The following is a 54,937-nucleotide window of genomic DNA, read 5'->3' as shown; positions in this document are numbered from 1 at the left end:
AGGCAAAGAGTGCGGGGATCGTCACCCCAAGATCGGCTCCGGAGTACTCCTGGCAGCAGGAGTGAAAGTGCTCGGCAACGTGCTCGTGGGCGAGAATGCGAAGATCGGCGCCGGTGCGGTGGTGCTGGTCCCCGTCCCGGCCGGCACCACCGCGGTGGGAGTTCCCGCCCGGGTCATCAGGTCGCGGGTCCATGAAGTGCCGGCCGAGTCGATGGATCAACATTTCGACTACATGATCTGATGACGTGCCCACACCGGCCAAATACGGGCCTCACGGGCGAACAAGGCAACTCCGAGGCATCTCGCCAGAACCCGGGATTCCCCTGCGGGCATTGTCGGGCGATGCAGAAAGCGCGGACGATTCACGGCCGGCCACGAAACCTGGAATCAAGCAGCGGGCTCGGTGCTCGGGACCCCTCATCAACGACCGGACGGGCAATGATCTAGGGGTGTTTGTGGGCCAAGGCGGCGTTGGCGTGATCCGTGTCGTTGCCCGGACCCGGAAATGACCGGCCACAGGGTTGGCCATCCGCGGCTGCTGTGAGTGGTAGGGAAGGGACTTCCGTCGTCGTCACCAGACAGGAAGCTCGCCCTCGCCGGGAGTGACGCGTAGCTCGGACTCTCCGATGGCGAGGTCGTTGATGGAGGCCTCACGGCAGCGCATGTAGCCGAGTGCGTCGAAATCCCACAGCTCGTTGCCGTAGGAGCGCCACCACTGCCCGCCGGTGTCGTGCCACTCGTACTGGAACCGCACTGCGATCCGGTTGTCCGTGAAAGACCACAGGTTCTTGCGCAGGCGGTAGTCGAGCTCGTGGTCCCACTTGTCGGTGAGGAAGGCGACGACCTGCTCACGCCCGCGGAGGTGTTGGTCGCGGTTGCGCCACTCGGTGTCGATTGAGTAGGCGCCAGCGACGCGCTCAGGGTCACGGCTGTTCCAGGCGTCTTCGGCGGCCTGGACCTTGGCGAGGGCGCTCTCGTGGGTAAAGGGCGGAAGCCGGTGGGCGCGGTTGATCAGGAGTGCTCATGGGCCCATCCTCCCGAGGCGCGGGGTGCGCCCGCCAGGGGCGGGGGACCGCTTTACATATGGCCCGGCTACCGGTCCTTTTTCGCGAGGGCGATGTTGCAGTGGGGGTTCCTGAAGGTTCTTATGACGCTAGAGTCGCCAGGATCAAATCCAACACGGAGATGACAGCAAGACACAGAATCTGCGGCCTGAACCGGAGGGAGTTCCCCTCGGCAATAGTCGCGATCACGGCCACTGGGGTGGCCAGCAAGGCGTCCGCCTGAGGGGGAGCACTTTAGACCCGGCAAGCTCCGGAGCATCAACGGTGCACACACCCACGGGCAGTCCGGGGCATCTCGTGCGGAGCAGTGCGTTCTACGGTCTGCCCCACGGTGTCGTCGTCGATCCCGCGCTGCCGCCATCGGGCCTTGCATTCACCGGGCGGATGAGACCGTGTGCTTGCGATACGTTCTCACTGCCGAGCGAACCATTGGTTCGGGATCGTCCTCCAGCATCGCGGCAATGTGCGTTCCCAGCTCGATATCAGCCGCGGAACCCTGCTTGAGGAACCACAACGGTGCCGTGATCGCTGACCGCCTGCGCAACGGGTCGGCCGAGCGGGCCAGATCTTCCAGGAGCACACGCGCGTCACCGAGCACGCCGATCATCAGCGGCCACCCGAGCACGCGTGGTGCGGCCCGATCGACCATGTCCCACGCGGTGATCGCGTCGTGCCGGCCCAGGTAAGTGGTGCCGTACACCGCGCGTTCCTCGTCCGAGAGCCTGCGGCGGGCGCGGAAGTCGAGAATGCAGAAAGCGGTCATGCGGGGTTCGTAGGCGGCATGCTCGAACAAGGTGTCGAGCTCGCCCGGTGCAACGTCGGCGGCCGCCTTGGCGATCTGGAACAGTGTGCCCATCCGTACGCCGAACACAGGTTCGTCCTCGCGTACTCGCTTGCGGATCTTGCCGATCTCGGCGGGATCGGCGGCATCCAGCAGCGCCCGCTCGACGTCTGCGGCTGTCATGAGTGGCGCGTTCACACCACCCATCCGACCACAGTCGACCGTCACCGTGAAGTCTCAGCAACAACGACGTCGCACCGTGGGACCGGGGCGGTGCGGACCCGGCGGCAGGCCCTGCTTTACAAATGGCCGACTACCGGACACCTCTTGGAGGGAGCGTGTCAGAGGCTCCGGTGCCCGGAACTCGGCTGTTGCACCAACCGGTTGTCGTCCATTGCTGTCCGCGCCGGCTAGTGGCCGGTACCGAGAGCGGAGTCCTGCTCCGCGGCGCCGGGATTTCTCCTGCGCCGGCGGCGGCGCATCCGCTGGTACGTCCAACGCTCGGCCATGGTGGCCTGCTCGGAGACCCGGTCCTCGGGGCCCAGCGGGTCCTCGCCCAGCATCGGGTCCTGCCCGGTCTGGTATCGGTCCGTGCAGACCTGGATGACTTTCCAAGCTACGGCGGTGTATGGCACCGCCAGCACAGCCCCGGGAATTCCGCCCACCAGGGTGCCCACAGTCAGGGCCAGGAGCACCACCAGGGCGTGCAGGCTCAAGGTGTTGCCCATGATCACCGGTTCGAGCAGGTCACCCTCGAGCTGATTGACGACCACCACGATCGCGACCACGATCAGCGCCTCGACGGGCCCGGCGGTCACCAGGGCGACCAGGGCGGCGAAGATCCCTGCCACGGTGGCCCCAATCAGGGGCACGAAGGCGCCGATGAACACGATGACCGCCAGCGGCAGGACCAGGGGGATGCCCACGAGGGCCAGTCCGATGCCGATGATGAGCGCGTCCACCAGGGCGATGATCGCGATCCCGCGCATGTAGCCGCCGAGCACCTCGGCACTGCGGTCGGCGGATTCGGCCAATTTCGCCCGCGTGGACCCGCGGAACCAGCGCAGGGCGAAGTTCCACATCCGGTGGCCGTCCTTGAGGAAGAAGAAAAGGATGACGATCGTGAGCACCGCTCCGGTGAGGACCTCGGTGGCGGCGGCGATCCCAGTGACGGCGCTGTCGGCGACGTTGCCGGCTATGCTGCCGTCGGTGACGACGTCGATGACCTGACGGATCGCGGTGTCGATCGCGATGGTGTCGATGGGCAGCGGACCGGACGCCACCCACTCCTGGAGCTCCTGCCAGCCCTCCTCGGCGGAGGAGACCAGGTCGTCCCATTCGTTGCTGATGGCGAGGACCACACCGGTGACCAGCCCGCCCAGCAGGACGAGAATGCCCAGGAAGGCGGCGAGGGTGGCCCACAGGTGTGACCACTCCTTGCCTACCAGCCACTGCACCAGCGGGGACACCGCTGCGGCGAGGATGAGGGCCACCAGCAGTGCGATCACCACGACCGTCACGCGCAGCAGCAGCCACACGATCCCGGCCACGACGACGGCCACCAGCAAGACCTGGGCCGCTCGGGACCCGGCCCGGCCCAGGGCATCGGACCACGGGCCGGCGGCGGAGGCGACGGGCGGCCCGCCTCCAGTGCCCTCGCCGTCGGTGGTTTCGGCCGGCGGGTCCGGTCGATCGTGGGCGGCCAGGACGGCGTCGGCGCCGCTGGAGCCGGTGCGCTGATCGGAGGGCTGGGTGGGGGACGGGTTGGTCATGGCAGTGCTCCTGGACCTCAGGCGGCAGGAGTCGCTGCGGGCGGCCGCCGCCGCGGATGGGACGGTGGGCCCACTCTAGGTGGCCCATCGGCACCGGCGGCCGAGGGCGGAACCGGCACGGACCGGCGGCGATACCGGTGTGGACTCTGAGTATCCGCACCCCGAACAACCTCCATCCACCGGGATGCGCTGGCCCTTCGATGAAACCGGCAGAGCATGGACCCACCTGTGACCCGGCTACCGGACACGTTCCGGAGTGGTGCCGGGTCAGACTCCGCGCCGCTGGTGTCCTCGGTGACCGGATGACCTTTGTGCCGGTGATAGTGGGCGTGCCGGCAGGCTGGGCAGGCGGGTGGCGGCGGCGACGAGCAGCGCTGTGGTCAAGATGAGCGCGGAGACCCCCAGCGAGTACAGGCCGACGGCGGTGTAGCCGCCGACCTGGTCGGGATCCAGGAAGAAGTAGGGGTACCAGCCCACCAACCGACCGCGGACGAGGGTGTAGGCCGCCCACAGCACCGGATACACCATCGACGTCCAGGCGGTCGACACGGCCAGCCGGTGCCGCCCCGGTCCCAGCAGGAAGTCGGCGACGGCGTAGACGGGTAGTACAAAGTGCAGCACCTTCGAGGAGGAGGGCACGAGGAAGAGATAGCCGAACAGTTCGGCGTTGGCGAGCATGATCGTGAACACAACCCCGGAGACGATCATGTAGGTGGTCGCCAGAGCGCGAAAAGCTGTCAGCCACACCGGTTCAGCGCCACGGTGGGCGTGATGGATCAATGTCAGACCCAGGACAAGAATCAGCAGGATGGTGCTGTGGACGGTGAAGTAGCTGAAGAGGTTCGTGCCCAGACAGGTGCGGGTGACGAAGGCGCAGTCCGCGCGCAGCGTCAGGGCCCCGATCGCCACGGCCAGTGCCGCCGTGCGCACCACCAGCACGACCCAACCCATGACCCTCCTCCACCGACCGGGGACACGCCCCGGCCACCTCGTTGCACCGCCCCGAACGCCAACAACCACCCGTGGTGGGTAGCACCCTGCCACCGGCTTCACCCTAGAAGAGTGCACGCATGCCGTGGCCTGCGACCGATTCGGCAATCCGGACGACCTGCGGCGCTACAGAGTTCTGAGCGGCGCCTAGGCTAGCGGCAACGACTGTCCGTGCTGCCGGTGAGGAGGCATCGCCGATGCGCCCGTCGTCGACACCGATGCGGCAGAGCCCTCTCGCTCGTGCGCGCGGAGGACATCTGCTGGCAGTGCTCTGCACGGTGCTGGTCGGGTGTGCCTCTCCAGAGGGAACCGCCCCGACGGGTTCAGGATTGGAGACGCCGTCCTCGACCCGTGCCCCCGGTGGGGCCCCTGGGAGTGCGGCACCAGCCACCGACCGGTGGGGAGCCTACGGCAACCAGGACGAGGCCTGCGCTGCGGTAGCCGATCATGTTCTGACGCTGTCCGTGCTCCCGTCCAGCCTGCGGGTGACCGAGCAGGTGCAGGACGTGCAACGGGTGGAGGACCAGGTCGCCGAGATGGTGGCCACCGTGCCCCCGGAACTGGTCGCGGAGTTCTCCCAGATCCAGTTGCTCATCGACTCCTACGGTGAGGAACTCACGACTGCTCAAGACATTGCGGACACCCCCACCGTGGACGCTGACCGCTTCAACGCCCCCGCGCTGGAGGAGTCGTTGATCTCGGTCCGGTCATGGTTGAACGTCTCGTGTACGGACGACACGAGCAGCCGTTGACCACGGGGGCTTTCCTGTGAGGCCTCGTTGTCGACGTCGAGCCCGATCACGGGGTCCTCGAGGTCCAGGTGATCCGGGGGCACCCGTGCTGGTACGTACGGGGACCCCTGGCGGTGAGGGCCTTCAGGGCCTTCCGGGGGGACTACCCTGTGGTCTCCTCATCGGTCGCTTCGGTGGGGGTGACCTCGGTGGCCAGCAGGTACGGGTCGCCCTCGTAGTCGGTGTAGAGCTCGTCCTCGAGGCTCTGCCCGAACTCCTCTTCCACGGTGGCCAGGTCGAAGGAGGCCATGACCGTGCCGACGACCTCCACGGCCTGGTCCGGCTCAAGCCCGGTGGCGCCGAGATCGTGCATCACGAGCAAAGGATCCAGGGTGATGTCGTTCGGGTCACCGATTTCCAGGGCGTGCGAGGAGACGACCTCCACGACCTCAGCCGTGAGAGTGACCTCCTGACCCTCGTAGACCGCCTGGTCGTCGACGAACTGCTGGTCGTAGGCCCCGTAGAAGGGCATGCGGGTCTGGGTGCCCTCCGCCTCGGCCGGGGGAGTCTCGGCGACCTCCCCGCCGGTGATGTCCTCGACCTCGGTGCCAGCCTCGTCCTCGCCGTTGCCGCATCCTGCCAGTGCGAGTCCGGCGACGGCGAGCACGCTCACGGCAGCCTTGCGGGTGGTGTGCTGTTTACGCGTCCTCATGATGTGCCTCCTGGGGTCGGGCCGTGGTCACCGGGCCGGTGTATCGCGAGCCGACCCTGGCGCGTACCTGCACCGTAAGCAGGCTTTTATACGTCCGACAAGGCGTTTTGTTCTGTTCTGCGCAACCTCCCGGGAAGTTGTAGCCACATTGTTCTCGCGGTGGCGGCGCTCTTGCCAGAAGCCGGATGTTGTGGAGCCTTCAAGGGTGTCCGGGGTTTCCCGTGCCGCAGGCATCACTTCTTCAGGTCCACGGAGGTGAGCATCCTCAAGGTTCCTGTCTCCAGAGGCCAGGACGCTTGGGGGTCTGCTCCTGTGGGGTGACGGGGTCGGTGGTGACCAGGTGCGGGCCCGCCCGTGACCCACACTTCCTCACATCGGCCCATCTGGTGCCTTGTCCCGTGGGGGTCGGCGGTCTGAGCGACTGCGGTCGCTGCTGCCCCATTCGGAGTAGCGCTCAGCCGCTCGTTGAGCTCGCTCGGGGCCTGGGTGAGCAGCGCCAGCTGTGCTGAGCAGACCTGAGCATGTTCACACCGGCCGGGGGACCGGCGAGACAGCACGGGGCTGTGTCGCCGGGGCGATCTCGTGTCGGTGGTGGGGCAGTTCCTCTCCGGTGAGCACCTCTACCGGGCTGGTGTTGGAGTCGCGATCGTCCTGGTCGAGGGCCCAGCGCAACAGATCCACGGCGGGCGCCTCCACGTGCTGGGCGCAGGTCAGGTCGAGGGTGACCTTCACCGGCGGAATCAATGTCCGGGCTCGGTGGACCAGTGGATAGAGCACGTGCTGGTTGGCTTCGGTCACGCACCCGGTGACGAGAAGGCGTACGTAGCGGCCGTCGAGATCGATCTGGACGAGCACGGAGAGCTTGTGGTCCATGGCAGCACCCTTCATCGCGTGCAATACTCTGGGCCCCACAGCTGAAGGGGGACCCGATGGCGAACCGTCCTCCCACGATAGGGAACCGACGTTGCAGGTCACAACCGGTTTCGTCCTGAGAGTTCCGTACGAGTCCGGGGCCGTCGGGCAGACCCGCGGGTCGGAATCGATGACGGTGAACGGTGCAGAACCGGGCATCAGCCAGCTCACCGGAACCGCAGATGAGACCACCGCATCGTTCTCGCGCGCGTCCTGAGACCGGCCAGCGGGCCGGGCAGTGATCGTGCCAGGATCACTTCATGGCCCCGACCGCTCACAGCGACCAGCGCTCCACCGGCACCGAGCCCGGGCCCGGGTTGCCCCCGGTTCAGGGTGAGGCCGCCCAGGTGCCGGTTCCGGTGCGGGTGACTGCGGCATGGTCGTGGCGGCTGATCGTCGTGCTCGCGGCCGTGGGTGCGCTCGGGTATCTGCTCTCCACGCTCACGGTGGTCGTCATCCCGGTGCTCATCGCAGGTCTGTTGGCCGGTCTGCTCTTTCCGGTGGTGGTGTGGGCCCGTCGTCACCGGGTGCCTGCCGGTGCGGCCGCCGGGGCTACCGTGCTGGGGCTGGTTGGTTTCGTCATCGGGCTGCTGGTGCTGGCGGGACGGCAGATCGTGCTGGGCTTCACCGAGCTCTCCGACAGCGTGGTGGTCGGCACCCGCCAGCTGCTGGACCAACTGGAGGGCACCCCCTTGGGCTTCGGCGCGGAGGAGCTCGAGGCCTGGATCAACGACTTCGGGGCCACCGTCCAGGACAACAGCCAGGCCCTGCTCGACGGGGCGCTGTCCGCAGGAGCCACAGCAGGTCACGTGCTCACCGGCATCGTGATCCTGCTCTTCACCTTGCTCTTCCTGTTGACCGACGGTGAACGGATCTGGCTGTTTCTGGTCCGTCTCTTCCCGATGCCGGTACGCCGAGCGGTCAACGGCGCGGGCCGCCACGGGTGGGTCGCCCTGGTCCAGTACGCTCGGGCGCAGGGACTGGTGGCGGTCATCGATGCGGTGGGCATCGGTGTCGGCGCGGCCCTGCTCGGGGTTCCCCTGGCCCTGCCGATCGGCATCCTCGTGTTCCTCGGTGCCTTCATTCCCATCGTGGGCGCGGTGGTCACCGGGGCGGTCGCGGTGCTGGTGGCCCTGGTGGCCAACGGGACGACCAACGCGCTGCTCATGCTGGGCGTGGTGCTGCTCGTCCAGCAGGTCGAGAGCAATGTGCTCCAGCCGCTGATTCTGGGCAAAGCCGTGTCCCTGCACCCGCTGGCGGTATTCCTGGCCGTGGCGACCGGCACGATCCTCTACGGCGTCACCGGGGCCTTGTTCGCAGTGCCTCTGCTGGCACTGCTCAACACGGTCGTGCGCTACCTCAGCGCAGGGGCATGGCGCACCGACGAGCAGATCGCCTCGACGCCCTACTACTACCCCTGGGAAATCCGCCGGCACGCCCGCCGCCATCAGATCACCCGGGAACAACTCCGAGCGCAGTTGGAGCGCTTTCACCGCACAAGGACCCACGAACGCCGCAAGGCCCACCAGAGGGACCACGATGCGGAGCAATAACACATGGCCACGGAGAGATGACCTACCGCAGATAAGGCCCGGCTACCGGCCACTTCACGCGAGAGCGACGCTGCAGTTGGCGTTGGCCTTGAAGTGACCCCCGTACTTCTTTTGTCAGCTCTGCCAGCCGCTGGGCATCATCGGTGGTGATCCCGGGGCAGTATCCCTCATCGACCTCGGCCTGCCTCACCCAGTTGCGCAGGCTCTCGGCATTGATCCCCAGCTGCTGCCTGATACGCGCCAGCGCACTGACCATCGTCGCCGGATGCCGTCGCGCCTCGAGCGCCATCCGGGTCGCGCGCTCACGTAGTTCCTACGGGTACTTCCTGAGCGCTGCCATGACCCTCATCCTTGCGTGGAATGGAAGCGTCCAACAGACCCGTCGCGGGACAGGGACCGGTTCCCGCTTTATCCACCGCTGCCGGCACTGGCTCGCCAGGACCGACCAGCAGCGCCCCAGAACCGCTCGGTGCCGGTAGGAGCACCCTATTTTCGGGGATCAGCTCATGCCTTTCCGGGCGAGACGGTGTTGCTCGCCTTGCCCGGAGCGACCTGGACAGATGAAGCTTGAGGGGCACGACCTGCAACACCCCCGTCTGATGAGTGAGGTATGCGCCGTGATTGTCCTGGGATTTCACTGCTCGCATGAGCAACTGCCGCCGCTGTCCTGGCACCTTGAGACGCTCGGTCCTGAGGACCGGGTAGCTGAGCACATCTTGGCGGACGTCGTTGCCGAGTCCGTGTTCGTCACCGACAACTACACCGAGGGCACAGAACTCCTCGCCGATTCCCCCGGGCGGGAAGGGGACCGGATCAGTCTTCACCCCCTCGGGGTGGAGCAGGGTCACTTCCCGTCCGCCACGGTGGAGCGTGTCCTACCCCAGGTGGTGACTGGCCGATGAGGATCACCGACACCAGCGACCTGTGGTGGAAGACCGCGGTCTTCTACAACCTCAACGTCGAGACGTTCATGGATTGGAACGACGACGGTGTCGGCGACCTTGAAGGTCTGGGCCAGCGCCTGGACTACCTCGAGGAGCTCGGTGTGACGTGCATCTGGCTTGCACCGTTCTATCCCTCACCGCGCCAGGACAACGGCTACGACATCTCCGACTACTTCGGCGTCAACGAACGCAACGGACACCTGGGTGACTTCGTCGAGATGGTCCGCACCGCCCACGACCGCGGGATGCGCGTCATCATCGATCTGGTCGTGAACCACACTTCGGTGGAGCACCCCTGGTTCCAGCAAGCACGCTCCAGCAAGGACAACCGCTACCGCGACTACTACATCTGGCGCGACGACAAGCCCGAAGACGGGCGAGCGAACATGTTCCCCGACAAGGAAGACGGTGTCTGGCGCTACGACGAGGAAGCCGGTCAGTACTACGAGCACTCGTTCTACCGCCATCAACCGGACCTCAACACAGCCAATCCGGAAGTGCGCGAGGAGATCGCGAAAGTCATCGGTTTCTGGTTGCAGCTGGGCATCGACGGTTTCAGGGTCGATGCGGTCCCGTTCCTCATCGCAGCTGACGGGCGCAACGAACACGACTACCTCCGAGCGCTGCGAGGCTATGTCGGCCGCCGCAGCGGAACCGGGATGATGCTCGGCGAGGTGAACCTTCCCTACGAGGAGCAGGAAGCGTACTTCGGTGACAGCGGCAACGAGCTGACCATGCAATTCGACTTCGTGGCCAATCAGCGTCTCTACCTCGCCCTGGCCCGGCAGGACGCGACACCGCTCGTTGAGGCACTGGCGCAGAGGCCCGATCTGGCAACGGTCAACCAGTGGGCGAACTTCGTGCGTAACCATGATGAGCTCACTCTCGACCAGCTCACCGGCGAGGAGCGAGACGAGGTGTTCGACGCCTTCGCACCCGAGGAATCGATGCGGATCCATGGGCGGGGTATCGTCCGACGGCTGCCCCCCATGCTCAGCAATGACCCCCGCAGCATCAAAATGGTGTACAGCCTCATCTTCTCCTTGCCAGGGGCACCGGTCCTCTACTACGGGGAGGAGATCGGCATGGCAGAGCACTCGACACTGCGGGGACGCTCCTCGGTGCGCACACCCATGCAATGGTCAGGGGAGGCCAACGGCGGTTTCTCGCACGCGGACGCGGACAAGCTGCCACTGCCCCTCGTAGAAGGAGGCGCCTCCCCGACACACGTCAGCGTGTCGGCCCAACAGCACGACCCGGACTCCCTTCTGCACTTCATCCGCGAACTCATCGCCGCCTACAGGAAGTCGCCGGAGATCGGGTGGGGGGCGTTCGAGATCCTCGAGCAGGAGCATCCTTGCGTCCTCGCGCACTGCCTCACCAGTCCCAACGGGCAGCTCGTGGCGATGCACAACTTCGCCGATGATGCCCGCCGGGTAGCCATCGACCTGCAGGACAGCGAGGACATCACCCATGTCATCGATCTTCTCGGCAACGAGTCCGTCGCCTTCACCGCAGGTCCTCTGGAGATCGATCTGCCGGGATATGGCTACCGTTGGCTGAGGATTGTCCGCACCGGCGAGAAACGCATTCTCTGACCACAGGCACACGACCGTGACTGCACACGACAGCGCCCCTCCGCCTTCGATGGGGCTGTCAGCCGGGGTGCAGCCGCAGTCGTCTCCGCGGGACTGGCGCAAGGAGGAGAGGCAATAATGGTGCACCTGCCGCTTTACATAGGACCGATTATCGGCCTCCTGTCGACCATGCCCGCGCCTACTGCTTCGCCGCTGCTGGCACCCGTTCAGCAGGTGGAGACGGACCAGCAGAGGTCGTTGCGCCTGTGCTGGTCCTCGAGCACGAGCTCGCGAACCGCTTCCGGCAATCGTGCACGCTGCCACCGGCATTCCGGCTGACCCGCGGTCTCGGTGTCAGAGCGCGCAGCGGCGGCTCGTGCTGCCTCGATCGGATGGGCTGCCGCACCGAGGTCATGGGCGGCCACGTGGGCTGTCGCTCCGGCCTGGCCGGCTGCGTAGGCCGCATACCAAGCTGCCCTGTGCATGTCCCGGGCGGCGCCCATGGTGTGGCCGCAGGTCCATGGGATGAGCGTCCTCGACCAGGTGCAGGACATGCTCGGCACAGGAAGCCGCCCACAGCGCCGTCAGATGAGGATTCGGGACTGCCGCACGCGGGCCGTTCCGTGGTGAGACTGCGCATGCCTGGAGTCGTGCGTGAGCTTGTGGACGGTGTCGGGTGATGCGCGGCCGGGCGTTGCCTCGAGCACAGCAGCAGTGGTGGCGTTGTATGCCGGCGCAGCGCTGGAGCTCACGGTGTGGTCAGATCCGCAGCAGACGGTGATCGACCGCAGCTCTGCTGGATCCCCTGCGGATCGCGGCAAGGGGGCATCGCTGTCACCGTCTCTCCTGCGCGAGCAAACACATGAAAGTACATTTACATTGGTTACTCTGTCCCTGTGAAGGAACAGCATCTGGTGGCTGCCGTGGTCATGGCGACTCTCGCCCTCGGCGGGATGATCACGTACTCCGATCTGACCGGGGATCCCGAGCCTGACGTGGGGGTCCTGGAGGAGCGGTGCGAGGTGCTCCCCGCGGAGAAGCTCGTGCCCGACGGGGTGCTCTTCGGGACCAACGTGGACCTGGACCACCGCCCACTGGCCGACTACGCAGCTGACCTCGGCCACCGGCCGGCGGTCACCGTCGTCTTCACGGACTTCCCCTACGACGAGGACAAGCGCTCGGACCTGCGTGATGCGGCCGCGGAGATCCGGGCCGATGGGCAGATCATGCTGCTGACCCTCGAGCCCCGTCAGGGCCTGGAGGCGGTCACCGAGGAATCCGTGAGGGCCCTGGTGGATGACCTGGCGCAGTTCAACAGCGCCGGAGTGCCGGTCATCGTGCGCTTCGGCCATGAGATGAACGGGTCCTGGCGCGAATGGGGCCAGCAGCCCCAGGCATACATCGACACCTTCCGGACGGTGGCCCGTGGCGTGCACCAGGGCGCGCCGGGCTCGGCCATGATGTGGGCGCCCAACTACGGCGGCGGCTACCCCTTCATCGAAAGCCGCGACGAGACGCGAACCCAGGACCTGGATGCCCTCGACACCGACGGCGACGGTGAGCTCACCATGGCCGACGACCCCTACGCCCCGTACTACCCCGGCGACGAGGCCGTGGACTGGGTGGGTATGTCCCTCTACCACTGGGGCTCGGACTTCCCCTGGGGGGAGAACGAGATCCCTGAGCCGGACAAGTTCGCCGACCAGCTCACCGGCGACTACGACGGGGACGACGGGGACTTCACCGTCGTCCCCGACTTCTACACGATCTACGGGCAGGAGCACGGCAAGCCGGTGGCCATCCCCGAGACCGCCGCCTTCTACAACCCCGAAGAGACCGAGGGCGCGCAGCAGCTGGCCATCAAGCAGGCCTGGTGGGAACAGTTGTTCGACGACTCGGTCCCGGCCCGGTTCCCACAGCTGAAGATGATCAACTGGTTCGAGTGGGACAAGCACGAACCCGAGGTCGACGCCCGGGTGGACTGGACCACCACGGACGACCCCGTCCTCGGCGAGGCCTTCACGGCCGGCCTCCCGGAGTGGCTGCGCTACGGCTCCCGGGCCTCCTGCACCCCGGCCAGCCCTTGAGCCCCGCACCGCGGCACCCGCCCAGGCCCTGATGGCCGCAAGGAGCGGTGGCTGTTCCGCCGGAGGCGGGAGCCGCCGTGGGCATGGCGCCGATCGGGTCCTGTGCGACGTCGTGGGAACAACGGGGTGGTTCGGTGGACGGTCGAGCGGAGTCACAGCGCGCACTGTGCCGAGCGAGCGCCGTGCAGACGGGGCCGTTCACCGGGGTTCGTGCTCCGGCGGGACTTCCGTGCCGTGCAGCCGGATCAAACCCGTGGCGCCGTCGATGGTGACCACCTGCCCCTCGGCCAGGCGGGTGGTGGCGTCGGCCACGCAGATGACGGCGGGAATGCCGTACTCGCGGGCCACGGTCGGGCCGTGGGCGATCGTGGAGCCGGTCTCGGTGATGAGTCCGCCGAGGGTCAGGAACAGCGGGGTCCAGCCCGGATCGGTGGTCGGGGCGACGAGGATGTCACCGGGCTGCAGCCTCGCCTCGGACGGGTGGTGCACGATGCGCACCGGCCCGGTCGCGACCCCGGTGGCCGCCGGCTGGCCGACCAGCACGTCCGGCCCGTGCTCGGCGGGGTCGTCGTCGGGCAGGGCCATCGGGTTCGTGCCGTCGGACAGCAGCAGGCCCGGGACCTGCCGCCGTCGGGCCTCGCGCCCGTGCTCCCGGCGCCGCCCGGTCACCACCGCGCGCAGGTCCGTGCCGCGCGCGGCCTCGAGGGCCTCGTCCAGGGTCAGGAACATGATGTCCTCCGTCCGCTCCAGCAGTCCGCGCCCGGTGAGCTCGGCCCCTGCGGTGAGCAGCTGCCGGCGCACCTCGGCCAGCGGGGTGAGCCAGAGGAACTTGGGCAGCTCGCGCAGTCCGGCCAGCTCCCGGCTCCGGCGCAGCAGGACGCCGGCGATGCGGGCCCGCAGCGGCCGGGTGCGCCCCGCGCGGTCGACGAGGTCCGCCAGAGCGGCCTCGGCCTCCTCGGCGGCGCGGGCGAACCGGGCCGGCGGGGCCTGCTCCGGGTCGGTCACCTGCAGGTATCCGGCCAGGGCGGCGAACACGGGGGTGGGGTCGTCGGCCCAGCGGGGGGAGCCGGCGTCGATCTCGGCGCTGCCGCGGATCCCGTACTCCCGCAGGAAGGCCGTCAGGCCGAACTCGGGCAGCTCGCCGCGCGAGAAGCGCACCGCGAGCTCATCAGGGGCGGTGCCGCCCAGCAGCTCGCGGTGCGGGCGGGCGGCCTCGGCGACGGACCAGAGCTCCAGGTCCATCTGGGTGGTGACGTTGTGGGGCATGCCCCGCAGGGTCGCGTTCAGATCGCCGGGCTGCAGGATGCCGCGCAGCAGCCGGCCGGCCAGCCCCTGCGCGATGAGCGCCGCCCAGAGCGGTGGCAGGGAGCGCATCATCGGCCCGGTCATCGTCGCGTCCTGCAGACCGGCGGCGGAGCGGATCCGGCTCGCCGTGTCCACCGGTTCGGTCCAGGGCTGCCGGCGCACCCGCTCGAGTTCGCGGAACGCCCGCTCGCGGGCGGCGGCGGGCCGTGCCAGGGCCCGCAGCGCGCCGAGCAGCGAGGCCGGCACGGTGGCCAGGAGCAGCCGGGCGGTCGCACCGGCCGAGAACACGCGCCGACCGCGCGGAGCGGGGCGGGGCGCGTAGCGGGGGTCGTCCAGGACCCGCCGCACGCCCCGCGCCACGGCCGGGCCGTAGACCTGCACCATCTCGGGGACGCCGGAGTGCAGGCGCGGGCTGCGGACGAGGCCGGTCAGGTCCGTGAACAGCCGGCCGCCGATCTCGACGAGGAACGCGTCGACCACGGCGCCGTCGACGCCGATGATCCGGAGCCAGCGGCGGGTCGTCTCCCGCAGCACGGACACGCCCATGGGCGTGACCGGGCGGCGCAGGCCCTGCATGTGGCCGATCTCCAGGTAGATGCGCGGGTCTCCGTGCACCGGGTCGGTCCCCGCCGGGAGCGGGAAGAGGGTGGTGATGGGACGGGACTGCAGCAGCCACAGCGTGCCGTCCGCGTCGTAGGCGAACTCGATGTCCTGCGGGCCGCCGAGGGCGCGCTGCACCCGCTGCCCGGTCCGCTGGAGCTCGCGGAGCCGGTCGGGGGAGAGGCAGCCGTGGTCCTGGTCCCCGGGGAGCGGGCCGCGCCCGGGCAGGACGTAGTGGTCGGTGTCCGTGGCGCCGTCCACCACGCCGGTGCCCAGGCCCGGCACCGCGTCGACGACGGTCTCCGTGCGGGTCCCGGTCAGCGGGTTGGCCGTGAACATCACCCCGGCGGCCGCCGGGTCGACCATGCGCTGCACGACGACGGCCATCGCCGGCTCCTCGACCTCCAGGCCCTGTGCGGCCCGGTAGGCGACCGCGCGCTCGCTGTTCAGGGAGGCCCAGCACCGCCGGATCGCCGCGAGCAGTGCGTCCCCGCCCTCCACGCCGAGGACGGTGTCCTGCTGGCCGGCGAAGCTGGCGTCCGGCAGGTCCTCGGCCGTGGCGCTGGAGCGGACGGCGACCGGGCCGCCGCCGAGGTGCTCGTAGGCCGCCAGAACCGCCCGCTCGGGCACGGTTCCCCGGCGGTGGGCCTCGGTGGTCAGGCAGAACCCGTCCGGCACGCGCTCGCCCGCGCGGAGGAGGGCCCCGAGGCCGGCCGCCTTGCCCCCGACGAGCTCGGTCATTGCCGGGGTGATGCGGGCGAGGTCGATCAGGTCCAAGGAGTGCCTCTCGGCCGCCCTGGTCACGATGCCTTCCGATCGAAGGTCAGGTGGGTGACCCCGGTGGGCGCCGAGACGGCCTCGATCTCGTAGTCCTCCTCCATTGACTCCAGCCCGTCCCACACCCGCACGCCGCGGCCGAGCAGGATCGGCACCTGGACCAGGTGCATGTGGTCGATCAGGCCGGCGGCGAGGAAGTCTCGCAGGACGGTCGGGCCGCCGCCGATGCGGACGTCCCGTCCGCCGGCCGCCGCACGGGCGGTGTGCAGCGCCTCGGCCGGTGCGGCGTCGAGGAAGTGGAAGGTGGTGCCGCCCTCCATCTCGATCGACGGCCGCGGGCGGTGGGTCAGCACGAAGGCGGGGGTGTGGAACGGGGGATTGGGCCCCCACCACCCCGTCCAGTCGGCGTCGTCCTGCCAGCCCGGTGGGCCGAACTTCCCCGCGCCCATGATCTCGGCGCCGATGCCCGGCTCGTGCTGCTGGGCGAACGCGTCGTCCACGCCGGCGGAGCCGCCCTGGCGCCCGACGATCGGCGCCCCGAACCGGGTGGCGATCATCCACTCGTGCAGCCTCTCCCCGGCGTGCCCGAAGGGAGCCTCCCGGCTCAGTCCCTCGCCGGTGCCGAAGCCGTCGAGCGAGACGGAGAAGTTGTGGACGCGGGTCCGTGACATGGCTGGTGCTCCTTCGCCCTCGGCGACTGCCTCGTCCCACGATGATGACTGCTCGGCGTGCCGGAGAGAAGAGCCGCGTGCGGCCGGGGCCCGCGCCGCGAGGTCGTGGAAGAGTGGGAGCATGCGCGCAGTGGTGGTCGACGCCGTCCGAGGACGGCCCGAGGTCCGTGACGTCCCCGAGCCCACGGCCCCGGCCGACGGGGTGGTGGTCCGGGTGCTGGCCACGGGCATGTGCCGCAGCGACTGGCACGCCTGGGCCGGGCACGACGAGATCGCCCTGCCGCACGTCCCCGGGCACGAGCTCGCCGGAGTGGTCTCCGCGGTGGGTGCGGGCGTGCGCCGGTGGAGGATCGGGGACCGGGTGACCGTCCCGTTCGTCTGCGGCTGCGGCCGGTGCGACTGGTGCCGCTCCGGCGCCGCGCAGGTCTGCCCCGACCAGCAGCAGCCGGGGTTCACGCACTGGGGGTCCTTCGCCGAGTACGTCGCCCTGCACGCGGCCGACACGAACCTCGTGGCCGTGCCCGAGGACGTCGACGTCGCGACCGCGGCCGGCCTGGGCTGCCGCTTCGCCACCGCGTACCGGGCACTGGCCGGCCGGGCGCGCGTCGTCGCGGGGGAGTGGGTGACGGTGGTCGGGGCCGGCGGCGTGGGGCTCAGCGCGGTGGAGATCGCCCGCGCCCTGGGCGGGCGCGTGATCGCGGTCGACCGCAATCCGGAGGCGCTCGCCGTCGCCCGTGCGCTCGGCGCCGAGCACACCCTGCGCGCGGACGGGACGGACGTCCCGGCCGCGGTCGCGGCCCTCACCGGCGGGGGCAGCCACGTCGCCGTCGACGCCGTGGGCAGCGAGCAGACCTGCGCCGACTCCGTGCTCAGTCTGCGCCGCCGCGGACGGCACGTGCAGATCGGTCTGCTGCCGCCCGTCGCGGGCCACCCGCGGGTGCCGATGGCCCGGGTCATCGGCTGGGAGCTCGACCTGCTCGGCAGCCACGGCATGGCGGCGGCCGACTACCCGGCCATGCTGGCGCTCATCGAGCAGGGCGTGCTGCGCCCCCAGCGGCTCATCGAGCGCACCATCGGCCTCGAGGAGGCGGCGGCGCTGCTGCCGGTCTTCGACACCGCGACGGTCGCCGGCATGATCATGATCGACCCCGCGCTGTAGCCGCGGCCGAGGGCTCCCCGCGAGCGCCGAGGACAGCCCCCGGCCGTCGTGCGAGGTGATCGGGCCGCGGACCGGGACGGGCGCCGACGAGCCGGGCCAGTGCTCCGCCGCCGGAGGGCACCTCGTGAGTCAGCAGGCTTATCATGTTCGGAACGGCCGGCCGGCAATTCGGGTCCGACGTGCCCCGGCGCTGCCGGCACCCCGTCACGGCGCGGCCGACCCCGTCCCGGTGACCGGCACCGGGCACGTCCCGAGAGGTGGCCACGATGGACTCGATCGCCGACCAGACCGTCCCGGAGCTCGGCGGGCGGCTGAGCGTGCTGACCCGGCAGAAGAAGGACCACGTCGAGCTCGACCGGCTGCTGCGGCAGCTGGAGGGGGCGGGCGCCGGCGGCCAGGGGCAGGTGCTGCTGCGGATCCACCGTCTGGTGTTCCCCCACGCCTTCGCCGAGGAGGCGGTGCTGTGGCCCGTGATGCGCCGGGTCCTGCCGGACGGGCACGAGCTGACGCTGCAGGTGGAGCAGGAGCACCAGGAGGTCAACGAGCTCGTCACCGACCTCGAGGCCGTGCCTGCCGGGGACCCCGCCCGGGCGCCCCTGCTCGAGCGGCTGGCCGAGGTCCTGCGGGAGGACGTGCGGGACGAGGAGGACGAGCTGCTCCCGCGTCTGCAAGCCGTGCTGGGCCCGGCCCGGCTGCGCGGGCTGGGCCTGGCCTGGGAGGTGGTCCGGCGCACCGCCCCCACCCGCGCCCATCCCGTGGTGGCCCGGCGCCCGCCGGGCAACGTGGTCGCGGCCCTGCCCCTGTCGGTCCTGGACCGGCTGCGGGACCTCGTGGACGGGATCGTCCTGCGCGGACCCGGGCGCGGGGAGCCCGTCCTGCGCGCGGTCAGCACCGGTCTGGGCGGTCTCGCGCACCGGGTCGAGCACCTGCCGGTGATGCGCCGCGGCGAGGATCCCTCCACCGGCCGGGGGAGCCGCTGACCACCGACGGCACCGGGGCGCCGCCCGGCGGATCGGAGTGCGCTTTTCGGCTGGGGCGTGGTGCCGGGGCACGGAGTGTGAATAGGGTGATGAGTGGTCGAGCAGCCGGCCCGCAGTGCGCCGTTGTCACTGAAGGATGCTCGAGTGGACCACACCGTCGTCACGAAGGCCGGAACCGGCCGTCGTGGGCAGGCCCCGGTCGGGGCGACTGCCCGGCGGCCCGTCACGGATTCCCCTGTTCCCGGCCCCGTGGCCGATGCCCGTTACGTCCTGCCGCTGAAGTGGGCCGACGACTCCGGCCTGGACGAGCTCGCCCGGTACCTGGCCGAGGTCGTGACGTGGTTGCCCGTCACGGTGGTCGACGGCTCCGCCCCGGAGCGATTCGCGGCCCATCGCCGGGCGCTGCCGGACGCGGTGGAGCACGTGCGGCCGGAATCGTGGCCGGGGGTCAACCGCAAGGTCGCGGGGGTGATGACCGGAGTGCGTGGTGCTCACGAGGAACGGATCGTGGTGGCCGACGACGACGTGCGCCACACCCGCCGGACCCTGGAACGGGTCGTGGCGCTGCTGGAGCAGGCCGAGGTGGTCCGCCCGCAGAACTACTACCTGCACCTGCCCTGGCAGGCTCGCTGGGACACCGGCCGAGCCCTGCTCAACCGTGCCCTGGGCGGGGACTGGCCCGGCACCCTCGGCGTGCGCCGGTCGGCCCTGATCGCCGCCGGCGGCTACGACGGCGACGTCCTGTTCGAGAACCTCGAGCTCGTCCGGACCGTGCGCGCCGCCGGTGGACGGGAGGCGGTGGCCCTGGACGTGCTCGTCGGTCGCGTGCCCCCCACGGTGCCCCACTTCGTCGGCCAGCGCGTCCGTCAGGCCTACGACGACTTCGCCCAGCCGCCTCGTCTGCTCGCCGAGCTGTCCCTGCTGCCCCTGCTGTGCCGGGCCGTGCGCCATCCGGGAGGTCTGGCGGCAGGTGTCCTCACCGTGTGCGGGGTGGCCGAGGTCGGCCGGCGCCGGGCCGGCGGCGCCCGGGTCTTCCCCGCGGGCACGGTGCTGTGGGCGCCGCTGTGGGTGCTGGAGCGCTCGGTGTGCGTGTGGGCGGCCATAGCGGCGCGGGCCCGCGGCGGGGTGAGCTACGCCGGGGGCCGGATGCGCACCGCCGGGCACTCGCGGGCCGCCCTCCGCTGTCGTCTGCGGTACCGGCACGGCGGGGGGCGGCCGCCGACCGGAGCCGGTGCCACGGGGACGACCTGTACGGGCTGATCGCGGCTCTGACGCACAACGACTGGCAGCCCCCGGCGACAGTCTGCGGATCAACGTGGTCTACCGCGGCCACGTCCTCCCTGCACGAGTGGCTGGGCGAGCACCCCGAGCTCTACCGGAAGATCGTCATCCCGCCGGGACTGAAGTGGCGGATCCGTGACCACCTCGACCAGGCGAACATGACCGGGCGCGTCCTGGTTCCCGGCCTCGACGGACTGTGCCGCTGGCTCGGCCGCCACTACGGGCCCCGCCCCGAGCAGGGTGGCCCGGCCGGCGCGCCTCTCCACCGGGTGGCCCGGGGCTGCGCGCCGGGCCGGGGTCATTCCTTGTTGAGCTTGTCCTGGATGGTGCCGGCGGCCTTCTCGACCCGGTTGGGGACCTCGGTGGTGCCGTAGAACCGGGCATCCGGGTGCGTGGGAGGCGGCATCGGCACTCCGGCCATGGGCTGGTCCTGGTAGCCGAACTGGCCGTTGCCGTCCGGAGTGGGTCCGGAGGCCCAGGAGCCCTCCGCGGCGGCCGCGCCGTCGGAGAAGTTGTAGTAGTCGTAGGAGAACTCGGTGGCCTCCTTGGCCTGCGGGAAGTTCGAGGGCACCGGCATCTGCTCCAGCCCGTCGGTCTGCAGCTCCTTGACCGCGGCCATCCACTGGTTCTGGTGCATGGTGTCCCGGGCCAGCAGGAAGGACAGCATGTCCCGGATCCCCTTGTCGTCGGTCATGTGGTAGAGCCGGGCGACCTGTACCCGGCCCTGCATCTCCGCGTTGACGTTCGACGTCATGTCCGCCAGCAGGTTCCCCGAGGCGGTGACGTAGGACCCGGACCAGGGGTTGCCCATCGAGTCCACCGGCCGTGCTCCGGCCCCGGCCACGATCGCGTGCTGCAGATCCGTGCCGCCGATGACCGCCGCGACCGCCGGATCACCCTGGACGGCGTCCTCGGTGATGCCCAGCGGAGCCTTCTCCAGCAGCTGGGCGACCATCGTGGCGAGCATCTCGATGTGGCCGAACTCCTCGGCGGCGGTGCCGAAGAGCAGGTCCCGGTACTTGCCCGGGATGTGGGCGTTCCAGGCCTGGAAGCTGTACTGCATGGCCACGGTGATCTCCCCGTACTGCCCGCCGATCACCTCCTGCAGCTTGCGGGCGTAGACCGCGTCCGGAGCCTCGGGGGTGGAGCGGTACTGGAGTGTCTGACTGTGCGTGAACATGAAATGCCTCCGTCGTCGACTGTCGTGGCCGGTGGTGGCGCGGAACTCCGCATCCGTCGTCGCCGGCTCCGCGTCCTACGCTAGCGATCAGGACCCCGAAAGGGAAGGTTGCTTACTAGGTGGATCCGCGTGCCTCTCCTGCGCCGGTGCGGAGTGTTCTCGGGTGCACGGCCCGGGAGTCCGCGGCGGATCCACGGGGGTGGATGGGTTTCCCGTCCGCGGCGACGGGGATTTTCTCGGATCGTGAATTCTCCGCAATGTTCTTCCGTGGAACCGGGCCGGATCCCGGTGCGGCTGGGGCAGAGTGATGCAGACCACATGGGGAGTGCGAACTTCCGCTCGGGATCCTTCCTCGAGGGATCGCGACGACGGCGACCACCGTCCCGTGCGGTGACTGCCACCCGGCCGAGAACGACGACCCCATGATCGAAGAGGAGATGACCGCATGAACCGACAGGCCGTTCATCTGAAGGCGCACGAGGTGGCTCCCGTGGGACTGTGGAGCCTCCGCGCCGGCGCGCCCACCGTGGCGACCGTGGTCTCGCTGAACTTCCCCGGCCTCGCGCCGGACACCCGGGACCTGATGCGCCGCTTCACCCGCGCCGCCCTCCAGTGCCTGGTGAACACCGGGGCCCGGCCGGTCCTGGTCGACTCCAGCGCCCGGCAGCTGCCCGACCCTTCGGTCCCCGCCGCCGCGGACGCGGTGCTGGTGCTCGGCGGCGGGGACGTGGACCCCGCCCTCTACGGCGGGGAGGGCGCGGTGCCCCACGCGTACGGCGTGGACCGTCGCGCCGATCTCTACACCCTCGACCTCCTCCGCCGGACCCTCGACCGCGACGTCCCCCTGCTGGCCGTCGGCCGCGGGTCCCAGCTGCTCAACCTCGCGTGCGGCGGCACGCTCGTCCCGGACCTCGGGGCGGGCCACGGGCACCGCCGTGAGCCGGGGAGCCCGATGTGCCCGGAGGAGCAGGTGGTCCTGACGCCGGGGAGCACGCTGGCCGGGGTCCTCGGCGCGCAGCGGCTCACCGTCCGGTCCGACCACCACCAGGCGGTGGACGTCGTGGCCCCCCGGCTGCGCGTCGCCGCCGTGGCCGAGGACGGTGTCGTCGAGGCCACGGAGCACCGCGACCACCCGTGGGCCGTCGGTGTGCAGTGGCACCCGGAGGACTCCTACGGCTCGGCCGCGGACCGCGGCAGGCTGTTCTCCGCCTTCGTGGCGCAGGCGGAATCCGGCCGGCACCGCGCCCCGAAGCCGCAGGTGCTGGCGGCCTGACCGGCTCCCGTGCAGGACACCGGAGGCCATTCGTCCTGCACGGGAGCATCTGGTCCCCGCAGGCCCTACTCTGTCAACATGCTGATCACCACCGCGGCCCCGGCCGCCTCCGTTGAGACCGCCTCGGAGACCCTCCGATGAGCGGCGGTCTGATGGCCCTGCTGGACGACGTCGCCGCCCTGGCCCGCGTCACCGCCGCCTCCGTGGACGACATCGGCGCGGCCGCGGGACGGGCGAGCATGAAGGCGGCCGGCGTCGTCGTCGACGACACCGCCGTGACCCCGCAGTACGTCCAGGATGTGTCCCCGGCCCGCGAGCTGCCCATCATCTGGCGCATCACCAAGGGCTCGCTGCGCAACAAGCTCGTGTTCATCCTCCCGGTCATCCTCCTGCTGAGCCAGTTCGCGCCCTGGCTGCTGACCCCGATCCTGATGCTCGGCGGCAGCTACCTCTGCTTCGAGGGCGCCGAGAAGATCTGGTCGAAGATCTCCGGCCACGGGGCCAAGACCAAGACCCCGGTGGTCGAGAAGGGCAAGAGCGCGGAGGACACGATGGTCGGGGGCGCGGTGCGCACCGACCTGATCCTCTCGGCCGAGATCATGGTCATCTCCCTCAACGAGGTGGCCGGCGAGCCGCTGCTCTCGCGCGCGGCCATCCTCGTGGTCGTGGCCGTCGGCATCACCGTCCTGGTGTACGGGGTGGTGGCCCTGATCATCCGGATGGACGACTTCGGCCTGCACCTGGCCGGGCGGTCCTCGCCGACCACGCAGAAGATCGGCCACGGCCTGGTCAAGGGCATGCCGGGACTGCTCACGGTCATCTCGGTCGTGGGCACCGCCGCCATGATCTGGGTGGGCGGGCACATCGTCCTCGTCGGCCTCGACGAGCTGGGCTGGCACGCCCCGTACGAGATCGTCCACCACGTCGAGGTCCTCGTGCACGACGCCGTTCCCGGCGGTCTCGGGGCGGCGCTCGCCTGGCTCACCAACACCTTCTTCTCCGCGGTCCTGGGCCTGGTCTGGGGCGCGGTCCTCGTCCTGGTGTGGGAGCTGCTGCCCTTCGGCAAGGGCGAGCACGAGGCCGAGCACGCCGCCCACGGCGACCACGAGGCGCAGGGCGAGCACCACGGGAAGCACTCCGGGGCGGCGGCCTCCTCGGCGGCCTCCTCCTCGGCGGAGTCCGACGGTGCGGGCGGCACCGGCCCGTCCGGTCCCACCCCGCCGGCCGACGGGGGCTCCACCGCGGCCCGGTGACCGACGGGGGCCGGCGCGGTCCCGTCCGCCGGTCCCGTCGGAGGCCTGCTCAGAGGTCGTCGGGGTCTCCGGCCCGGGCGCCGAGGTACTCGTCCAGGACGGCGGAGCCCAGGTCCCCGGGGTCCGGCGCCACCACGCGCCCGTCGACCCGCTCGGCCATCCGGCGCAGGAACCGCTCCAGCCCGGGGTCGTCGCCGAGCCGGAAGAACGTGGCCTGGGCCCCCATGCGGCCGAGTCGGTCCAGCTCCTCGACCGTGGCGCGCAGGGTCTCCGGCTCCGGGGGCCAGGAGAACCAGCTCTCGCCGTCGGGCAGCAGGTGCGCCGTGGGCTCCCCGTCGGTGACCACGAGCAGGACGGGCTGCATCGACGGGTGCCGGCGGAAGAAGCGCGTGGCGAGCAGCAGCGCGTGGTGCAGGTTGGTGCCCTGCTCCCGCACCGGCGGCAGCCCCGTGAGCTCGTCGACCGGCAGGGCGCGGGCGTAGCGGCCGAAGGCGACGATCTGCAGCTGGTCCCCCCGGAACCGGGTGGAGACGAGGTGGTGGAGCGCCAGCGCCGTGCGCTTCATGGGCACCCAGCGACCCTCGGCGGCCATGGAGAACGAGGTGTCCACGAGCAGGACGACGGCGGCCTGCGTGCGCGCCTCGGTCTCGACCACCTCGATGTCGCGGACGTCGAGGCGCAGCCCCTGTCGGGCGTCGCCGCCCTCGGCGGCCGTGCGCCGGATCGCGTTGGTGATGGTGCGGGTGGTGTCCCACGGCTCGGCGTCCCCGAACTGCCACTCGCGGCCGGCGCCGGAGGGCTCGCCGGCGGCTCCGGCGAGGCGGGTGTCGCGCTGACCGGTCCGGGAGGACAGGTTCTGCGCGGCGTCCCGCAGCAGCGCCTTCCCGATCCGCCGCACGGCTCGGGGGGAGAGCCGCAGGTCACCCTCGGCGCCGCGCTGCAGGTAGCCGCTGTCCCGCATCGCCCGCTCCAGCTCGGTGAGGGTCCGGGCCGACACGGCGGCGTCCTCGCCCAGCTGGCGTGCGAGCGCGTCGAGGTCCATGTCGTCCAGGTGGGCGCCCCGGTGGAGCTGGGACAGCTGCTCGGCGAGCTCGTCGAGCTCGGCGACGTCCTGGAGCACGCCCGTGCCGTCGCCCAGGCCCAGGCCGTCCTGGCCCTGGAAGTCCTCCGAGCCGCCCCAGTCCTCCCCGGGGCGCAGCCCCTGGAGGTTGGCGTCCAGCCGGCCGAGCTGGTCCATGAGCTCGGCGGAGCCGAAGGCCTGGGCGGAGAGCTGCATCAGCTCCTGGCGCTGCTCGGGGGACATGGAGTTCAGCATCCGCTGGGCGGCCGCGGCGCGCCGGGCCATGGCGTCGATCAGCTCCTCGACCGACTGCGGGTTCTCGGGGAAGTGCTCCCCGTGCTTCGCCATGAAGTCCTGGAAGTCCTCGTCGGTGTCCTCGCCCCGACCGTGCTTCTCGAGCAGTTCGTTGAGGTCCCGGAGCATCTCCGCCACGGCCTCCCGGTCGGCGTCCGTGGCGTTCTCCAGGGCCTGCTTCATGCCCGCAAAGCGCTGGTCGAGCAGCTCGCGGCCCAGCAGGTCCTTGATCTGCTCGTAGGCCTCCCGCGCGGACGGGGACTGCCAGTCGTAGGACGCGAGCTCGGTGACGGCGGCGGCCGTGGAGCTCGGCAGGCCCTCGAGCTGCATCTCCCGGAAGGAGCGGTCCATCGGGTCCATCCGGGCGTCCCGCAGGAACTGCTCGCGCTCCAGGCGCAGCGCCTTCTCGAGCAGCTTCTTCGCCTCCTCGAGCGTGCCGCCCAGACCGTGGCGCTTCAGCAGCTCGCGCCGCCGCTGCTGCACCCGCCGGGACAGGTCGTCGAGGCCGTCCCGGTCGCGGCCGCCCCGCCGGAGGAACTCGCGCAGCGCGTGCTCCGGGGAGTACCCCGCCATGACGTCCTCGGAGACGGCCTCGAGCGCCTCGGACAGGTCCACCGGCGGGGCCAGCGGATCGGGTCCTCCGGTGTAGCGGCCGTAGCGGGAGGAGCGGTGGTGTGCGGGCATGACGCCCCCTCTGTGGTCTTCTGCGTCTCTGTGTCGTTCCCGCGCGGGCGCGCGGCGCTCAGCCGTAGACGGTGCCGGCCTCGTCGGCGTCCTTGGAGATCTTCTGGGCCAGGTAGAGCCCCTCGAGCGCCAGCTCGATCGCGCTGGCGCGCTGCCCCGGCGTGCTCGCGCCGAGGCGTGCGGCGATCTCGTCGTAGGCGCTCGCGGGCCCGTCGTCGTCGGACACCGTCAGCTCGGGGAGCCCGGCGAGGAAGTCCCGGGCGGAGACGTCGTCGCCGGTGGACACGGTCGTGCGGCCGTCGAAGGCCTCCACGACCGGTCCGAGGTCGAGACCGCGGAAGCGGCCGCGGACCGTCTCGGCGGTGGCCCGGCGGAGCAGGTGGTCGAGGACCGCGCGCTCGCGGCCCTCCTCGCCGGACTCGAACTCGATCTTGCCGGCGAGCACGTCGGTGGCGGTCTCCATGTCCACCATCCGCGCGACGGCCTCCTCCTCGCCGCGGATCGTGGCGCGCCGCAGCGCCGCCGCCGCGACCGTCTCCGCGCCCGCGATGGCGAACCGCGCCGACACCCCCGAGCGCTGGTCCACCGCCGAGGAGTCCCGCAGCAGGCGCGTGAACCGGGCCAGGGTCTCGAGGATCGTGTCCGGGACCTCGGCGATCAGCTCCGCCTCCTGGCGGATCACGGCGATCTCGTCCTCGAGCTCGAGCGGGTAGTGGGTGCGGATCTCGGCGCCGAAGCGGTCCTTGAGCGGGGTGATGATCCGGCCGCGGTTCGTGTAGTCCTCGGGATTGGCCGTGGCCACCACGAGCACGTCCAGCGGCAGCCGCAGGACGTAGCCGCGGATCTGGATGTCCCGCTCCTCCATCACGTTGAGCATCGCCACCTGGATGCGCTCGGCCAGGTCGGGCAGCTCGTTGATCGCCACGATCCCGCGGTGCGAGCGGGGCACGAGCCCGTAGTGGATGGTCTCGGGGTCCCCGAGCCGCCGGCCCTCGGCCACGCGCATCGGGTCCACGTCCCCGATGAGGTCCGCCACGGACGTGTCCGGGGTGGCGAGCTTCTCGACGTAGCGCTCCGAGCGGTGCCGCCAGACCACCGGCAGCTCGTCGCCCTCGAGCAGGATCCGGCGCCGCGAGGCCTCGGTCAGCGGCTCCAGGGGGTGCTCGTTGAGCTCCGACCCTTCGATGGCGGGGGACCACTCGTCGAGCAGCCCGGCCAGGGTGCGCAGCAGGCGGGTCTTGCCCTGGCCGCGCTCGCCCAGCAGCACCACGTCGTGGCCGGCGAGCAGGGCCCGCTCGAGCTGGGGCAGGACCGTGCGCCCGAGCCCGTGCAGGCCCGGCCAGGGGTCGCCGCCCTCGGCCAGGGTGCGCAGGAGGTTCTCGCGGATCTCCTCGCGCAGCGTCCGGTGGGTCACGCCGGCGGCGCGGAGCTCGCCGAGCGTGCGGATGTCAGGGTGATCGGTGCGATCAGTCACAGCGCCAACCTAACCCGGGCGTCAAGGGGGCGCCCGCGGGCCGGGTCCGGCGTCCTCGCAGGCGGCGCCCGACGGCGGCGGGCGCGAGGCCCCTGTGGGCCGGGGCCCCCCGCCAGTACGCTGGTGCATCATGGTCACTCGCAAGGCACCACGGAGCACCCTCGTCCTGCTCGTGCGGCACGGGGAGACCCCCACCACGGGCAGGGTCCTGCCGGGGCGGGCCCCCGGCCTGCACCTGTCCGAGCGCGGCCGGGCGCAGGCGGACCGGGTGGCGGAGCGGCTCGCGGGGGTGCGCGTCGACGCGGTGTACACCTCCCCGCTCGAGCGCACGCGCGAGACCGCGGCGCCGACCGAGGTGCGGACCGGCCGGGAGGCCGCCGTGGAGGAGGGGCTGCTCGAGTGCGACTTCGGGGAGTGGACGGGCGAGGAGCTCTCCCGGCTCTCCCGGCTCAAGGCCTGGTCGACCGTCCAGCGGGCACCCTCGACCTTCCGCTTCCCCGGCGGCGAGAGCTTCCCCGAGATGCAGGCGCGCACGGTGGGCGCCGTGGACCGGGTGCGCGCCGCCCACGAGGGCGGGGTGGTGGTCTGCTTCTCGCACGCGGACCCCATCAAGGCGGCCCTCGCCCACGCCCTGGGCACGCACCTCGACCTGTTCCAGCGCATCGTGGTCAGCCCGTGCTCGGTCTCGGCGATCTCGTACGCACCGGGGCAGGCACCGGCCGTGCTCACCGTGAACTCCACGGACGAGCCGCTGGCCGGCCTGAGGGCGTCGTGAGCGGACGCTGATGGGCGAGCTCGTGCTCCTGGCGGAGGGCCGGATGGAACTCCTCGGACTGATCCGGGAGAGCAGCAACTCGGCGCTGCTCGTCGAGGTCACGCTCGAGGAGGAGACGGCCTGGGGGATCTACAAGCCCCTCGAGGGCGAGCGGCCGCTGATCGACTTCCGTCCCGGCCTGCACCGGCGGGAGCGCGCGGCGTACGTGCTGAGCGAGCACCTGGGCTGGGGCATCGTCCCGCCCACCGTCCTGCGGCAGGACGGGCCGTTCGGCGCGGGGTCCCTGCAGCGGTTCGTCGAGCACGACCCGCGGCAGCACTACTTCACGCTCTACGACGCCGCCCCCGACACCCACGACGCCCTTCGCCGGATCGCGCTGTTCGACCTCGTGGCCAACAACGCCGACCGCAAGGGCGGCCACGTGCTGCGCGGGGCCGACGGCCGGATCTGGGGGATCGACCACGGTCTGTGCTTCGCGGCGGCGTTCAAGCTGCGGACGGTGGTCTGGGACTTCTCCGGCGAGCCCGTCCCCGAGGACCTGCTGCGGGACGTCGCCCCGCTGGCCGACGACGTCCCGGCCGAGCTCGCCGAGCTCCTCGACGCCACGGAGGTGGCCGCGCTGCGGCGGCGGGTGCGCCGGCTGCTCGACGACGCGGTCCTGCCGGTCGACGCCACGGGCCGCCGGATCCCCTGGCCCCTGCTCTGACCGGGGCCCGTCACGGCCGGAGGGGCAGCTCCAGGGCCAGGTCCGTGGCGGCCTGCCGCAGCTGCGGGAGGAACGCCCGCAGCCCGTCCAGGTCGGTGCGGAAGAGCGGGGCCGCCAGGGCCACGGCGGCGATCAGCCGGTTCGACGCGGACAGGACCGGCACGGCGACCGCGGCCATGCCGACGTCGTTCTCCTCCTGCTGGCCCGCCCACCCCTGGGCCCGGATCTGCTCCACCTGGCGCCGGAGCTCGTCCCGGTCGGTGAGGGAGCGCTCGGTGCGGGGCGCGAGGTCGATCGTCTCCAGCAGGCGCTCGCGGGCGTCCGGGTCGCTGAAGGCCAGCAGCGCCTTGCCCACGGCGCCCGTGTGCAGGGAGCCGTGGTCCCCCGGATCGGTGGTGGTGCGGAACTGGGGGCCGTCCACCTTGCGCACCGTCAGGAAGTGCGGGCCGTCGAGCACCCCGAGGATCGAGCTCTCCCCGGTGACGGCGGTGAGCTGCTCCAGGATCGGCGTGGCCGCGCCCTCGAAGCCGCGGCTGCTGGCGACCTTCTGCCCCAGCTGGTAGACGCGCAGACCCAGCCGGTACCTCCTGTCCTGCGGGTCGTAGCTCGCGAAGCCCGTACCGACCAGGGTGTTGAGCAGCCGGTACACGGTGCTGAAGGGGTGCTCCGCCTGCTCGGCGATCTGCGCCGCGGTGGCGCCGTGCGGGTGGTCCCCCAGCAGGGTGAGCAGTCCCAGGGCCTTGCCCACGGTGCCGGACGCGTCGCTCGTCATGATGAAGCCTTTCTTGACACGGTCTGTGATCTACATCATGCTCATAATTCAGATAACAGCAACAGTTTTCAAGATATGAGAGTTGGGACATGGAGCGGACACTGCGCATCGCGGTCGTGGGGGCCGGCCTCATCGGCCGCCAGCACGCCCGGCGGGTCCTGGACTCCCCGGGCCTGGAGCTGCGCGGGGTCGTCGACCCGTACGCCGATCCCGCGGACGTCCCCACGGGTCCGGGCACCGCGCTGGTGGCCGACCTCGGGGCGGTGCTGGGAGACGTGGACGGCGTCATCCTGTCCACCCCCAACGCCGCCCACCGCGAGGGCGCCCTCGCCGCGATCGCCGCCGGGGTGCCGGTGCTGGTCGAGAAGCCGATCGCCGACACCCTGGCGGCGGCCGAGGACGTCGTCACCGCCGCCGAGGCGAGCGGGGTGCCCGTGCTGGTCGGCCACCACCGCCGGTACTCCCCGCTGCTGGCGCGCGCCGTCGAGGTCGTCGCGTCCGGGGCGATCGGGGACCCCGTGGCGGTGCAGGGCTCGGCGCTGTTCCGCAAGCCCGACGACTACTTCGCGGCCGCCCCCTGGCGCACCGAGGCCGGGGGAGGGCCGATCCTCATCAACCTCGTCCACGACGTCGACGCCCTGCGCGCGCTGTGCGGGGAGATCGTCCGGGTCCAGGCCGTGGCCGGCAGCGCCGCCCGGGGCCTCGCGGTCGAGGACACCGCGGCGCTGACCCTGGTCTTCGCCAACGGCGCGCTGGGCACGTTCATCGTCTCCGACGCCGCCGCCTCCGCCCGGTCCTGGGAGCAGACCTCCGGGGAGAACCCCCGCTACGACCGCGCCGCGGACGAGGACTGCTACCACGTGGCCGGCACCCGCGGCTCGCTGTCGGTGCCGACCCTGCGGCTGCGCACCCACGAGGGCCCGGCCTCGTGGTGGGAGCCCGCCACCGTGACCACCGTGCAGGCGGACCCCCAGGACCCGCTCGACCTCCAGCTCGGGCACTTCGCGCAGGTGATCCGGGGGGAGGCGGCACCGCGGGTCTCCGCCCGGGACGGGCTGCAGTCGCTGCGCGTGGTCCACGCCGTGGCGCAGAGCGCCCGCACCGGGCTGCCCGTCGAGGTCCCCACCGGCCTCCCGGCGGCCCGCCGCGCCGCCCCCAGCACCGAGAGAACAGGAGTGGATGACCATGTCGTCAGTCCCTGAGCCGGCAGCGCCGGCCGATCCGCCGCCCGCCCGGGAGATCGGCGTGCTGCGCTGGCTGGGCTGGGTGGAGCAGCTGATCGGCGGGCTGCTCATCCTGGTGATCTTCGTCTTCGTGCTGATGCAGGCCGTGCAGCGCTACCTGCCCACGGGCACGTGGGTCGGGGCGGGGGAGCTCTCCCGGTTCGCCCTGGCCGGGCTGACGTTCCTGATGGCCGGCTACCTCTACGGCCACGGCCTGCACATCGCGGTCCTGGTGATCGACCGGTACACCTCCGGGCGGGCCGCCAGGGTGCTGCACGTGCTGACCCACGTCCTGGTGCTGCTCGCGTCCCTGCTGCTGCTCAACGAGGTGTGGTTCCTGCTCACCAGCTCCGTCACGCAGACCACCCCGGCCCTGGGGATCCCGCTGCTGTGGATCTACCTGCTGCCCCTGTTCGGGGTCCTCACCCTCACCGTCCGATCCGCCGTGGCGATCTTCGTCCCGCGCGCGATCGTGGCGGAGCCCGACCCCGTCATCGCGGAAGGAGCCGGCGCATGAGCATCTGGGTCCTCGCCGTCCTCGTCATCGTCCTCATCGCCCTGCGCACGCCCGTGGGCCTGGCCTTCCTGGGCCCCAGCATCCTGTACATGCTGCTGGAGGGGAACTCGGCGGGCCTCGGCTTCCGCCAGGCCTTCAACGGGGTGGCGTCCTTCCCGCTGCTGGCGGTGCCGCTGTTCATCCTGCTCGGCTCCATCGCCAACCGCGCCGGGATCGCCGACCGCATCTTCGACTTCGCGCTGGCGCTGCTGGGCCGGGTCCGCGGCAACCTCGGCTACGTCAACATCGCCACCAGCCTCGGCTTCTCCTGGATGAGCGGATCGGCGCTGGCCGACGCCGCGGCGCTGGGCAAGATCCAGGTGCCCGCCATGATGAAGGCCGGCTACACCTTCCGGTTCGCCTCCGGCCTGACCGCCGCGTCGGCCCTCATCGCCCCGGTGATGCCCCCGTCCATCCCGGCCGTCATCTACGCCTCCGTGGCCGCCCTGTCCACCGGCGCCCTGTTCGCCGGCGCCGTGCTCCCAGCCTTCCTCATCGCCCTGGGACTCGCGATCACCGTCTTCGTCCTGACCCGCCGCAACACCGCCCTGGAGACCATCGCGTTCAGCTGGTCCCGGCTCGGCGCCGCCACGCTGCGGGTGATCGGCCCGCTCGGTGCCCCCGTGATCATCCTCGGCGGCATCCTGCTCGGGCTGTTCACCCCCACCGAGGCCGCCGCGGTCGGGGTGGCCTACATGGTGGTCCTCGGCTTCGTCTACCGAACCCTGGACCTGCGCGCCCTCGTGGAGGCCGTCCGCGAGGCGGCCACGATCACGGCGTCGATCACCCTGATCCTGGCCTCGGCCGCCCTGCTGGGCTGGATCCTGGCCCGGGAGCGCGTGCCCCAGGAGGTCGCCGAGTTCGTCATCTCCTTCACCGACAGCCCGATCGTGTTCCTGCTGCTGCTCAACGTGCTGCTGGTCCTGCTGGGGATGGTGATCGACGCCACCGCGGTCATCATGATCACCGTCCCGGTGATCATGCCCATCGCGATCGAGTTCGGGATCGATCCGATCCACCTCGGGGTGATCATCATCGTCAACCTCATGATCGGTCTGCTGACCCCGCCCGTGGGCAGCGTCCTCTACGTCATGAGCTCGGTGACCAGGAGGGGGGTGGACGAGGTGTTCCGGGGCATCGCGGTCTTCCTGGTCCCCCTGGTGGCCGTCCAGCTGATCATCACGTTCTTCCCCCCGGTCGTCACCGGCCTGCCGGGCCTGCTGGGCCTGTAGCCCGCCCCGGCACCGACCACACACCGTCCCGTCGAAGCCACCGAAGCCACCGCCCCACCGAAGCACAGGAGAACACCATGCGATCCACCACCCGTCAGCGTCTGGCCGCCGCCGTCAGCCTGCCCCTGGCCATCGGCCTGCTCACCGCCTGCGCCGGCGGGGGCGGAGGCGCCGGGGAGGGCGAGGGGGGCGGGGGTGGAGCCCAGTCCCTGAGCTTCGCCAACAGCTACGCCGAGGACCACCCGCACAACCGGTGCGGCGCCGCGCTCGTGCAGGAGGCCGTGGCCGACGACGACATCGAGATGGAGCTCTTCCCCTCCAGCCAGCTCGGCGGGGACACCGACCGGTTCACCTCGGTGATGTCCGGGGACATCGCCCTGGACCTGCAGGGGTCCTCCGGGCTGGCCGCCACCTACGAGCCCATCGGCGTCATGGACATGGCCTACGCCTTCGACGACGTCGACCACCTCTTCTCCTGGTTCGACGGGTCCGAGGCCGCCCAGCAGATGAAGGACGACTTCGAGGCGGAGACCGGGGCCCGGATCCTGGACGTCTGGTACTACGGCGACCGGACCTTCTCCGCGAACTCGCCCATCCGCACGCCCGACGACCTCGACAACCTGCGCATCCGCTTCCCCGACTCCCCGGTGCACCTGCAGAACGCCGAGGCCCTCGGCGCCGAGCCGGTGGCGGTGGCGTTCGAGGAGATCTACCTGGCCCTGCAGCAGGGCACCGTGGACGGGCAGGAGAACCCGGTCACGCTCACGGCGCAGAACAGCTTCGACGAGGTGCAGGACTACGTCAGCCTGAACCGCCACTCGGTGGGCTCGCAGCTGGTCGTCATGAACGCGGACGCCTGGAGCGGTCTCTCCGAGGACCAGCAGACCGCCCTGACCGAGGCCGTCCGCGACGCCCGCGCCGACAACCTCGAGTGCGCCCAGCAGGCCGAGCAGGACGTCCTCGACGAGTGGGAGGCCGCCGGCACCCCCGAGGTGGTCCAGGACGTCGACGTCGAGGCGTTCCGCAGCCGCGCCCAGGACTTCTTCCTGAACAACCTCGAGGGCCAGCAGCTCGAGCTCTACCAGGACATCCGCGACGCCGCCGGGCAGAACTGACCGGTCCGCGGCGGTCAGCGGCGCAGGGTGGTGGACGGGTTCTCGCCGTAGGCCCGGCGGTGGCGGCGCGCGAAGTCGCCGGGGTGGGCCATGCCCCAGCGCAGGGCGATGCCGCGGACGGTGTCGCCGCCGGCGGGGTCCGCCCGCACGAGGTCGTCGTGGGCGGCCACCAGGCGCAGCTCGCGCAGATAGGCGCCCGGAGTGGTCCCGGCGTGGGCGCGGAAGGCCCGGGTGAGCTCCACGGTGCTCGTGCCGGCGTGGCGGGCGACGTCCTCGACCGTGATCGGCGCGGCCACGGCGTCGTGCAGGAAGTCGACGGCGCGCCGGTAGGCCGCGTGCTGCCCGGCGGCCGACGTGCTGCGGGTCCCCGGCTCCCCGACGAGGGCGAACGCCTCCAGGGTCGCCACCGACATCCGCCGCAGCAGGTCGGCCCGCAGCAGGGGGACGGAGGCGACCTCGGGATCGCCCAGCGCCTGCTGCACGAAGGCGAAGGTGCTCCGCCAGTGCCGCTCCCGCGCCGGGGAGCGCGGGCGCGGGTCGTGGAAGGCGACCTCGGGGAACGCCTCCCCGTAGGCCGTCCTGGCGGTCTCCCGCAGCGTCGACCGGGCGACGGTGAGGGAGTCGACCAGCAGCCGGTCCACCTCGCCGTAGTACTCCTGGCCCGGCTGGAGCAGGAACACCCCGAGCCCGGTTCCCGTCCGGCCGTCGATGCTCCAGTCGACACCCCCGGCGCGCGGCAGCACCACCGAGAAGCTCTCCTCGAGCACCATGCGCCCGGCGATGCTGCCGCGGAAGTCGAGCCGGCCCAGACTGAGGTCGGCGTCGCCCAGCACCTCCTGGCGGTACCGGAACGAGGACTCGTCGGCCACCGTGCCCATGCGCGCCCGGGCGTAGATCTGCCGCAGCGCCTCGTTGGCCACCTCCGGGTCGGAGGTGGTCGCCACGTGCCGGTGGAGCGGTGCCACCGGTGGAGTCGTCTCCCGGACCACCGTGCTCAGCTCCGCAGGGTGCCGGCCGGGGCCTGCCCGTGCCGCTCCCGGTAGGCGGTGGCGAAGCGTCCGCGGTGGGCGAAGCCCCAGCGCGCGGCGATCTCCTCCACGGTCGAACCGGTGGTGGGGTCGGCGGCCAGCAGCTCCCGGTGGACGGCGTCCAGCCGGACGGCGCGCAGGCAGGCGGTCGGGGTGGTGCCCAGCTCCCGGCGGAAGGCCGCCTGGAGCCCGCGCACGCTCATCCTGGCGGCCTCGGCGATGTCGGTCGGACCGATGTCGGCGGCCGCGTTCTCCTCGATGAAGGCGACCGCCCGCCGCACCCCGGCCGGGGCGGCACGGGTCTGCCCGGCACCCGTGTCGCGACGGTCCAGGAAGGACCCGGGAAAGGTGTGCAGCAGGACGGTGGCGAGGGAGCGGGCCGCCTCGGACCGGATCAGGGGGCTGCTCAGCGCCTGCTCGTCGGGCAGCAGGTCCCGGGCCAGGTGGGAGACCGTCCCCCGCCAGTACTGCGCCATCGCCGGCGAGACCGGGCGGGTCCCCGAGAACCCGAGCCGGAACTCCTCGTTCCCCAGCAGCCGCCGGGCGTGCTCCTCCACGGCCGCGGGGTCCAGGAACACGGTGGTCGCCTCGAGGTCCTCCCACCAGCTGCTGAAGGTGCGCTGCGGGAACAGGAACGGCCCGGTCCGGGGGAAGCGGTCGCCGGCGCTGGTGGCGCTCAGCACGCCCGCCGTCACGTGGCACACCCGCAGCACCCCGGCGCCGTCCGTCCGGCCCGTGCACGAGGAGCCCCTCAGCCGCACCCGCTCGTAGGCCACGAAGTCGATCCCGGTCGAGGCCAGGGACATGTCGAACACGCCGGCGGGGGACCGGCGCACGCCCCGGAGTGCGAAGACCTCGTCGAGCACGGCCATGCCCTCCGCGGGATCGCGGGTGCTGAAGGCCGACCGCTGCACCTCGGAGTCCATGCTCCGCAGGGTACGCCCGTGCGGAGAGGGAGTCGACCGTCCGGCACCCTTGCCGGCCGGTCACCGGCGGGCGTAGCGTGGTCGCCATGTTCCTGTCCTGATGCCCCGGCCCGCGTCCGCGGCCGGCACCGTCGCTCCGGTCCCCCAGGGCCCCGCGCATCCGGTGCCGCACTCGCCCGGCGGGCTCGATCCCCAGCATCGACAGGACCGCACCGTGACCTCCACCGCGCCCTCGGCGGCGACCACCGCCCCGCACCGCTCCGCCCACCTGCGCCTCGACGGCATCGGCGTCAGCCACCCCGGCCGCCGCGTCCTCACCGACGTGTCGCTGCGCGTCACCGCCGGGGAGCGCCTCGGCCTGATCGGGGAGAACGGCGCCGGCAAGACGACCCTGCTGCACGTGGCCGCCGGGGTCCTGGTGCCGGGCACCGGCACCGTGCACCGGCCCGAGCGCACCGGGCTGCTCCGGCAGGAGCTCGACTCGCCGCCCGCCACCACCCTGGCCCAGGTCGTCGAGCAGGCCGTCGCGGAGGTCCGTGCCCTGGAGCACCGGCTGGCCGCGCTCGCCGCCGGGATCGCCGCGGCGCCCGACGATCCCGCCACCGCCGACGCCTACGACACCGTGCTCCGGGACGCCGAGCGTCTCGGGCTGTGGACCCTCGACGCCCGCGTCGAGGCGGTCCTGGGCGGGCTCGGGCTCGCCGGGCTGCCGAGGAACCGGGCGGTCGGGCAACTGTCCGGGGGGCAGCGCCGCCGGCTCGCGCTCGCGGCGCTGCTGCTCGCCCGCCCCACGGCGCTGCTGCTGGACGAGCCGACGAACCACCTCGACGACGACGCCGTGGACTTCCTGGCGGGCGAGCTGACCGGCTGGCGGGGACCGGTGCTCCTGGCCAGCCACGACCGCTGGTTCCTGGACGAGGTGGTCACCGGGGTGGTCGACCTCGACCCCGCCCTGGGGCCGGACGAGTCCGCCGGCGGGCCGCCCCGGCAGGGCACGGTCTCCGCGGGCGGCTACAGCGCCTACCTCGACCAGCGGGAGCTCGCCCGCCGCCGCTGGGCCGAGCGCTTCGCCGCCCAGGGGCAGGAGCGGGAGCGGCTGCAGGAGATCGCCGCGGTCTCCGGACGGGAGATCTTCCACACCACGGCCCCGAAGTCGGAGGGGCGGATCACCAAGAAGTTCTACAGCGACCGCGCCGCCAAGACCGTCGGCGGCCGGGTGCGCTCGGCCCGGAACCGGCTGGCCGCCCTCGAGCGCACCGCGGTGGGCGCCCCGCCGGAGCCCCTGCGCTTCGCGGGCTTCGAGCGGGTCGCGGTCCCGGCGGGCGGCGCCGGCGTCCCGCTGGTCCGGCTGGCCGGGGTCCGGGTCGAGGGACGCCTGGCGCCGACCGACCTCGAGCTGCGTGCCGGGGACCGGCTGCTGGTCGAGGGCCCGAACGGCACCGGGAAGTCCACGCTGCTCGCCGTGCTGGCGGGGGAGCTGCGCCCCGACGGCGGGAGCGTGGAGCGGCAGGGCGGCGTCGTCGTCGGCCGCCTGGCCCAGGACGACTCCTGGCCGGACCTCTCGTGCCCGGCCGAGGCGGCCTACCGCTCCCGGCTGCGCGCCGGGGACCGCGCCCCGTCCCTGGCGGAGCTGGGCCTGCTCCGCGCCGGCGACGCCTCCCGGCCGCTCGGGGAGCTCTCCCCCGGACAGCGCCGCAGGGTGGCGCTCGCGGCCCTGGTCGCGGAGCCGCCCCCGCTGCTGCTCCTCGACGAGCCCACCAACCACGTCGCGCCGGCCCTGGCCGAGGACCTCGAGCGGGCCCTCCTGGACTTCCCGGGCACCGTGGTGCTGGCCACGCACGACCGGTGGGTCCGGCGGCGCTGGCGGGGACGGGTCCTGCCCGTGCGGTCCGGGACGGACTGAGCGCGGCGGCGCCCGGCTACGGTGCCGCCGCGGTCCAGGGGCCGGCGCCCGTGTCCTCGCGGACGTACGCCTCGACCGTCCGCGCGGCCTCCCCGAACCAGGGCGTCGACTCCTCGTAGCCGGACCACCCGTCGGTCAGGACGGCGAGGACGTACTCCTGCCCGCCGATGTCGACGATCCCGACGTCGTGCGAGACGTCCTCCAGCAGGCCGGTCTTGTGCGCGAAGTCGACGTCCGGGGAGAAGCCGCTGGAGAGGGCGTAGTCGAGGTGCTGCTCCTCGAGGAACCCGAGGAGCAGCGCGGTGGAGGAGTCGGAGAGCAGATCGCCCCGGCGCAGGCGCTCGAGGAGGGCGGCCACGTCGGCGGGGGTGGTGGACATCGCGACCACGTCCTGCGACCCGGTGCCGGGATCGAACGTGGTGGCCGTGAAGCCCTGCTCCTGCGCGAAGGCCTCGACCTCCTTCCACCCGAGCCAGCGGCCCAGCGCCGCGCCGGAGGCGTTGTCCGACCAGCTGATCATCACGTCGAGGGACTGCTCCACCGTGAGGCCCAGCTCCGGCACCACGTCCGAGAGGCCGAGGGCGCCCCGGTCGGCCTCGTCGAGGACCGCATGGGCCACGAAGAGCTTGTAGAGGCTCGCGCTCGTGAACGGGCGGTCGGCGCTGCGTGCCACCACCTCCGCGCCCTCCGGATCGAGCAGCACGACCCCGAGCTCTCCGGGGACCTCGGTGGCGAGGTCCTCCAGGTCCGCCGCCAGGCCCGTGGCGGCGGCCTCTGCCGGCACGGCGGTCGCCGCGTCCCCGGCTCCGTCGCCCTCGGCCCCGCAGCCGCCGAGGAGGAGGACGAGCGCGAGGCCCAGCGCCGCGGTGCGGCGGGTCCGGGACCCTCGACGGCTCGTGCGCACGGTGGGCCTTCCTGGTGGGCGGACGTCGGACGCGGACCCGGATGCACCGCCCCGGTGGACGGTGCCGGTCCCGCTTTCGACGCTACCGGCGCCCTCCTGGAATTCCGCTGAGCATGTTCCCTCAATCCTGTCCCCTCTCTTGCCCCCAAATGGAAAGCGTGCTTGCCTTTGACAACTCATGCACACCACGAAGGAGGGGTCATGTCCGCAGCTGCAGGCGAGAACTGGTGGCGGAGGGTGCTGGCGATCGGATTCCTGTCCTTCGCCGCCCTGGGGCTCGCGGGATGCGACGACACCGGGTCCGGCGGTGAGGAGACCACGGAGCAGGAGGCCCCCGCCGGCGGCGAGGAGACCGCCGACGACGAGGCCACCGACGCCACCGAGGAGGAGAACACGACCGGACCCATCAGTCCCACGGAGGGCGAGGGTCCCATGGAGCAGGACGACGAGCAGGACGACGGCTGATCCGGCGGGCCCCTGGCCGGCGGCGCCGGGGCTGCCCCGCCCCCCTTTGATGGACCAGCGCTGGGAGGACGCCGTCTTCCTGCACTGGCGCATCCCCGTGCCCGCGGCGGCGGCGCGGATGCCGCCGGGAGTCCGCCCCGACGTGGTCGACGGCTCCGCCTGGGTGGGCCTCGTGGGATTCCGCATGCACCGCATCCGGCTCGGTGCCGCGGTGCCCCTGCCCTGGCTGGGCAGCTTCCCCGAGATCAACGTGCGCCTCTACTCCCGCGAACCGGACGGCACGCGCGGCGTGGTGTTCCTGTCCCTCGACGCCCCGCGGCTCGCGGTGGTCCTCGGTGCCCGCGCCGCCGGGCTGCCCTATGTGTGGTCGCAGTGCCGGGCCGTGGGTCCCGGCCGGTCGGACCCGGGCGTCGGGTACGACGTGCGGCGGCGCGGCGGACGCACGACGTCCGCCTTCGCCGTGCGCCCGGACCCCACCGTCCGCGCCGACGACGAGCTGTCGGTGGAGCTCACCGCGCGGTTCGGCCTGCACAGCCGGTTCGCCGGCCGGACGGTGCACGTCCCCGTCTCGCACGAGGCCTGGACGCTGCACCCCGCCACGGTCACGCACGTCGTGGACGGGCTGGTGGCCGCGGCCGGGATCGACGTCGAGGGACCGCCGGCGTCGGTGCTGTACTCGTCCGGGGTCCGGACCCGGATCGGGCGGCCCCGGACGGTGCGCGGCACCTGAGCCGCAGGGGCCCGTGCGCGCGCCGCCCGCCCCGCACCGTGCTCCCGGAGGCCGTCCGGCCCCCACAAGAGTGGGCGTGCCCCGGCGGTGCGGACGGTCCAGGATGGAACCAGCTCCTGCGGAAGCGATCGGGGGGACTCCGGTCGAGGTCGCTCCCGGAGCCGCTCGCCCCCGGGACCGTCCCGCCGGGGGGAGCCGCACGCGAAAGGCCCGCCGTGACCACTCCACTCGTTCCCGAGCTGCCCCAGCTGCCGGATCTTCCCGGCCGGCCCCCGGCCGGTCCGAGGGCCTCGCGTCCCGGACGCGCGTTGGAGCCGGCGATCACGGGAGCCCTGCTGCTGGTCCTCGCGCTGACCGTGCTCCTGGCCGTCCTCGTGCGCGCCGTGCCGATGGCCCCGCTGGTCACGGTGGCGCTGCTGCTGCTCGTGTCCGCCGGCGTGCTCGCGGTCGGCGCCCGGGAGGACCGCGGCCTCCTCCGCGGGGAGGTCCCCGGGGCCCCCGCGGACGAGGCGCCGGAGACGCACGGGGTCTACTACTACGACCGGCACGGGCGGCCGGTGCCCATCGACGACGCGTTCTGAGGGGCGCGTCGCCCGGTGACCCCGGCGGCGACGCCGCCCGCCCGGCGGGGACCCGTGTCCGAATCGTGTCCGTCATCTTCGCGCACGGTGGCCGAGGCGTCCTGACCTGCGCCTACGTTGGTCACGTCGCACCAGACACGGGGCTCGGGGAGCGTTCGGGGGAACGCGCCGCGGGCCGGCACCAGTCGCGAAGCGGTCCTCGCTTCTCCACCGGATGGGACAGAACCATGAGAAGAACCACCAGGGCAGTCACGGCCGCCGCCTTCGCGGCGGGGATCGGCCTCGTCGCCGCCGCACCGGCGCAGGCGATGGAGATCTACGACATCAGCGACGCCACGCGGATCGCCGAGGGGGCGGCCGTCCAGGGCACCTACACGGTCTCGTGCACGGCGGGGAGCAACATCTTCGTCTCCCTCAACGTGACCCAGCGGGTCTCCGAGGGGCGGATCGCCAACGGCAGCTACTTCAAGCAGTGGGTCTGCGAGGGCGGCGAGGTGCAGCTGGACTACCAGGCCGTGGCCTTCAACATGGCCTTCGACGAGGGACCGGCCGTGCTCTCCGGGTTCATCCAGGAGTGCCAGACGGAGTTCTGCGGCACCGGCACCAACCTGCCGCTGCAGGTCATCCAGATCAGCGACGAGGAGCCGGACCAGGCCGAGTAGGCCGGGAGGGACCGGCCCCGTCCCCGCGCCGGGACGGGGCCGGAACTCTGCCCGAAAGTCCAGTGCCCGGCACCACCCCCCGCTCTATAGTCGAACGCATCGACCGGACATCCCTGCCCCCACGCCCCCCGCAGCGCCTCGACGACCGCGCCGTCCCCGTCCTCCACGAGGAGATCCTCACGAGGCGGCCGGCGCGGGTCGACGTCGTGACCGCCCCCGTCCCCGCCGTGCAGGGCTACCGCACGCTCTGCCGGGAGCTGCTGGAGCGGGCCGGGCTGTGAGCGCCCCCGCCGTCGAGCTGCGCCGGCCCGAGGGCCGGTGGCGCCGCCACCGGGAACGGGTCTGGGGCACCACCGTGACCCTCGACGTCCGCGCCGGCGAGGAGGGCCTGCCCCCCGAGCCCGCCGTGCAGCACGCGCTGGACACCGCCGTGGCCAACCTGCGGTGGGTCGACGCCGTCTTCTCCACCTACCGCCCGGACTCGCTGGTGACGGCGCTGCGCTCCGGGCTGCTCGACGAGCGCCGGCTCAGCCGGTGGGACGCCGCCCAGGGCGCTCTCCTGGACGTGCTCCAGCGCTGCCGGGAGGCCCGGCAGCTGACCGACGGGTGCTTCGACCCGTGGGCCGTGCGCGGGGGCTTCGACCCCTCCGGCTACGTCACGGCGTGGGCCGCGGAGCGGATCGCCGACGACCTGGTCCGCGCCGGGTGCGCGAACGTCTGCGTGGACGCCGGCGGGGACGTGGTGACCCGGGGGTCCGCCGCGCCCGGGGAGCCCTGGGCGGTGGGGGTCCGCCACCCCGAGGACCCCGGCGCCGTCACGTGGACCGTGCTGCCCGGCAACGGCGCGGTGTCGACCTCGGGGACCTCCGAGCGGCCGGCGCACGTCGTCGACCCGCGCACGGGCCGGTCCGCCGCGGGCGCCCGCGCCGCCACGGTCGTGGGTCCGGACGCCCGGCTGGCCGGAGTGCTCGCCACGGCCCTCGTGGTCGCCGGCCGGGACGGGGCCCGCTGGTTCGCCGGCCTGGACGAGTGGTCCGCGTGGGGCGTGGACCCCGCGCCCGCGGACACGGTGTGGTCCATCCGCCGGGAGCACCACCTGGCCCGCTGAGTCCGCCCGCCGAGTCCACCCGCGGCCCCGCCGGTGGCTAGGGTGGGGGCGGTGAGCACCCACCCCGACACCGCCCCGGCCCCCGACACCGTTCCCGGCACCGCCCGCACCGGCATGGTCCGGGTCCGGGGAGCCTCCGAGAACAACCTGCGCCACGTGGACGTGGACGTCCCCCGCGACGCCATCGTCGCCTTCACCGGCGTCTCCGGGTCCGGCAAGTCCTCCCTGGCCTTCGGCACGATCTACGCCGAGGCGCAGCGGCGCTACCTCGAGTCCGTGGCGCCCTACGCCCGGCGGCTGATCCAGCAGGGCCACAACCCCGCCGTGGAGTCGATCACCGGGCTGCCGCCCGCCGTCGCCCTGCAGCAGCGGCGCGGGGCACCCAGCTCGCGCTCCACGGTGGGCACCCTCACCACGCTGTCCAACTCGATGCGCATGCTCTTCTCCCGGGCCGGCACCTACCCGGACTCCGCGGCGGGCAGCCTCGACTCGGACGCGTTCTCCCCCAACACGGCCGCCGGCGCGTGCCCCCGGTGCTCGGGCCTGGGCACCGTGCACGACGTCACCGAGTCCTCCCTGGTCCCGGACCCGGCACTGAGCATCCGGGACGGGGCGATCGCCGCGTGGCCGGGCGCGTGGCAGGGCAAGAACCTGCGCGACATCCTGAGCCACCTGGGCCACGACGTCGACGTCCCCTGGCTCGAGCTGCCGCGGGCGGAGCGCGACTGGATCCTGTTCACCGAGGAGCAGCCGGTCGTGGAGATCACCCCGCAGCGGGACCGGGTGGCGAAGCCGTACAAGGGCCGGTTCTGGAGCGCGAGGAGCTACGTGCTGCACACCCTCGCGGACTCCGCGAGCCAGCAGATGCGCGAGCGCGTGCTGCGGTACGTGGTCACGGGACCCTGCCCCGGCTGCGCCGGCAGCGGGCTGCGCCCGGAGGCGCTCGCCGTGAGCTTCGCGGGCCGGAGCATCGCCGAGCTCAACGGGGCGTCCCTGGGCGAGCTGGCCGAGGTGGTCCGGCCCACGGCCGCCCTGGAGCACGCCGGCACCGCCTCCCGGGCCGTGTCCTCGGGGGAGCGCAGCGAGGCCGCGGTGACCATCGCCAAGGACCTGCTCGCCCGGCTGCAGGTGCTCCTGGACCTGGGCCTGGGGTACCTGAGCCTGGACCGGTCCACGCCCACGCTCTCCCCGGGGGAGATGCAGCGGCTGCGGATCGCCACCCAGCTGCGCTCCGGGCTCTTCGGGGTGGTCTACGTGCTCGACGAGCCCTCGGCGGGTCTGCACCCGGCCGACGCCGAGCCGCTGCTGGCCGTGCTCGAGGAGCTGAAGGCCTCCGGCAACTCGGTGTTCGTGGTGGAGCACGACATGGCCGTGGTGCGGCGCTCCGACTGGGTGGTGGACGTGGGGCCCCAGGCCGGGGACCGCGGCGGCTCGGTGCTCTACAGCGGTCCCGTACCCGGGCTGGCCGACGTGGCGGAGTCCGCCACCCGTCCCTTCCTGTTCCCGGACGGGCCCTCTGGCGGGCCCTCGGACCGCCCCGCGGATCGGCCCTCGGCCGGTTCCGCGGACGGCGCGGCCCACGGAGCCCCGGGAACGACGACGGCGCAGCGCGGGCCCCGTCCGGTCGAGCGGCGGCTGCGGCTGCGCGGGGTCACGCGCCACAACCTGCTGGACCTCGACGCGGAGATCCCGCTGGGCGTGCTCACCGCCGTCACCGGGGTCTCCGGCTCGGGCAAGTCCACGCTGGTCAGCCAGGTCCTGGCCGAGACGGTCGGCCGGCACGTGCACGGCGGGGCGGCACCCGAGCCCGCCGGGCCGGAGGAGGAGGACGCCGTGCCCACCGCCGCCGGCGCGCGCGTGGGCGCGGTCGAGGGCCTGGAGCACCTGGACCGGCTGATCCGGGTGGACCAGCGGCCCATCGGCCGGACCCCCCGTTCGAACCTGGCGACCTACACGGGGCTGTTCGACGCGGTCCGCAAGCTCTACGCCGGCACCGACGAGGCGCGGGCCCGCGGCTACGGGGCCGGGCGGTTCTCCTTCAACGTCGCCGGCGGCCGCTGCGAGACGTGCCAGGGCGAGGGCTTCCTGGCCGTCGAGCTGCTGTTCCTGCCCGGCACCTACGGGCCCTGCCCCGACTGCCGGGGCGCCCGCTACAACGCCGAGACGCTGGAGGTCACCCACCGGGGCCGGAGCATCGCCGACGTCCTGGGGATGCGGGTGGAGACCGCCGCCGAGTTCCTCGCGGACGTCCCGGCCGCCGCGCGCAGCCTGCGCACCCTGCTCGACGTGGGGCTCGGCTACCTGCGGCTCGGCCAGCCGGCCACCGAGCTCTCCGGCGGGGAGGCGCAGCGGATCAAGCTGGCCACCGAGCTGCAGCGGGCCCGCCGCGGTCACACCCTGTACCTCCTGGACGAGCCCACCACCGGGCTGCACCCGCAGGACGTGCAGCTGCTGCTGCGCCAGCTGAACCGCCTGGTGGACGCCGGCAACACCGTGGTGGTGGTGGAGCACGCCATGGACGTGGTGGCGTCCTCGGACTGGGTGATCGACATGGGTCCCGCCGGCGGCGAGGCCGGCGGGCGGGTCGTGTGCGCCGGCACCCCGGCCGAGGTCGCCGCGTGCCCGGCGAGCCGCACGGCCCCCTACCTGGCCGCCGCCCTGGCCTGATCCCCGCCCTCCGTCGCGCGGGTCAGCGCTGCCGGTGCCTCCGGTGCAGCTCGTGCACCGCAGGAGCCAGCTCGGGGCACGGGCCGTCCACGGGGACCCCGGGTGCCACCTGGGAGATCGGCAGCGCCGCGACCGGGGCGGGCGGGACGCCGAGCTCGTGCAGCCAGCGGCCGAGCTGCGCCGAGGACGAGGCGTGGACGATGCGGCCCAGACCCACCCAGGCGTGCGCGGCCGCGCACATGGGGCAGTGCTCGTTCGAGGTGTAGACCGTGGCCGCGGAGCGCTGCTCCGGGGTCAGGCGGGCGGCCGCCCAGCGGGCGATCTCGAACTCGGGGTGCCGGGTCGCGTCACCGCCGGCCACCCGGTTGCGGTCCTCGAACAGGACCTCGCCCCGGGCGGAGACGAGCACCGAGCCGAACGGCTCGTCCCCGGCGTCGAGGGCCTCGCGGGCCAGCTCCACGCAGCGTCGCAGGTGTCCGCGGTCGGTCTCCGAGATGCCCATGCGCCCAGCCTACGGGCCGGGGCGGAGCGTGCCGTGCCCGGCCGGTCACGGCTGTCCCGCGCCTCCGCCCGTCACGTCCGCGACGCCCTCGAGGACCTCTGCCACCACGGCCCGGGCCCTGGCCTCGGCCGTGGCCGCGTCCCCGCGGGCGACGGCGGCGGCCGTGGCCTCGTGGTCCTCGAGCGCCCCGGGGTCCGGGGCGCGGGGCATGAGGCCGAGCGCCGTGCGCCCGGAGAGCACCTCGGCCACCACGCCCTGCAGGGCGGCGAGCATCGGGTTGCCGCTCGCCTCCAGCAGCAGCGCGTGGTAGGCGGTGTCCACCTCCAGGTACTCGGGGTCGGTCCCGCGCCGGGCCTCGCCGAGCTCCCGCAGCCGGGCGGCGAGCTCCACCAGGCGCCGCCGGGCGGGCTCGTCGGCCCGGACCGCGGCCAGCCGTGCGGCCGCGGGCTCGATGGCGGTCCGCAGCTCGGTCAGGCTCCGCAGCTGCTCGTCCCGCCCCGGGCCGCCGAGCCGCCACCGGATCAGCCGGGGGTCGAACGGGTTCCAGTCCCGCGGGGGCCGGACGGTCACGCCCACCCGCCGCCGGGACTCCACCATCCCCATGGACTCGAGCACGCGCACCACCTCCCGCACGAGCGTGCGGGAGACCCCGAACTCCTCCTCGAGGGCCGCGAGCGTCAGGACGGTGCCCGGGGCCCGCACCCCGGAGGCGATGCTCTCGCCGAGCCGGTCCAGCACCCCGCTGTGCTGCTCCACCCCGTGCATGGACGCTCCGTCCGTCATGTGCGGCACGATCGCGCCCACAGTGTTGCCAAAAGTATGATCTTTCTGTCAGCCTAGCGTGTGTCGTGGCTCACCACGAGACCCCACGGCCTGCCCGCAGGCACGAGACCAACGGAGAAACGCAGTGGAAGACTGGACACAGACCCTCGGCACCGCGCCGCTGCTGGCGATCGCCGCGGCCGCCATCGCACTGATCCTGGTCCTGGTGATCAAGTTCAAGCTGCACGCCTTCCTGACCCTGATCCTGGTGGCGCTGCTGACGGCCCTCGCCACGGGCATCCCGCCGGCGCTGATCGTGGAGACCACCGTGGGCGCCTTCGGCAGCACGCTCGGCTCGGTGGCCCTGCTCATCGGCCTCGGCGCCATGCTCGGCAAGCTCGTGGAGCACAGCGGCGGGGCCCGGGTGCTCGCCGACAAGCTGGTGGACGTCTTCGGCGAGAAGCGCGCTCCCTTCGGTCTCGGCATCGCCTCCCTGATCATGGGCTTCCCGATCTTCTTCGACGCCGGCCTCGTGGTCATGCTGCCGATCATCTTCGCCGTCGCCCGCCGGGTGAGCGGCACCAACGTGCTGCTCTACGGCATCCCCGCCGCCGGCGCGTTCTCGGTCATGCACGTCTTCGTGCCGCCGCACCCCGGTCCCGTGGCCGCCACGGAGCTCTACGGCGCCGATCTCGGCATGGTCCTGCTCATCGGCCTGCTGCTGGCCTTCCCGCTCTGGTACGTGACGGGCTACCTGTGGGGCAAGCGCGTGGGCAGCCGGATCATCCTGCCCGTGCCCGGCCTCTTCGGCGAGATCGACGACGACCAGCCCGCCAACCCGCCGCGGGTCGGCACCATCATCGCCCTGCTCCTGCTGCCCCTGGTGCTCATCTTCATGAACACCGGCCTGGACTTCCTCCGCGCCGCCGGGACCGTCTCCGAGGAGGCCCCGTGGTTCCCCGTGCTCTCGATGGTCGGCGCCTCCCCGGTGGCCCTGCTGATCTCGGTGCTCGTGGCCCTGTTCGTCCTCGGCACCCGCCGCGGCGAGCACGGCACCGCCCTGGAGAAGGTCATCGACTCCGCCCTGGGCCCGGTCGCCTCCGTCATCCTCATCACCGGTGCCGGCGGCATGTTCGGCGGCGTCCTGCGGGCCTCCGGCATCGGCGACGCGCTGGCGTCCTCGCTGGACGGCATCGGGCTGCCCGTCATCTTCGCGGCCTATCTCATCGCCGTGGTCCTGCGCCTGGCCCAGGGATCGGCCACGGTGGCCCTCGTCACCGCCGCCGGGCTCATGGCCCCGGCCGTGGCCGCGGGCGGCTTCAACTCCGTGGAGGTCGCGGCCGTGGTCCTGGCCACCGCCGCCGGCTCGGTCTTCGCCGGGCACGTCAACGACTCCGGCTTCTGGCTGGTGGGCCGGCTCATGGGCATGGACGTCAAGACCACGCTGAAGACCTGGACGGTGCAGCAGGCCCTGCAGTCCGTGGTGGGCTTCGCCATCGTCCTCGTCATCTTCTACATCGCCTGAGGCGGACATGCACAACGTCTTCGACATCACCGGCCGGCTCGCCCTCGTCACCGGCTCCTCCCGGGGCCTGGGGCGGGCCCTGGCCACGGGTCTCGCCGAGGCGGGCGCCCGCGTGGTCCTGCACGGGCGCGACCCCGGCGCCCTCGCCCGGGTGCGCGACGAGATCGCCGCCGGCACGGGCACGGAACCGGTCACGGCGGCCTTCGACGTCACCGACGCCGAGGCCGTCCGGACGGGGATCGACGCGCTCCTCGCCGAGCACGGCGTCCCGGACATCCTCGTGAACAACGCCGGCATCCAGCGCCGCGCGCCCTTCGCCGAGTTCGCGGCCCAGGACTGGGAGGACATCGTCGCGGCGAACCTCTCGAGCGTCTTCCACGTCTCCCGGGCCGTGGCCCCCGGCATGCAGGAGCGGGGCTCGGGCAAGATCGTCAACATCGGCTCCGTGCAGTCGGTGCTCGCCCGGCAGACCATCGCCCCGTACTCGGCCACCAAGGGCGGGGTGGTCATGCTCACCAAGGGGATGGCCGCCGACCTCGCCCGGCACAACATCCAGGTCAACGCGATCTCGCCCGGCTACTTCGCCACCGAGATGAACCAGGCGCTGATCGACGACGAGGCGTTCGACCGCTGGGTGGTCGAGCGCACCCCGGCCCGCCGCTGGGGGCGGGTCGAGGAGCTCGTGGGCACGCTGGTCTACCTGTGCTCGGACGCCTCCAGCTTCGTCTCGGGGCACAACGTGCTCGTCGACGGCGGCATGACCTCCGTCCTCTGACCAGCAGCACCGCCCGCCCGGCACGCACCACCCCGCCCACCGTCCCGCACCCCGCGGCGGAGCCCCGGGACGCACCAGGAGGAGAGCACATGAAGGCCATCGTGATCCACGGCAAGGACGACCTGCGCGTCGAGGACGTGCCCACGCCGGAGCCCGGTGAGGGGCAGGTCCGGCTCCGGATCGCCTACGGCGGGGTGTGCGGGTCGGACCTGCACTACTGGGCCGAGGGCGCCAACGGCGAGTACGTGGTGCGGGAGCCCCTCGTGCCCGGGCACGAGGTCTCCGGCACGGTGGACCTCGACCCCGCCGGGGAGCTCACTCCCGGCACCCCGGTGACGGTCCACCCGGCCACGTTCGGCATCCCGCAGCCGGGGATCGAGGACCGGCGCCACCTGTGGCCCGGCGGGGCCTACCTCGGCAGCGCCGCCACCCGCCCGCACACCCAGGGCGGGATGAGCGAGTACCTGCTGGTGCGCCGGGACATGGTCCGGGTGCTCCCGGAGGATGTCCCGCTGCGCCGCGCGGCCCTGGCCGAGCCGCTGGCCGTGGCCCTGCACGGGCTCACCGTGGCCGGGGACGTGACCGGCCGGCGCGTGCTCGTCTCCGGGTCCGGGCCGATCGGCCTGCTCTCCGCCGCCGCGGCCCTGGCGCGCGGCGCGGCCGAGGTCGTGGCCACCGACGTCCTCGAGGGGCCCCTCGAGCGGGCCCGGGGGCTCGGCGTGCACGGCACGGTCCGGATCGGGGCGGAGCAGCTCCCCGCGGAGGCCTTCGACGTGGTGCTGGAGTGCTCCGGGGTGCCCGCGGCCGTGAGCCCGGCGCTGGCGGCCGGGCGCCGGGGCGCCGTCGTGGTCCAGGTGGGGATGGTGCCGAACGAGGCGCGGCCCGTGAACCTGGCCCCGCTCGTGTCCAAGGAGCTCCAGCTGCGCGGGTCCTTCCGGTTCGACGACGAGATCGACGAGGCGATCGAGCTGATCGCCGCGCGCCCCGGCATCGAGGACGTGGTCACGCACGAGTTCCCCGCCGACCGCGCCGCCGAGGCCTTCGCCACGGCCCGGGACTCCGCGGTCTCCGGCAAGGTCCTGGTCTCCCTCGCCGCCGGGGGGACGAGCTGATGCCGGGGCCGGCCGGAGCCGGGCACCCGGAGCCCGTGGTGCTGGGCGTCGACATCGGCACCACGAGCACCAAGGCGGTGGCCTTCGCCGTGGGCGGGGAGCAGCTCGCCGCCGCCTCGGCGGGCTATCCCCTGGAGGAGCCGCACCCCGGCCACGCCGTGCAGGACCCCGCGCTGATCCTGCAGGCGGTGCTGGACACGGTCCGGACGGTGGTCGAGGAGGTCGGGGCGGAGCGGGTGGCCGGGCTGTCCTTCAGCGCCGCGATGCACAGCCTGCTCGGCCTCTCGCCCGAGGGGGAGCCCCTCACCCCGCTCGTCACCTGGGCGGACACCCGGGCGAGCGTCCAGGCCGAACGGCTGCGCGCGAGCACGGGCGGACTGGCCCTGCACCGGCGCACGGGCACCCCGGTGCACCCGATGTCCCCGCTGCCCAAGCTCGTGTGGTTCCACGACCAGGAGCCCAAGCTGTGCGAGCGGGTCGCGTTCTGGGCCGGCATCAAGGAGTTCGTGCTGCTGCGGCTGTGCGACGCGCTCGTGGTGGACCACTCGGTGGCCTCGGCCACCGGGCTCATGGACATCCACGGTCTCGCCTGGGACGGCGAGGCCCTCGCCCACGCCGGGATCCTGCCCGAGCAGCTGCCCGAGCTCGTGCCCACCACCCACGTCCTGCCCGGCCTCACGGACGAGGCGGCCCGCGCCACCGGGCTGCCCGCCACCGTGCCCGTCGTGGTGGGGGCCAGCGACGGGCCGCTGGCCAACCTCGGGCTGGGCGCCGTCCGGCCGGGGGTGGCGGCCTGCTCGATCGGCACGAGCGGCGCCCTGCGCGTCGTCGTCGACCGTCCCGTGGTGGACCCCCTGGGACGGGTCTTCTGCTACGCCCTGACGCCGGGGCGCTGGGTGGTCGGCGGGGCCATCAACAACGGCGGCGTGGTCCTGGGCTGGGCCGGGGACGCCCTCGCCCCCGACCTGGGGGAGGAGCCGGAGGAGGAGCTGCTCGCGCTCGCGGGGAGCGTCCCGGCCGGGTCCGGGGGACTGCTCATGCTGCCCTACCTGCTGAGCGAGCGCGCCCCGCACTGGAGCTCCCTGCCCCAGGGCGCCTACGTGGGGCTGACCCGCGCCCACCGCCGCGAGCACCTGGTGCGCGCGGCCCTGGAGGGCGTCTGCCAGCAGCTCGGCCTGGTCCTGCAGTCGATGCGCTCGGCGGGCCTGACGGTGGAGCAGATCCGCGCCACCGGCGGCTTCGCCCGCAGCCCGCTGTGGCGCCAGCTGCTCGCCGACGTCCTCGGCACGGACATCTCCTTCGCCTCGGGACACGAGGGCTCCGGCTTCGGCGCCGCGCTGCTGGGGATGCAGGCGCTCGGGCTGATCGAGTCCGTCGACGTGGCCGCGGACCTGGTCCAGGTGGAGTCCGTGGTGCGTCCCGACCCCGCCGACGCCGCGGTCCACGCGTCCCTGCAGCCGGTGTTCGAGCAGCTCTACGAGGCCCTGGTGCCCACGTTCACGTCCCTGCGCCGGCTGGCGCCCGCCCTGCCGCTCGAGCGGGGCTGACCCGTCCGCCGGCCCCGCACCGGCCGCCCCGGGCGACGGTCCCGGCCGGGGCGGCCGAGACGGATCCGTGCCCGGCCCGGCCGCTCCACCGGCGGGTCCGCGTGGGAGAATGGACCCGTGCTCCGACGGACGCGGGACCGTCCGGCCCCGCGCGCCGGAGAGCCGGCGCCGAGGAGGCCCGCCATGATCTCGAGGACGGACGCGGAGGAGCTCCGCCGGCAGGTCCGGGGCCCGGTCCTGTTGCCGGACGAGGACGGTTTCGCGGAGGAGATCGCCGGCTTCAACCTGGCCGCCGTCCACCACCCGGACGCGGCGGTCGGCGTGACCGACGCCGCGGACGTGGTGGCCGTGATGCACTGGGCCGCCGCCCACCACGAGCCCGTGGGGGTGCAGTCCACGGGCCACGGCGCGGACCAGCCCATGGAGGGCGGGCTGCTCGTCACGACCCACCGGATGCAGGACCTCGAGGTCGACCCCCGCCGCCGGACGGCGCGGATCGGCGCCGGCGTGCGGTGGCGCCGCGTGATCGACGCGGTCGCCCCGCACGGGCTCGCGGTGCTCAACGGCTCGGCCAGCGACGCCGGGGCGGTCGGCTACACCCTGGGCGGCGGGCTGCCCGTGCTCGGCCGGGTGTTCGGCTTCGCCGCCGACCACGTGCTGGGCCTCGACGTGGTGACCCCCGACGGCCGGCTGCGCCACGTGGACGCGGGGCACGAGCCGGAGCTGTTCGCCCTGCTCCGCGGCGGCAAGGGCAACCTGGGCCTCGTCACCTCGATGACCCTCGACCTCGTCCCGCTGGAGAGCCTGTACGGCGGCGGGATCTTCTTCCCCGGCGCCGACGCCCAGGAGGTGCTGAGCGCGTTCAGCCGGTGGGCGCCCGCGCTGCCCGAGCGCGCCTCGACGTCCGTGGCCCTGCGCTGGATGCCGCACGACCCGACCGTCCCCGAGGAGCTGCACCGGCAGATGCTGGTGCACCTGCGCTTCTGCTGGGTGGGCCCGGAGGACGAGGGGGCCCGGGTCCTCGCGCCGATGCGGGCGGCCGCCCGGCCGGTCCTGGACCTCGTGGGACCCCTGGACTACCGGGACATCGACCAGGTGCACATGGACGCCACCCAGCCGGGCCTGTACGTGCTCACGGGGGAGTTCCTGCGGGAGTTCGACGCCGCCGCGGTCATGACGCTGCTCCGGAACGCGGGACCGGGCAGCCGGTGCCCGCTGCCGGAGGTGGGGATCCGGCTCATGGGCGGAGCCTTCGCCCGGACGGACGGCGTCCAGGACGCCGTCTCGGGACGGGACGCGGCGTTCTTCCTCGAGCTCATCGGCTGGCTGGCGCCGCACGTGGCCGAGGCGACGCCCCGGGCGCTGGCCGAGATCCTGCAGGCGATGGCCCCGTGGTCCACGGGCCGGGCGTTCGTCAACATGCACGGGGTCCCGGGCGGGGAGAGCGAGCACGCCCGGGCGTGGTCCGAGGAGGTCTACGCCCGCCTGGTGCGGGCCAAGGCGCTCTACGACCCCGGGAACCTGCTGCGGTTCCAGCACGTGGTCGGGCAGGGGCGGCGGACAGCCGACTGACAGCTCGGCATGATGGACTCGTGACAGCACCGCGGCGGTCCCGCGCGCGGTGAGCACTCCCGGAAGGAGACGTGATGGTGAACTTCAAGGGGCTCACGGCCAAGGCCAAGCAGCTGGCCCAGCGCAACCCGGAGAAGGTCGACAAGGTCCTCGACCAGGCCGGCAGCTTCGTGGACAAGCGCACCGGGCGCAAGTACGAGCGCCACGTGGACACGGTCCAGCAGAAGGCGCGGCAGTTCCTCGGCGGCGGACACGCGCCCGGCGACCCGACCACGGGCGGCCCGGCGACGGGCGGTCCCGCCGACAGCCAGCGCCCGGACGGGCAGACGGGGGGACCGGCTGCGACCGGTCGCCCCGGTGACGTGCCCGGCCACGAGGGCCCCCGCCGCTGACGGTTCCCGGGCCGCGGTAACAGAGCGGACCCCGCCCGCCGGGCCTCGAGTGCACGGCAGGCGGGGTCCGTCGTCGTCCCGCGGGCGGAGGTCCGACCCGCCGGGGCGGGTGCGGCTACCGGGCGAGGAAGTCCAGCAGGGCCTCGTTGACCTCGGCGCCGTGGGTCCAGAGCAGCCCGTGCGGGGCGCCCTCGATCTCGACGTACTCCGCCTGCGGGAGGAGCTGGTGGAACCGCCGGCCGGTGGCGTCGATGGGCAGGATGTTGTCCGCGGTGCCGTGCACGATGAGGGCCGGCACGTCGATCTTGGGGATGTCGGCCCGGAAGTCCGTCAGCCAGGTGGGCTGGGCGGCCACCGACGCCACGGCCCCGGAGCGGACGGCGATGCTCCAGCTGGCGTCCACGATCTCCTGGCTCAGCCGGTCCGTGCCCAGGAACGTGTCCGTGTTGAAGAAGTTGCCGAAGAACTCGGTGAAGAACGCGTAGCGGTCGGCGGTCACGGACGCGGCCAGGCCGTCGAAGACCTCCTGGGGCACTCCCCCGGGGTTGTCCTCGGTCTGCAGCAGGTACGGCTCGAGCGAGCCCAGGAAGGCCGCCTTGGCCACCCGGGAGGATCCGTAGGTCCCGAGGTAGCGCCCCACCTCCCCGGTCCCCATCGAGAAGCCCACCAGGACCACGTCGCTCAGGTCGAGGGTGCTCAGGGCTTTGTCGAGGTCGGCGGCGAAGGTGTCGTAGTCGTAGCCGGTCGTGGGCCGGCTGGAGCGGCCGAAGCCGCGACGGTCGTAGGTGATCACGCGGTAGCCCGCCCCGAGCAGGGCGGTGGTCTGCTTCTCCCAGGACGAGCCGTCCAGGGGATACCCGTGGATGAGGACGACGGGCTGGCCGCTGCCGTGGTCCTCGTAGTACAGCTCGATGTCGGTGCTGTTCTCGGTGCCGACGGTGATGTGACCCATGGAGGCTCTTCCTCTCGCTGGTGCGTCAGATGCAGAGAACGATCGTTCTCTGCACAGAAGCCTAGGGAACGGTCGTTCTCGGCGCAATAGACTCGGGGCATGGACTCCACCGATCTCCGCCGGCACGTCGTCGAGACGGCCGACCGGCTGTTCTACGCCCGCGGCGTCCAGGCCGTGGGGATGGACGAGCTGCGGCAGGCGGCCGGGGTCCCGCTCAAGCGCCTCTACGCCCTGTTCCCGGGCAAGGAGGAGATCGTGCTGGCCGTGCTCGCCCGGCGCCACGCGCTCTGGGAGGAGGGGGTCCGCGAGCGCGTGGACCGGGCTGCCACCCCGCGGGCACGGCTGCTGGCCGTCTACGACCACCTCGCGGACTGGTTCGCCGAGGACTCCTTCCGCGGCTGCGGCTTCATCAACGCCTTCGGGGAGCTGGGCGCCGTCTCGCCCCGGGTGGCCGAGGCGGCGCGCGCGCACAAGCGCTCGTTCCAGGACTACGTCGCCGCCCTCGTCGAGGCCGCGGGCGGTCCTCCGGACCTGGGCCCGCAGCTGTGCATCCTGGCGGAAGGCGCCCAGACCACCGCCGCGATCGCCGGCACCCCCGAGGCGGCGGGGCAGGCACGCCGGGCCGCGGAGGTGCTCGTGCAGGCCGCGATGCGGCCCCGCGGCGCCGCTCAGGGCACCAGGGACGCGTAGACCACGTAGTTGTCGTCGAACTCCCCGGTGGCCGGGTCGTAGCCGTCGCAGGTGATCAGCCGCAGCTCGGCGCCCTCCGTGTTGCCGTAGACCTCGAGGGTGGGGAAGTCGGCCTTGCCGTACTGCGCCCCGCGGTCGACGGCGAAGACGGCCGTGGACCCGTCCTCCCGGACCACCTCGATCGTGTCGCCGGGCTCCAGGGCCCGCAGGTCGGCGAAGACCCCCGGGCCGCCGCCCGTGGCGTTGACGTGGCCCAGCAGCACGGCCGGTCCCCGCTCCCCGGGGGTGGGCGAGCCGTCGTACCAGCTCGCCGGGGACCCGGGTCCCTCGGGCGGGACCTCGAGCGAGCCGTTGTCCCGCAGGCCCAGGTGCAGCAGCCCGGACTCGGCGCCGGTGGCCGGGATCGTCACGGAGACCGGGTCGGAGGCGGAGAGCACCGGTGGTTGTTCGGGCGCAGGAGCGGCCACCGGGGTCGGGCTCGGGGCGGTCGGTGCCGGGGTGCTCGTCGGGATGGCTTCGGTGGCCGGGGTGCTCGCCGTGGCCGACGGGGCCGAGCCGGTGGCCCCTGCTTCTGGGCCGGTGGCGCCGGTGCACCCGGCAAGCAACACGAGGGCGGCGGTCGCCGCGCAGGTGGTGAAACC

54 protein-coding genes (1 of these 54 cut by a window edge) are annotated in these 54,937 nt (G+C 72.7%); 33 read left to right on the top strand and 21 right to left on the bottom strand.

Translation table 11 applies throughout. The features are described from left to right. Window positions 1-241: the end of a serine O-acetyltransferase EpsC gene (gene epsC, locus ACFU0Y_RS00270; protein ID WP_380212435.1), read on the top strand. Its footprint begins 515 nt before the window's first position; only the last 241 of its 756 coding nucleotides appear in the window; its start codon lies off the left edge, out of view; it ends in the stop codon at window positions 239-241. A 330-nt stretch (window positions 242-571) separates the two neighbouring features. Here the strand turns inward: epsC and ACFU0Y_RS00265 are convergent, their stop codons facing one another. The 4 genes from ACFU0Y_RS00265 to ACFU0Y_RS00250 form a co-directional block, all read right to left on the bottom strand. Further along, window positions 572-1,012, bottom strand: a complete 441-nt coding sequence (locus ACFU0Y_RS00265) for a nuclear transport factor 2 family protein (protein WP_380212462.1) — start codon at window positions 1,010-1,012, stop codon at window positions 572-574. 425 nt (window positions 1,013-1,437) lie between these two features. Then, window positions 1,438-2,028, bottom strand: coding sequence for a DNA alkylation repair protein (locus tag ACFU0Y_RS00260; RefSeq protein ID WP_380212434.1), 591 nt, complete (start codon window positions 2,026-2,028; stop codon window positions 1,438-1,440). Window positions 2,029-2,255: 227 nt separating this feature from the next. Beyond that, window positions 2,256-3,617 carry an AI-2E family transporter gene (locus tag ACFU0Y_RS00255; RefSeq protein ID WP_380212433.1) on the bottom strand — a complete coding sequence of 454 codons (1,362 nt, stop codon included), beginning with the start codon at window positions 3,615-3,617 and terminating at the stop codon, window positions 2,256-2,258. Window positions 3,618-3,884: 267 nt separating this feature from the next. Further along, on the bottom strand, window positions 3,885-4,568 hold the full coding sequence (locus ACFU0Y_RS00250; protein ID WP_380212432.1) for a Pr6Pr family membrane protein: 684 nt from the start codon (window positions 4,566-4,568) through the stop codon (window positions 3,885-3,887). A gap of 524 nt (window positions 4,569-5,092) precedes the next feature. On the opposite strand from ACFU0Y_RS00250, the gene ACFU0Y_RS00245 reads away from it, so the two are divergent. Next, on the top strand, window positions 5,093-5,359 hold the full coding sequence (locus tag ACFU0Y_RS00245; RefSeq protein WP_380212431.1) for a hypothetical protein: 267 nt from the start codon (window positions 5,093-5,095) through the stop codon (window positions 5,357-5,359). A 142-nt stretch (window positions 5,360-5,501) separates the two neighbouring features. Here ACFU0Y_RS00245 and ACFU0Y_RS00240 read toward each other — a convergent pair whose 3' ends face one another. Together ACFU0Y_RS00240 and ACFU0Y_RS00235 are read right to left on the bottom strand one after the other, a co-directional pair. Then, complete coding sequence (locus ACFU0Y_RS00240) at window positions 5,502-6,050, bottom strand: hypothetical protein (protein ID WP_380212430.1); 549 nt, start codon at window positions 6,048-6,050, stop codon at window positions 5,502-5,504. Between the two features lie 525 nt (window positions 6,051-6,575). Further along, window positions 6,576-6,923 (bottom strand): hypothetical protein, encoded by a 348-nt coding sequence (locus ACFU0Y_RS00235; RefSeq protein ID WP_380212429.1) that lies wholly within the window; start codon window positions 6,921-6,923, stop codon window positions 6,576-6,578. Between the two features lie 299 nt (window positions 6,924-7,222). On the opposite strand from ACFU0Y_RS00235, the gene ACFU0Y_RS00230 reads away from it, so the two are divergent. Next, complete coding sequence (locus ACFU0Y_RS00230; protein WP_380212428.1) at window positions 7,223-8,515, top strand: AI-2E family transporter; 1,293 nt, start codon at window positions 7,223-7,225, stop codon at window positions 8,513-8,515. Between the two features lie 22 nt (window positions 8,516-8,537). Here ACFU0Y_RS00230 and ACFU0Y_RS00225 read toward each other — a convergent pair whose 3' ends face one another. Beyond that, window positions 8,538-8,771: a transposase gene (locus tag ACFU0Y_RS00225; RefSeq protein WP_380212461.1), complete on the bottom strand. Its 234-nt coding sequence runs from the start codon at window positions 8,769-8,771 to the stop codon at window positions 8,538-8,540. Window positions 8,772-9,075: 304 nt separating this feature from the next. Between ACFU0Y_RS00225 and ACFU0Y_RS00220 the strand changes: the two genes are divergently transcribed. Then, a complete protein-coding gene (locus tag ACFU0Y_RS00220) occupies window positions 9,076-9,417 on the top strand; it encodes a hypothetical protein (RefSeq protein WP_380212427.1) in 342 nt (113 codons plus the stop codon). Beyond that, a complete protein-coding gene (locus ACFU0Y_RS00215; protein ID WP_380212426.1) occupies window positions 9,414-11,057 on the top strand; it encodes an alpha-amylase family protein in 1,644 nt (547 codons plus the stop codon). The genes ACFU0Y_RS00220 and ACFU0Y_RS00215 overlap by 4 nt, the downstream gene beginning before the upstream one ends. Window positions 11,058-11,263: 206 nt before the next feature. Here ACFU0Y_RS00215 and ACFU0Y_RS00210 read toward each other — a convergent pair whose 3' ends face one another. Further along, complete coding sequence (locus tag ACFU0Y_RS00210) at window positions 11,264-11,521, bottom strand: putative immunity protein (protein ID WP_380212460.1); 258 nt, start codon at window positions 11,519-11,521, stop codon at window positions 11,264-11,266. A gap of 169 nt (window positions 11,522-11,690) precedes the next feature. Between ACFU0Y_RS00210 and ACFU0Y_RS00205 the strand changes: the two genes are divergently transcribed. Further along, window positions 11,691-11,936 (top strand): hypothetical protein, encoded by a 246-nt coding sequence (locus ACFU0Y_RS00205; RefSeq protein ID WP_380212425.1) that lies wholly within the window; start codon window positions 11,691-11,693, stop codon window positions 11,934-11,936. After that, window positions 11,933-13,123: a glycoside hydrolase family 26 protein gene (locus ACFU0Y_RS00200; protein WP_380212424.1), complete on the top strand. Its 1,191-nt coding sequence runs from the start codon at window positions 11,933-11,935 to the stop codon at window positions 13,121-13,123. The genes ACFU0Y_RS00205 and ACFU0Y_RS00200 overlap by 4 nt, the downstream gene beginning before the upstream one ends. A 198-nt stretch (window positions 13,124-13,321) precedes the next feature. On the opposite strand, the gene ACFU0Y_RS00195 is transcribed toward ACFU0Y_RS00200, so the two are convergent. Further along, window positions 13,322-15,805 carry a PEP/pyruvate-binding domain-containing protein gene (locus ACFU0Y_RS00195; protein ID WP_380212423.1) on the bottom strand — a complete coding sequence of 828 codons (2,484 nt, stop codon included), beginning with the start codon at window positions 15,803-15,805 and terminating at the stop codon, window positions 13,322-13,324. A gap of 23 nt (window positions 15,806-15,828) precedes the next feature. After that, window positions 15,829-16,476: a dihydrofolate reductase family protein gene (locus ACFU0Y_RS00190; RefSeq protein WP_380212422.1), complete on the bottom strand. Its 648-nt coding sequence runs from the start codon at window positions 16,474-16,476 to the stop codon at window positions 15,829-15,831. A 121-nt stretch (window positions 16,477-16,597) separates the two neighbouring features. On the opposite strand from ACFU0Y_RS00190, the gene ACFU0Y_RS00185 reads away from it, so the two are divergent. The 3 genes from ACFU0Y_RS00185 (at window position 16,598) to ACFU0Y_RS00175 (ending at window position 19,875) form a co-directional block, all read left to right on the top strand. Further along, window positions 16,598-17,635 carry a zinc-dependent alcohol dehydrogenase family protein gene (locus ACFU0Y_RS00185; protein WP_380212421.1) on the top strand — a complete coding sequence of 346 codons (1,038 nt, stop codon included), beginning with the start codon at window positions 16,598-16,600 and terminating at the stop codon, window positions 17,633-17,635. A 266-nt stretch (window positions 17,636-17,901) separates the two neighbouring features. Beyond that, window positions 17,902-18,615, top strand: coding sequence for a hemerythrin domain-containing protein (locus tag ACFU0Y_RS00180; RefSeq protein WP_380212420.1), 714 nt, complete (start codon window positions 17,902-17,904; stop codon window positions 18,613-18,615). Between the two features lie 249 nt (window positions 18,616-18,864). Then, window positions 18,865-19,875 carry a glycosyltransferase gene (locus tag ACFU0Y_RS00175; protein ID WP_380212419.1) on the top strand — a complete coding sequence of 337 codons (1,011 nt, stop codon included), beginning with the start codon at window positions 18,865-18,867 and terminating at the stop codon, window positions 19,873-19,875. Window positions 19,876-20,194: 319 nt separating this feature from the next. Here the strand turns inward: ACFU0Y_RS00175 and ACFU0Y_RS00170 are convergent, their stop codons facing one another. Then, window positions 20,195-21,076, bottom strand: a complete 882-nt coding sequence (locus ACFU0Y_RS00170) for a manganese catalase family protein (RefSeq protein ID WP_380212418.1) — start codon at window positions 21,074-21,076, stop codon at window positions 20,195-20,197. A gap of 445 nt (window positions 21,077-21,521) precedes the next feature. On the opposite strand from ACFU0Y_RS00170, the gene ACFU0Y_RS00165 reads away from it, so the two are divergent. Beyond that, window positions 21,522-22,349, top strand: coding sequence for a gamma-glutamyl-gamma-aminobutyrate hydrolase family protein (locus ACFU0Y_RS00165; RefSeq protein ID WP_380212417.1), 828 nt, complete (start codon window positions 21,522-21,524; stop codon window positions 22,347-22,349). Between the two features lie 137 nt (window positions 22,350-22,486). Beyond that, window positions 22,487-23,602: a DUF808 domain-containing protein gene (locus ACFU0Y_RS00160; protein WP_380212416.1), complete on the top strand. Its 1,116-nt coding sequence runs from the start codon at window positions 22,487-22,489 to the stop codon at window positions 23,600-23,602. A gap of 49 nt (window positions 23,603-23,651) precedes the next feature. Here ACFU0Y_RS00160 and ACFU0Y_RS00155 read toward each other — a convergent pair whose 3' ends face one another. Together ACFU0Y_RS00155 and ACFU0Y_RS00150 are read right to left on the bottom strand one after the other, a co-directional pair. Then, entirely contained in the window at window positions 23,652-25,640 is a 1,989-nt protein-coding gene (locus ACFU0Y_RS00155) for a VWA domain-containing protein (protein WP_380212415.1), read from the bottom strand. A 58-nt stretch (window positions 25,641-25,698) separates the two neighbouring features. After that, entirely contained in the window at window positions 25,699-27,114 is a 1,416-nt protein-coding gene (locus ACFU0Y_RS00150) for a magnesium chelatase (protein WP_380212414.1), read from the bottom strand. 130 nt (window positions 27,115-27,244) lie between these two features. On the opposite strand from ACFU0Y_RS00150, the gene ACFU0Y_RS00145 reads away from it, so the two are divergent. Both ACFU0Y_RS00145 and ACFU0Y_RS00140 read left to right on the top strand, forming a co-directional pair. Then, window positions 27,245-27,889 (top strand): MSMEG_4193 family putative phosphomutase, encoded by a 645-nt coding sequence (locus ACFU0Y_RS00145; RefSeq protein WP_380212413.1) that lies wholly within the window; start codon window positions 27,245-27,247, stop codon window positions 27,887-27,889. Window positions 27,890-27,899: 10 nt separating this feature from the next. After that, a complete protein-coding gene (locus ACFU0Y_RS00140; RefSeq protein ID WP_380212412.1) occupies window positions 27,900-28,595 on the top strand; it encodes an SCO1664 family protein in 696 nt (231 codons plus the stop codon). A gap of 10 nt (window positions 28,596-28,605) precedes the next feature. Here the strand turns inward: ACFU0Y_RS00140 and ACFU0Y_RS00135 are convergent, their stop codons facing one another. Continuing rightward, entirely contained in the window at window positions 28,606-29,367 is a 762-nt protein-coding gene (locus ACFU0Y_RS00135) for an IclR family transcriptional regulator (protein WP_380212411.1), read from the bottom strand. 89 nt (window positions 29,368-29,456) lie between these two features. Between ACFU0Y_RS00135 and ACFU0Y_RS00130 the strand changes: the two genes are divergently transcribed. The 4 genes from ACFU0Y_RS00130 (at window position 29,457) to ACFU0Y_RS00115 (ending at window position 33,493) form a co-directional block, all read left to right on the top strand. After that, window positions 29,457-30,569 (top strand): Gfo/Idh/MocA family protein, encoded by a 1,113-nt coding sequence (locus tag ACFU0Y_RS00130; RefSeq protein ID WP_380212410.1) that lies wholly within the window; start codon window positions 29,457-29,459, stop codon window positions 30,567-30,569. Then, the gene (locus tag ACFU0Y_RS00125) at window positions 30,553-31,107 is read left to right on the top strand and encodes a TRAP transporter small permease (protein ID WP_380212409.1); all 555 of its coding nucleotides are present in this window, start codon (window positions 30,553-30,555) and stop codon (window positions 31,105-31,107) included. The genes ACFU0Y_RS00130 and ACFU0Y_RS00125 overlap by 17 nt, the downstream gene beginning before the upstream one ends. Beyond that, window positions 31,104-32,378 carry a TRAP transporter large permease gene (locus ACFU0Y_RS00120; protein WP_380212408.1) on the top strand — a complete coding sequence of 425 codons (1,275 nt, stop codon included), beginning with the start codon at window positions 31,104-31,106 and terminating at the stop codon, window positions 32,376-32,378. The genes ACFU0Y_RS00125 and ACFU0Y_RS00120 overlap by 4 nt, the downstream gene beginning before the upstream one ends. 77 nt (window positions 32,379-32,455) lie before the next feature. After that, on the top strand, window positions 32,456-33,493 hold the full coding sequence (locus ACFU0Y_RS00115; RefSeq protein WP_380212407.1) for a DctP family TRAP transporter solute-binding subunit: 1,038 nt from the start codon (window positions 32,456-32,458) through the stop codon (window positions 33,491-33,493). Window positions 33,494-33,507: 14 nt separating this feature from the next. On the opposite strand, the gene ACFU0Y_RS00110 is transcribed toward ACFU0Y_RS00115, so the two are convergent. After that, window positions 33,508-34,458, bottom strand: a complete 951-nt coding sequence (locus tag ACFU0Y_RS00110) for a helix-turn-helix transcriptional regulator (protein WP_380212406.1) — start codon at window positions 34,456-34,458, stop codon at window positions 33,508-33,510. Window positions 34,459-34,487: 29 nt separating this feature from the next. Then, the gene (locus tag ACFU0Y_RS00105; protein WP_380212405.1) at window positions 34,488-35,447 is read right to left on the bottom strand and encodes a helix-turn-helix domain-containing protein; all 960 of its coding nucleotides are present in this window, start codon (window positions 35,445-35,447) and stop codon (window positions 34,488-34,490) included. A gap of 214 nt (window positions 35,448-35,661) precedes the next feature. Here ACFU0Y_RS00105 and ACFU0Y_RS00100 point away from each other — a divergent pair, with 214 nt between their 5' ends. Further along, a complete protein-coding gene (locus ACFU0Y_RS00100; RefSeq protein ID WP_380212404.1) occupies window positions 35,662-37,350 on the top strand; it encodes an ATP-binding cassette domain-containing protein in 1,689 nt (562 codons plus the stop codon). 16 nt (window positions 37,351-37,366) lie between these two features. Here the strand turns inward: ACFU0Y_RS00100 and ACFU0Y_RS00095 are convergent, their stop codons facing one another. Next, window positions 37,367-38,254 (bottom strand): serine hydrolase, encoded by an 888-nt coding sequence (locus tag ACFU0Y_RS00095; RefSeq protein WP_380212403.1) that lies wholly within the window; start codon window positions 38,252-38,254, stop codon window positions 37,367-37,369. 201 nt (window positions 38,255-38,455) lie between these two features. Here ACFU0Y_RS00095 and ACFU0Y_RS00090 point away from each other — a divergent pair, with 201 nt between their 5' ends. From ACFU0Y_RS00090 to ACFU0Y_RS00060, 7 genes are all read left to right on the top strand, one after another. Then, window positions 38,456-38,719: a hypothetical protein gene (locus ACFU0Y_RS00090; protein ID WP_380212402.1), complete on the top strand. Its 264-nt coding sequence runs from the start codon at window positions 38,456-38,458 to the stop codon at window positions 38,717-38,719. A gap of 49 nt (window positions 38,720-38,768) precedes the next feature. Further along, a complete protein-coding gene (locus ACFU0Y_RS00085; RefSeq protein WP_380212401.1) occupies window positions 38,769-39,449 on the top strand; it encodes a YqjF family protein in 681 nt (226 codons plus the stop codon). 215 nt (window positions 39,450-39,664) lie between these two features. Beyond that, complete coding sequence (locus ACFU0Y_RS00080; RefSeq protein WP_380212400.1) at window positions 39,665-40,030, top strand: hypothetical protein; 366 nt, start codon at window positions 39,665-39,667, stop codon at window positions 40,028-40,030. A 227-nt stretch (window positions 40,031-40,257) separates the two neighbouring features. Then, complete coding sequence (locus tag ACFU0Y_RS00075) at window positions 40,258-40,692, top strand: hypothetical protein (protein WP_380212399.1); 435 nt, start codon at window positions 40,258-40,260, stop codon at window positions 40,690-40,692. 62 nt (window positions 40,693-40,754) lie between these two features. Then, the gene (locus ACFU0Y_RS00070) at window positions 40,755-40,973 is read left to right on the top strand and encodes a hypothetical protein (RefSeq protein WP_380212398.1); all 219 of its coding nucleotides are present in this window, start codon (window positions 40,755-40,757) and stop codon (window positions 40,971-40,973) included. Next, the gene (locus ACFU0Y_RS00065) at window positions 40,970-41,800 is read left to right on the top strand and encodes an FAD:protein FMN transferase (RefSeq protein ID WP_380212397.1); all 831 of its coding nucleotides are present in this window, start codon (window positions 40,970-40,972) and stop codon (window positions 41,798-41,800) included. The genes ACFU0Y_RS00070 and ACFU0Y_RS00065 overlap by 4 nt, the downstream gene beginning before the upstream one ends. A 114-nt stretch (window positions 41,801-41,914) precedes the next feature. Next, window positions 41,915-44,467 carry an ABC transporter gene (locus ACFU0Y_RS00060; protein ID WP_380212459.1) on the top strand — a complete coding sequence of 851 codons (2,553 nt, stop codon included), beginning with the start codon at window positions 41,915-41,917 and terminating at the stop codon, window positions 44,465-44,467. Window positions 44,468-44,489: 22 nt separating this feature from the next. Here ACFU0Y_RS00060 and ACFU0Y_RS00055 read toward each other — a convergent pair whose 3' ends face one another. Together ACFU0Y_RS00055 and ACFU0Y_RS00050 are read right to left on the bottom strand one after the other, a co-directional pair. Further along, window positions 44,490-44,969: a nucleoside deaminase gene (locus tag ACFU0Y_RS00055; protein WP_380212396.1), complete on the bottom strand. Its 480-nt coding sequence runs from the start codon at window positions 44,967-44,969 to the stop codon at window positions 44,490-44,492. Window positions 44,970-45,014: 45 nt separating this feature from the next. Continuing rightward, a complete protein-coding gene (locus tag ACFU0Y_RS00050; RefSeq protein WP_380212395.1) occupies window positions 45,015-45,752 on the bottom strand; it encodes a FadR/GntR family transcriptional regulator in 738 nt (245 codons plus the stop codon). Between the two features lie 124 nt (window positions 45,753-45,876). Between ACFU0Y_RS00050 and ACFU0Y_RS00045 the strand changes: the two genes are divergently transcribed. From ACFU0Y_RS00045 to ACFU0Y_RS00020, 6 genes are all read left to right on the top strand, one after another. Then, a complete protein-coding gene (locus tag ACFU0Y_RS00045) occupies window positions 45,877-47,256 on the top strand; it encodes a GntP family permease (protein ID WP_380212394.1) in 1,380 nt (459 codons plus the stop codon). 7 nt (window positions 47,257-47,263) lie between these two features. Then, a complete protein-coding gene (locus ACFU0Y_RS00040; protein WP_380212393.1) occupies window positions 47,264-48,031 on the top strand; it encodes an SDR family oxidoreductase in 768 nt (255 codons plus the stop codon). Between the two features lie 89 nt (window positions 48,032-48,120). Further along, the gene (locus ACFU0Y_RS00035) at window positions 48,121-49,143 is read left to right on the top strand and encodes an L-idonate 5-dehydrogenase (RefSeq protein WP_380212392.1); all 1,023 of its coding nucleotides are present in this window, start codon (window positions 48,121-48,123) and stop codon (window positions 49,141-49,143) included. Beyond that, window positions 49,143-50,690, top strand: a complete 1,548-nt coding sequence (locus tag ACFU0Y_RS00030; protein WP_380212391.1) for a gluconokinase — start codon at window positions 49,143-49,145, stop codon at window positions 50,688-50,690. The genes ACFU0Y_RS00035 and ACFU0Y_RS00030 overlap by 1 nt, the downstream gene beginning before the upstream one ends. Window positions 50,691-50,873: 183 nt before the next feature. Continuing rightward, window positions 50,874-52,262, top strand: a complete 1,389-nt coding sequence (locus ACFU0Y_RS00025; RefSeq protein ID WP_380212390.1) for an FAD-binding oxidoreductase — start codon at window positions 50,874-50,876, stop codon at window positions 52,260-52,262. A 74-nt stretch (window positions 52,263-52,336) separates the two neighbouring features. Next, complete coding sequence (locus ACFU0Y_RS00020; protein ID WP_380212389.1) at window positions 52,337-52,654, top strand: antitoxin; 318 nt, start codon at window positions 52,337-52,339, stop codon at window positions 52,652-52,654. Between the two features lie 115 nt (window positions 52,655-52,769). On the opposite strand, the gene ACFU0Y_RS00015 is transcribed toward ACFU0Y_RS00020, so the two are convergent. Beyond that, window positions 52,770-53,606 (bottom strand): alpha/beta fold hydrolase, encoded by an 837-nt coding sequence (locus tag ACFU0Y_RS00015; RefSeq protein WP_380212388.1) that lies wholly within the window; start codon window positions 53,604-53,606, stop codon window positions 52,770-52,772. Between the two features lie 99 nt (window positions 53,607-53,705). On the opposite strand from ACFU0Y_RS00015, the gene ACFU0Y_RS00010 reads away from it, so the two are divergent. After that, complete coding sequence (locus ACFU0Y_RS00010) at window positions 53,706-54,296, top strand: TetR/AcrR family transcriptional regulator (RefSeq protein ID WP_380212387.1); 591 nt, start codon at window positions 53,706-53,708, stop codon at window positions 54,294-54,296. Here ACFU0Y_RS00010 and ACFU0Y_RS00005 read toward each other — a convergent pair. Beyond that, window positions 54,275-54,937: class F sortase (locus ACFU0Y_RS00005; protein ID WP_380212386.1), on the bottom strand; the 663-nt coding region annotated here is incomplete at its 5' end. The genes ACFU0Y_RS00010 and ACFU0Y_RS00005 overlap by 22 nt on opposite strands.

Source organism: Kocuria sp. NPDC057446 (assembly GCF_042802875.1).
Lineage (GTDB): Bacteria > Actinomycetota > Actinomycetes > Actinomycetales > Micrococcaceae > Kocuria.
Note: the sequence above shows the minus strand (reverse complement) of the source record. Positions and strands in the feature narration are given on the sequence as shown.

Excerpts from the sequence above, each read along its gene's own strand:
- ACFU0Y_RS00260 (WP_380212434.1), bottom strand. The coding sequence starts at position 2,028 with ATGACAGCCGCAGACGTCGAGCGGGCGCTGCTGGATGCCGCCGATCCC.
- ACFU0Y_RS00255 (WP_380212433.1), bottom strand. The coding sequence starts at position 3,617 with ATGACCAACCCGTCCCCCACCCAGCCCTCCGATCAGCGCACCGGCTCC.
- ACFU0Y_RS00250 (WP_380212432.1), bottom strand. The coding sequence starts at position 4,568 with ATGGGTTGGGTCGTGCTGGTGGTGCGCACGGCGGCACTGGCCGTGGCG.
- ACFU0Y_RS00240 (WP_380212430.1), bottom strand. The coding sequence starts at position 6,050 with ATGAGGACGCGTAAACAGCACACCACCCGCAAGGCTGCCGTGAGCGTG.
- ACFU0Y_RS00235 (WP_380212429.1), bottom strand. The coding sequence starts at position 6,923 with ATGGACCACAAGCTCTCCGTGCTCGTCCAGATCGATCTCGACGGCCGC.
- ACFU0Y_RS00230 (WP_380212428.1), top strand. The coding sequence starts at position 7,223 with ATGGCCCCGACCGCTCACAGCGACCAGCGCTCCACCGGCACCGAGCCC.
- ACFU0Y_RS00225 (WP_380212461.1), bottom strand. The coding sequence starts at position 8,771 with ATGGTCAGTGCGCTGGCGCGTATCAGGCAGCAGCTGGGGATCAATGCC.
- ACFU0Y_RS00220 (WP_380212427.1), top strand. The coding sequence starts at position 9,076 with ATGAAGCTTGAGGGGCACGACCTGCAACACCCCCGTCTGATGAGTGAG.
- ACFU0Y_RS00215 (WP_380212426.1), top strand. The coding sequence starts at position 9,414 with ATGAGGATCACCGACACCAGCGACCTGTGGTGGAAGACCGCGGTCTTC.
- ACFU0Y_RS00210 (WP_380212460.1), bottom strand. The coding sequence starts at position 11,521 with ATGCACAGGGCAGCTTGGTATGCGGCCTACGCAGCCGGCCAGGCCGGA.
- ACFU0Y_RS00190 (WP_380212422.1), bottom strand. The coding sequence starts at position 16,476 with ATGTCACGGACCCGCGTCCACAACTTCTCCGTCTCGCTCGACGGCTTC.
- ACFU0Y_RS00185 (WP_380212421.1), top strand. The coding sequence starts at position 16,598 with ATGCGCGCAGTGGTGGTCGACGCCGTCCGAGGACGGCCCGAGGTCCGT.
- ACFU0Y_RS00180 (WP_380212420.1), top strand. The coding sequence starts at position 17,902 with ATGGACTCGATCGCCGACCAGACCGTCCCGGAGCTCGGCGGGCGGCTG.
- ACFU0Y_RS00170 (WP_380212418.1), bottom strand. The coding sequence starts at position 21,076 with ATGTTCACGCACAGTCAGACACTCCAGTACCGCTCCACCCCCGAGGCT.
- ACFU0Y_RS00165 (WP_380212417.1), top strand. The coding sequence starts at position 21,522 with ATGAACCGACAGGCCGTTCATCTGAAGGCGCACGAGGTGGCTCCCGTG.
- ACFU0Y_RS00160 (WP_380212416.1), top strand. The coding sequence starts at position 22,487 with ATGAGCGGCGGTCTGATGGCCCTGCTGGACGACGTCGCCGCCCTGGCC.
- ACFU0Y_RS00155 (WP_380212415.1), bottom strand. The coding sequence starts at position 25,640 with ATGCCCGCACACCACCGCTCCTCCCGCTACGGCCGCTACACCGGAGGA.
- ACFU0Y_RS00145 (WP_380212413.1), top strand. The coding sequence starts at position 27,245 with ATGGTCACTCGCAAGGCACCACGGAGCACCCTCGTCCTGCTCGTGCGG.
- ACFU0Y_RS00140 (WP_380212412.1), top strand. The coding sequence starts at position 27,900 with ATGGGCGAGCTCGTGCTCCTGGCGGAGGGCCGGATGGAACTCCTCGGA.
- ACFU0Y_RS00135 (WP_380212411.1), bottom strand. The coding sequence starts at position 29,367 with ATGACGAGCGACGCGTCCGGCACCGTGGGCAAGGCCCTGGGACTGCTC.
- ACFU0Y_RS00130 (WP_380212410.1), top strand. The coding sequence starts at position 29,457 with ATGGAGCGGACACTGCGCATCGCGGTCGTGGGGGCCGGCCTCATCGGC.
- ACFU0Y_RS00125 (WP_380212409.1), top strand. The coding sequence starts at position 30,553 with ATGTCGTCAGTCCCTGAGCCGGCAGCGCCGGCCGATCCGCCGCCCGCC.
- ACFU0Y_RS00120 (WP_380212408.1), top strand. The coding sequence starts at position 31,104 with ATGAGCATCTGGGTCCTCGCCGTCCTCGTCATCGTCCTCATCGCCCTG.
- ACFU0Y_RS00115 (WP_380212407.1), top strand. The coding sequence starts at position 32,456 with ATGCGATCCACCACCCGTCAGCGTCTGGCCGCCGCCGTCAGCCTGCCC.
- ACFU0Y_RS00105 (WP_380212405.1), bottom strand. The coding sequence starts at position 35,447 with ATGGACTCCGAGGTGCAGCGGTCGGCCTTCAGCACCCGCGATCCCGCG.
- ACFU0Y_RS00090 (WP_380212402.1), top strand. The coding sequence starts at position 38,456 with ATGTCCGCAGCTGCAGGCGAGAACTGGTGGCGGAGGGTGCTGGCGATC.
- ACFU0Y_RS00085 (WP_380212401.1), top strand. The coding sequence starts at position 38,769 with ATGGACCAGCGCTGGGAGGACGCCGTCTTCCTGCACTGGCGCATCCCC.
- ACFU0Y_RS00075 (WP_380212399.1), top strand. The coding sequence starts at position 40,258 with ATGAGAAGAACCACCAGGGCAGTCACGGCCGCCGCCTTCGCGGCGGGG.
- ACFU0Y_RS00060 (WP_380212459.1), top strand. The coding sequence starts at position 41,915 with ATGGTCCGGGTCCGGGGAGCCTCCGAGAACAACCTGCGCCACGTGGAC.
- ACFU0Y_RS00055 (WP_380212396.1), bottom strand. The coding sequence starts at position 44,969 with ATGGGCATCTCGGAGACCGACCGCGGACACCTGCGACGCTGCGTGGAG.
- ACFU0Y_RS00050 (WP_380212395.1), bottom strand. The coding sequence starts at position 45,752 with ATGACGGACGGAGCGTCCATGCACGGGGTGGAGCAGCACAGCGGGGTG.
- ACFU0Y_RS00040 (WP_380212393.1), top strand. The coding sequence starts at position 47,264 with ATGCACAACGTCTTCGACATCACCGGCCGGCTCGCCCTCGTCACCGGC.
- ACFU0Y_RS00035 (WP_380212392.1), top strand. The coding sequence starts at position 48,121 with ATGAAGGCCATCGTGATCCACGGCAAGGACGACCTGCGCGTCGAGGAC.
- ACFU0Y_RS00030 (WP_380212391.1), top strand. The coding sequence starts at position 49,143 with ATGCCGGGGCCGGCCGGAGCCGGGCACCCGGAGCCCGTGGTGCTGGGC.
- ACFU0Y_RS00025 (WP_380212390.1), top strand. The coding sequence starts at position 50,874 with ATGATCTCGAGGACGGACGCGGAGGAGCTCCGCCGGCAGGTCCGGGGC.
- ACFU0Y_RS00020 (WP_380212389.1), top strand. The coding sequence starts at position 52,337 with ATGGTGAACTTCAAGGGGCTCACGGCCAAGGCCAAGCAGCTGGCCCAG.
- ACFU0Y_RS00015 (WP_380212388.1), bottom strand. The coding sequence starts at position 53,606 with ATGGGTCACATCACCGTCGGCACCGAGAACAGCACCGACATCGAGCTG.
- ACFU0Y_RS00010 (WP_380212387.1), top strand. The coding sequence starts at position 53,706 with ATGGACTCCACCGATCTCCGCCGGCACGTCGTCGAGACGGCCGACCGG.